Source organism: Amycolatopsis sp. NPDC039088 (genome assembly GCF_055598845.1).
Map to the genome: position 1 here is coordinate 1 of NZ_JBVKAE010000038.1, position 55769 is coordinate 55769.

Here is a 55769-nt window from a genome sequence, read left to right on the forward strand (position 1 = left end):
ATTTTCATGCTCTCAAAGGAACCTCAAACGAGGTTCAAATACATAAGCTCTACTGGCTTAGTTCACTAGCACACTGTTGAGTTCTCAAGCAACACGCTTTGTTTCAAAGCGATATTCACAAGCTTTTGGTCGAGCATGCCGAATCCTACGGTCTTAGTCGTAGGGGGTCGGCGGCCGCTCGTGGGCCGACGCTGAACATTACCTGGTCCGGTTCGCGGTGTCAACCCGCTCGGCCCTGGTTCCTTGCCTCGGGGCTTTCGGCCCCGGCGGCCCGGTGTTCCTGGCGACGAAGAGAAGATTACATGCCCCGGAACCCCCTGAAAACAGGGGGGTCACTTAAGGACATCGCCGCAGGTCAGCCGGTGTGAAGCCGCCTCATCCGACGGTCTTCAGGTAGCGAGGCGGTTTGCGGGCGGGGGCGACGCGTTCGAAGTCGGCCGCGTAGGCGAGCACTCGGGCGTCGGTCCACCGCCCCGCCATGAACGAAACTCCGACCGGGAGTTCGCCGACGAAGCCGGCGGGCACGGTCACCGCCGGGTACCCCGCGACCGCGGCGGGGGTCGACGACGGGATCACGTCGTTGTCGCCGGTCTTGCAGTCGGTCTTCCAGGCGGGCGGGTTCGTGGGCGCGGCGATCGCGTCGAGGCGGTACTTCGCGAGGGTCTCGTCGATCGAGCGTTTCGCCAGGTCGGTCAGCTCGCGGCGCATGGCCAGGTGGGCGGGGTCGGACGGGCCGGGTGCGGCGAGCGCCTGTTCGAAGAGCTCTTGACCGGCGAAGCAGGTCTGCTCGAGCGGGTCCGACCGGTTGTAGGCGATGAGCGCGGCGAGATCGCGCGGCCCCTCCGGGCGCGTGGCCAGATAGCGGTCGATGTCCCGGTGGAACTCGGTGAGCAGCGCCGGGAACTCCAGTTCACCGAGTCGTGCCTGGTACGGCGGGGTCACTTCGACCACCTCGGCACCGGCCTTGACCAGTTCGTTTCGAGTTCGCGTCATCACGGCTTCGACGTCCGGACCGAGTACCGGCAGGCGCCAGAGGCCGATCCGCGAGCCCTTCAGCACGCCGGGCCGCAGGTGCGCGGCGTAGTCGGTCGGCTGGCTCGGCGGGTACGCGCCGGTGGCCGGGTCGCTCGGGTCACGCCCCTGCAGCGCGGACAGGGTCAGCGCGACGTCGACGACGTGCCGGGCCATCGGGCCGGCGGTGTCCTGTTCGGCGGAGATCGGCACCACGCCGGTGCGGCTGACCAGGCCGAGGCTCGGCTTGTGCCCCACGGTCGAGGTCATCCCGGCGGGACAGACGATCGAGCCGTCCGTCTCGCTGCCGATCGCGACCTGGGCCAGCGACGCGGCGACACCCGCGGCGGATCCGGCGGACGACCCACAAGGGTTGCGATCGAGCACGTACGGGTTGTTCGTCTGCCCGCCGACGCCGGACCACCCGGAAGTGGGTTTGGCGGCGCGGAAGTTCGCCCATTCGGACAGGTTCGCCTTGCCGAGGACCACCGCGCCCGCGTCACGCAGACGGCTGACCAGGGTTGCGTCCTTCGCGGGCTTGCTGCGCAGCGCGCGAGAGCCCGCGGTCGTCTGCATCGAGCGGGTGTCGACGTTGTCCTTCACCAGGACGGGGATGCCGTCCAGCGGCCCTCGGGTCTTGCCCGCGCGACGCCGGACGTCGCTCTCCGCGGCTTGCGCGATCGCGGCCGGATTGACCGCGATGACCGCGTTCACCTTCCGGTCGACCTTGCGGATGCGATCGAGGTACGCGGAGGTCAGGCCGACCGCGGTCAGCCGTCCGGCGGACATCCGCGTCTGGAGCGCGGGGATGTCGGCGGCATCGAGATCGAGTGATCCGCCGGTGGCGGACGCCGCGGGCGCGGCACTCGCCGCGATGGTCACGGCGACCAATGTCGTCAGGATTCCGGACATCGGTCGCCGCACCATCAGGTCTCCCTCGTCTAGAGAACCGGAAGCAGGGTCCGCAGCTCGTACGGGGTCACCGCGCTGCGGTAGTTATCCCATTCAACACGTTTGTTACGCAGGAAGAAGTCGTAAACGTGCTCTCCGAGCGCTTCGGGCAGAAGTTCCGATTTCTCCATTTCGGCCAGCGCCTCCCCGAGGTTCTGCGGGAGCTGGGCATATCCGGCCGCGCGGCGTTCGGCGTCGGACAGCTGCCAGATGTTGTCCTCGGCGGGAGGCGGCAGCTCATAGCCCTTCTCGATGCCCTTGAGGCCGGCGGCCAGGATGACCGAGTAAGCCAGATAGGGGTTACAAGCGGAGTCGAGCGTGCGGATCTCCACGCGTCGTGACGACGCCTTGCCCGGCGAGTACATCGGCACCCTGACCAGCGCGGAGCGGTTGGCCCGGCCCCACGAAACGGTCGTCGGGGCCTCACTGCCGCTGATCAGCCGTTTGTAGGAGTTCACCCACTGGTTCGTGACCGCCGAGATCTCCTTCGCGTGGTGCAGCAGCCCCGCCACGAAGGCTTTACCGGTCGCGGACAACTCGTAGGGGTCTTCCGCGTCGTAGAAGGCGTTGCGATCACCCTCGAACAGGCTGACGTGGGTGTGCATCCCCGAGCCCGGCTGGTCGGTGAACGGCTTCGGCATGAAGGTCGCCCGGACCCCCTGGGTGAGCGCGACCTCCTTGACGACGTAACGGAAGGTCATCACGTTGTCGGCCATGGTCAGCGCGTCGGCGTACCTGAGGTCGATCTCCTGCTGACCGGGCGCGCCCTCGTGATGGCTGAACTCGACCGAGATCCCCATCGCCTCGAGCGTCTCGATGGCGTGACGGCGGAAGTGCGTCGCGGTCGCGTGACTGGCCTGGTCGAAGTACCCGCCGTTGTCCGCGGGCTCGGGCTCGCTGCCGTCGTCCGTCAGGCTCGCGAGCAGGAAGAACTCGATTTCAGGGTGGACGTAGCAGGTGAAACCCGCTTCGGCCGCCTTCGAGAGCTGCCTGCGCAGGACGTGCCTGGGGTCCGCCCAGGACGGGGAGCCGTCCGGCATCGCGATGTCGCAGAACATGCGCGCCGAGTACGGGCCGCCGTCCGGGGTCTCCCAGGGCAGCACCTGGAAGGTGGCCGGGTCGGGCTTCGCGACCATGTCGGATTCGTAGACGCGCGCGAATCCTTCGATGGCCGATCCATCGAAGCCGATCCCCTCACTGAAGGCGCCCTCGAGCTCGGCGGGCGCTACGGCGACGGACTTGAGAAACCCCAGCACGTCGGTGAACCAGAGCCTGACGAAACGGATGTCGCGCTCTTCCAAGGTGCGGAGCACGAACTCCTGCTGGCGATCCATGGCCGCACCCTAACGAGAACGTGTTAACGACATGTTTCGCGACGCGCCGTTCGACCGGAAGTGATGGATCACGCCACGAGAACCGGTTCGGGTTTCGCGGCCTTCGTGATCGACAGCGAAGCGACCGAAGCGAGCACGGCGAGACCCGCGGCGATGTACCAAGCGAGCGCGTAGCTGCCGGAGGAGTCGCGGATCGCGCCCGCGCCGAACGCCGCGAGACCGGCGCCGAGCTGGTGACTGGCGAAGACCCAGCCGAAGACGATCGGGCCGGCGGCACCGAACTGGCGGACACAGAGCGCGACCGTGGGCGGGACCGTCGCCACCCAGTCGAGGCCGTAGAAGACGATGAACGCCCACATGCTCGGTTCGACCGATCCGCTCAGCAGTTGCGGAAGCAGCGCGAGCGAGACACCGCGAAGGGCGTAGTAGACGCCGAGGAGGATCCGCGGATCGACCCGGTCCGTGAGCCAGCCGGAGGCGATCGTGCCGGCGACGTCGAAAATCCCGACGAGGGCGAGCAGGCCGGCGGCGGTGGTCTGTGGCATGCCGTGGTCGTGCGCCGCGGGGACGAAATGGGTGCTGACCAGGCCGTTCGTCGTGGCGCCGCAAATCGCGAAACCGGCCGCGAGCAACCAGAACGTCCTCGTGCGTGCTGCCGTGCCGAGGACCGAAAGCGCTCGGCGGGCAGAACCACCCGTACGGACTGGCGGGGCGACTTCGCCGGGCTCCGCGCCGTAGGCGGTCGTACCGACATCGGACGGGTGATCGCGGACCACCAGGAGGACGACGGGGACGACGGCCAGTGCGGCGATGGCGATGACGAGCGAGGCCGTCCGCCAGCCCGCGTCGATGGCGAGGTTCGCCACGATCGGGAGGAAGATCAGCTGGCCGGTGGCGCCCGCCGCGGTGAGGACGCCGGTGACGACGCCGCGGCTGCGGACGAACCAGCGGGCGGCGACCGTCGCGGCGAAGCTCATCGCCATCGAGCCGGTGCCGACGCCGACCAGGACGCCCCAGCAGAGGATCAGTTGCCAGCTCGCGTTCATGAACACCGTGCCGCCGGCGCCGATCGCGACGACGAAGAGCGCCGTCGAGGCGACGCGTCGCATGCCGAAGCGCTCCATGAGAGCCGCCGCGAAAGGCGAGAAGAGGCCGTAGAGCACGAGGTTCACCGAGACGGCTGACGCGATCGTCGCGCGGGACCAGCCGAACTCGTTGTGGAGCGGGTCGATGAGCACGCCGGGGGCGGCACGGAAACCGGCGGCGGCGAGAAGGGCGACGAACGCGGCTGCGGCGACGAACCACGCTCGGTGGAGTCGGGTCTCAGGTTGCACGGGTACAGCGTCATCGGCGGCGACCCCCAGCGGAAGCGGCTGGAAGGACACTCTGCGAAAGATTCGGGCCAAGGCCATAGGCTCTGGCCATGCGCTGCCGTCACCTTGTCCCGGCGCTGCTGCTCACGATCGGGCTCCTCGGCGGCTGCGCGGGATCACCCCCGTTGCCTCCTGCCTCGGAATTCGTGAGCGCGGCGGCCGACTCCCTCGCCTCTTTGCGCAGCGTGCGATTCAAACTCGGGGTGAACGGCGTCGTGTCCGGGCTTCCGGTGCGCGGACTCGATGGCGAGATCAGCCTGGAGGGTGGCCGGGACGGAAGCGCGGTCGGTAACGCGGATCTGCAGGATGACTTCGAGCGGGTGAAAGTCAAGTACCGGCTGAACGGCTCGGAGATCACGCTCAGTGGTCCTGAGGTGGAGCGGGTGATCGCGGCTTCGGCGCCCTACACGCCGCGGGCGATGCTCGGGGCCGAAGGCGGGCTGCGGCGGCTGCTGACCGGGGCGACCGAGTTGCGGGGCGAGCGGTGGGAGCGGGTGCAGGACACCGACTCGCTCCGGATCGGCGCGAAGGTGCCTGCCGCGGTGATCGGCGGGATCGTGCCGGAGATCAAGGCGGACGTGTTCGTGAAGCTGTGGATTTCGAAGGACGAGCCGCGGCGGCTGGTGCGGGTTTGGGTGCAAGTGCCGCCGACGAAGCCGGAGGAGTTCGCGGTGATGCTGGAATTGGCGTTGACCAGGCATAACGCGGTGGTCGTCGGGGACGGGCGATAGCAAAGGTCCCTTGCTCTCCTGGCAGGCGAAAGACCAGGTCAGCGGGTGTGGCGATAGCAAAGGTCCCCTGCTCCCCCGCTAGGTGCAGCGGGTGCCGGGAGCGGGCAGTTCGCCGTCGATCAGGTACGCGAGGCCTGCCCCGTCGACGCACTCGTTGCCGTCGAGGAACACGGTGTGCTGCGCGCCCTCGAACGTGAGCAAAGCTCCCTTGAGGTCCCGGGCGAGGTTCACGCCGGACGCGTACGGGGTCGCCGGGTCGCCGGTGGTCGAGATGACCAACGGCCGCGGCAGGCCTTCGATGTCCGGCTTGTGGACCTCGGAGGTGGCGGGCGACGGCCAGACGGAACAGATGTCGAGTTCGCTCATGTCCGGAGTACCGCCGTCGAGGAACGGCGCGCCCTGGAGCATCCGCTCGTGAGCGCGGTCGATGACGCGACGGTCGGTGATCCGCGTGCTGTCGACGCAGCGGACCGCGAAATAGACGTCGAGGATGCCGGTGTACCGGCCGTCCGGCTCGCGGCCGTAGTAACTGTCGGCGAGCGCGACCAGGGTTTTGCCACTCCCCCGCTTCAGCTCGGCGAACCCGTCGTTGAGGAATTTCCACGCGTCCTGCGAGTACAGCGCGGCGCTGGTGCCGGTGATGGCGTCCTCGAACGAGAGACGGCGATTCCCGGCCGGGACCGGTTTGGTGATCAACGGTTTGACCAGGTTTTGGAACGCCTTCGTCACGCCGCCGGCGTCACGGCCGAGCGCGCAATCAGCGCGGGCGGCGCACCATTTGCCGAACGCGGTGAACGTGTTCTGGAAGCCGGCCATCTGCGTGACCAGCGATTCGGCGGTGTCGAGTTCGGGATCGACCGCGCCGTCGAGGAGCAGCGCCCGTACCTTCTCCGGGTACGCCTCGGCATACGCGGTCCCGATCTGCGTGCCGTACGAAAAGCCCAGGTAGGTGAGTTTTTCGTCGCCGAGGGCCGAGCGCAGGACGTCGAGGTCCCGGACGACGTCCCTGGTCCCGATGTTGGCGAGCATCTCTTCGCCGTGCTTCGTGCGCTCAATGCACTTCGCCACGTACGCCTTAACGTCGGCGAGTTGCTTCGCGATCCCGCTGGGGGTCGTGTCGCTTTCCGAATCTTCAGCCCGGTCTGCGTCGCGTTCGGTGTCGGTGAGGCAGACGAGCTTCGGCTCGCTGGTCCCGACGCCACGCGGGTCGAAACCCACGATGTCGAACCGCGCGGCCAGGGGCGCCGCGGGACGGGACTTCGCGATGCGCGCCGCCGCTGAGACACCCGAACCGCCAGGCCCGCCGGGGTTGATCACGAGCGAACCGATCCGCTGATCGGCCTTCTTGGTCTTGTGCCGGAGGACGCCGATCGCGATCGTCTCGCCGCCCGGCTTCAGGTAGTCGAGTGGCACGGTGAGCTTCGCGCAGTCGAACGCCTTGTCCGAGAACCCCGTACACGGACCCCAAGCCAGCTTCTGCCCTGTGAACTTTTCGAGTGCCTTCGGATCCGGAGTCGGCGACGCCGAAGTCGTCGAGGCAGGCGGAGCTGCCGACGGCGCGGGCTGCGGCTGCTGCGTCGTGCACGAAGCGACCAGCACGACGACGAGCACGGCCGGGACACGGCGAAGGCTCATCTCGCGATCTTCGCAGCGTCCCGGCCCTTCGCAGGCTTTCGCGCCGAACTCGTTACTCGGCCGTACAGCGCGTGCCCTCGTCCGGCACGACACCGTCGACCAGGTATTTGATGCCGATCCGGTCGACGCACGCGACGCCCTGGAGGAACACCGTGTGCTGGTTGCCCTCAAACGTCAGCAAAGCTCCCTTGATCGCTTTCGCCAGGTTCACGCCCGCCTGGTAGGGCGTCGCCGGGTCGTTGGTCGTCGAGATGACCAGCGTCTTCGGCAGGCCCTCGACATTGGGCAGATGCGGCTCCGAGGTGTTCGGCACCGGCCAGAAGGCGCAGGCGTCACGCGCGGAACCGTCCGGCTTGCCGTCGTCGAGGAACGGCGCCGCCTGCGCGTACCGCTTCTGCGCGTCGAGAAGTTTCGCGGGATCGGTGACCCGCGGGTCGTCGACGCACCGGATCGCGACGAAAGCGTCCTGCGTCGTCCCGTAGCGTCCGTCGGCGCCGCGATCGTTGTAGAGGTCGGCCAGTTTTTCCAGCCCGTCGCCGCGCTGGCGCCTCAGTTCGTTGAGCGCGGTGTTGAGCGTTTCCCAGAGATCTTCCTGGTAGAGGGCCTGTATCACGCCGGTGGTCGCGTCCTCGTACGACAGTTTCCGGCCGTCGCTGACGGGGACCGGGAAGTCGATCAGCGGCCGCACCAGGTCCTGGAACGCCTTCGTGGTGCCCGCGGCGTCGCGCCCGAGCGCGCAGTCCTCCCGCGCCGCGCACCAGCTGGAGAACTCTTCGAACGCCTTGCCGAAGCCCTGCCCCTGCGCGACCAGCGACTCCACCGCGTCCTGCTCGGGGTCGACGGCTCCGTCGAGCACCAGCGCGCGGACGTTCGTCGGGAAGGCCTCCGCGTAGGCGGATCCGATCCGCGTTCCGTAGGAGTAGCCGAGGTAGTTCAGTTTCCGGTCGCCGAGCACCGAACGCAGGATGTCCATGTCCTTGACGACGTCACGGGTGCCGACGTTCGCGAGCATCGCGGGGCCGTGTTCGGTCCGCTGGGTGCACCTGGCCGCGAAGTCCTGGGACTCGGCTTCCTGCTTTTTCACCCCGTCGGGTGAGCCATCGGTTTCGCTGTCGTCCGCCCGGTCCGCGTCGCGTTCGGCGTCGGTCAGACAGCGGATCTGCGGCTGGCTCGCTCCGATGCCACGCGGGTCGAAACCGACCATGTCGAAGCGTTTGCCCAGTTCGTTCGTCGCCGTTCGGGAGGCGAGACCGGCCGCGGCCGTCATGCCTGACGCGCCTGGACCACCGGGGTTGACCAGGAGCGCCCCAATCCTTTCGTCGGTTTTCAGCGCTTTCCGGCGCAGCAGCCCGAGCGTGATCGAGTCGCCTTCAGGCTTCGCGTAGTCGAGCGGGACCGTCAGCCGCGCGCATTGCGCGTCCTTCACTCGAAACGCCGCTTTTGCGTCATCGGATGTCGCGTAGGGTGCACAGTCGGCCCAGGTCAGACTCTGTCCGTAGAACTTCTCGAGTCCTGCGGGCACCGGTCCGGACGGAGCGTGCGACTCGGTAACCGGAGGTGGCGGCTGAGTTCTGCCCTCTCCCGACGAGCACGCGGTGAAAGTGACCGCGAGCAGGCCGGACAGCGAGATCGCGGCGAATCGGCGGGCACGGGACCTGGCGCTGACATGAGTGGACACGGTTGGATCGTGCCATCGGCCGTGGAACTCGGCCGCACCACCACTGCGTTGGTGATACGGGTGCGGACGGCAGAAGAAACAGACGGGAGCACAGGGGTGGCAGCACTGATCAGCCGGGTGGGCAAAAAGCTGCGCCGGATCATCCAGCGGCCGGGCAGCGTCGAGCTGACCCGCTACGAAGCGCTGCTGCCGGCCATCGAGAAGCTCGAGCCCGAGTTGGAGAACCTCTCCGACGAGGAGCTGACAGAGCGGGCCGGCAAGGTCCGGGAAGCCTCGTCCTTCGGCGACGAACAGCTGATCGAGGTGTGCGCGCTCGGCCGTGAAGCCGCGCGGCGCGCGCTCGGCGAGCGCGCCTTCGACGTGCAGCTGATCGGCACGATGGGCCTGCTCAGCGGGCATATCGTGCAGATGGAGACCGGTGAGGGCAAGACGTTGGCGGGCGCGCTGGCGGGGGCGGGGTACGCCCTGCGCGGCAAGCACGTCCACGTCGTCACGGTGAACGACTACCTCGCCCGACGTGACGCGGAGTGGATGGGCCCGATCTACGACCTGCTCGGTGTCTCCGTCGGGTGGATCGAACCGGCTCACTCCCGCGACGAGCGCCGCGAGGCGTACGCGAAGGAAGTCACGTACGGCGCTGTCAGCGAGATCGGCTTCGACGTACTGCGCGACCGGCTGGTGACTCGCGAAGAGGACCTGGTCCAGCGCGCTCCCGAGGTGGCGATCGTCGACGAGGCGGACTCCGTGCTGGTCGACGAGGCTCGCGTGCCGCTGGTGATGGCGGGGTCGATCGACCACACCGACGCCGACGAAGAGGTCGCGAACATCGTCCGGCGGCTGCGGCTCGGTCTGCACTACGAGACCGACGCCGACGGCCGCAACGCCTGGCTGACCAAGGCGGGCGCGTCGGTGGTCGAGAAGGCCCTCGGCGACGACATCAACCTCTACGACGAGACCGGCTCGGACCGGCTGCCCGCGGTCAACGTGGCGCTGCATGCGCACGCCCTGCTCACCCGCGATGTGGACTACCTCGTGCGCGACGGCAAGGTGCAGCTGATCAACGCCGCCCGTGGCCGTGTCGCCGAACTGCAGCGCTGGCCGGACGGCCTCCAGGCGGCGGTCGAGGCGAAGGAACAGGTCAAGGCGACCGACCGGGGCGAGATCCTCGACTCGATCACCGTGCAGGCCCTGCTCGCGCGCTATCCCGAGGTCGCGGGCATGACCGGTACCGCGGTCGCGGTCGCCGAGCAGCTGCGCGAGTTCTACAAGCTCGAGGTCGCGGTCATCCCGCCGAACACGCCGAACATCCGCGAAGACCAGGAGGACCGGATCTTCGGATCGCCGTCGCAGAAGCTGCGCGCGATCGAGGAGGAGATCCGGCGCGTGCACGAGAGCGGGCGGCCGATCCTCGTCGGCACCCAGGACGTCGCCGAATCCGAGGAGCTGGCCGAGAAGCTGGCGAAGGCCGACCTCGAATGCGTCGTGCTCAACGCGCGCAACGACGCCGAGGAAGCCGAGATCATCGCCGACGCCGGCAAGAAGGGCGCGGTCACCGTTTCGACCCAGATGGCCGGTCGTGGTACCGACATCCGGCTCGGCGGCAAGGACGGCGAAGGCCGCGACGAGGTCGTCGAACTGGGTGGCCTGCACGTGATCGGCACCGCCCGCTACCCGTCGAGCAGGCTGGACGGCCAGCTGCGCGGCCGGTCCGGGCGGCAGGGCGACCCGGGCAGCGCGGTGTTCTTCGCCAGCCTGAACGACGAACTCGTGCTGTCGAACGCGCCGGACATCCCCGAGGGCATCAGCTCGGACGTGGGCAGCGGCGAGATCACCGACCCGGCGGCGCTGCGGCAGATCAACCACGCGCAGCGCGTCGCCGAGGGCGTCGACCTGGAGATCCACCGGAACACCTGGCGCTACACGCGGCTGATCGAGCGGCAGCGTGGCGAGCTGCTCGAGCACCGGGACAAGGTGCTGCGGACGGCGCACGCGGCGGAGGTGCTGGAGAAAGCGCACCCGGAGAAGTTCAAGGAGCTGTCGGAGGCCGTCGACGACGAAGATCGCGTCGAACAGCTGTGCCGGGAGGTGCTGCTGTTCCACATCGACCAGCTGTGGTCGGACCACCTGGCGTTCCTGACCGACGTGCGGGAGAGCATCCACCTGCGGGCGCTGGCACGGGAGACGCCGATCGACGAGTTCCACCGCGCGGCGATCCCCGAGTTCCACAAGATCATCCCGGAGGCGGCGACGCGGGCGGCGAAAACGCTCGAGGAAGCCGAGATCACCGAGAACGGGATCGACCTCGGCGACGCGGGTGTGCGGCGGGCGAACACGACGTGGACCTACCTGGTGCACGACAACCCGTTCGACTCCGACTTCGAGCAGACCATCAAGAAGGTGCGGAGCATGATCAAGCGGAAGTAGCGCTCGGTCCTGTCGCGATAGCGGGGGACCTTTGCTATCACTCTCTTCCGGAGAGCGACAGCAAAGGTCCCCCGCTCTCTTTTCGCACGAATTCCCAGGTCAGCGGCCTGGCGACAGCAAAGGTCCCTTGCTCCCCTCCTGAGCACGGCCCGGCGAGCCAGACCCGGGTGGGCGATTCGGCACATCCACTCGTCCCCGCGGCCGCCGGTGGGTGAGAATGTCGGCATGCCGCAACTGCGCATCGCACTGGCCCAGGTCAACACCACCGTCGGAGACCTCGAAGGCAACGCCGGGCTCACCGTCGAGTGGACTCGCAAGGCCGCCGAAGCAGGCGCCCACCTCGTGGTCTTCCCGGAGATGTCCCTCACCGGCTATCCCGTGGAAGACCTCGCCCTGCGCCCGGCCTTCGCCTCCGCCTCGAAGCAGATGGTCGAAGAGCTCGCCCGCCGCCTCGACGAGGCCGGCTGCGGCGAGGTACTCACCTACATCGGCTATCTCGATCTCGACGAGACCGGCCCGCGCGACGCGGCGGCCGCGCTGTACCGCGGCGAAGTGGTCGCCCGTCAGTTCAAGCACCACCTGCCCAACTACGGCGTCTTCGACGAGCACCGCTGGTTCAAGCCGGGCCATGACCTCGAGATCGTCCGCTTCCACGGGGTCGACGTCGGCATGGTGATCTGCGAAGACGTCTGGCAGGACGGTGGCCCGATCTCCGCGCTGGGCAAGGCCGGGGTGGACCTCGTGGTCGCGCCCAACGCCTCGCCTTACGAGCGCGCGAAGGACGACATCCGACTGCCGCTGATCGCCCGCCGCGCGGCCGAGGCCGGGGCGCCGCTGGTGTACACGAACCAGATCGGCGGTCAGGACGACCTCGTCTTCGACGGCGACTCGATCGTCGTCGGCGCGGACGGCCGGTTGCTGGCGCGCGCGCCGCAGTTCGTCGAGCACCTGCTCGTCGTCGACACCGAACTGGCCGCGGACGGGCACACCGCCGAGGGCAAGTTCGAGGGGCTGCGGGTCAAGCGCCGCGTGCTCAGCGAGGACCCGGTTCCCGCCTACAGCCCGCGCACCGAGTCGGCGATCAGTGAACCGCTGTCGGACGAAGCCGAGGTGTGGCACGCGCTCGTCGTCGGCCTGCGCGACTACGTGCACAAGAACGGCTTCTCGTCGGTGACGTTCGGGTTCTCCGGCGGCATCGACTCGGCGGTGGTGGCGGCGCTGGCCGCCGACGCTCTCGGCGGCGACAACGTGTACGGCGTTTCGATGCCTTCGGAGTACTCCTCGTCGCACTCGAAGGACGACGCCGCGGATCTCGCCCGCCGCATCGGCGCGCACTACCGCGTTGAGCCGATCGCCGACATGGTCAAGGTCTACGTCGAGCAGCTTCAGCTGACCGGCCTCGCCGAAGAGAACATCCAGGCCCGTGTCCGCGGCATGCTGCTGATGGCACTGTCCAATCAGGACGGTCACCTGGTGCTCGCCACGGGCAACAAGACCGAACTCGCCGTCGGCTACTCGACCATCTACGGTGACGCCGTCGGGGCCTTCGCGCCGATCAAAGACCTGTTCAAGACGCACGTCTGGCATCTGGCCAAATGGCGCAACGCGGAAGCCGAAAAGAACGGCGAGACCCCGCCCATCCCCGAGAACTCGATCACCAAGCCGCCGTCGGCGGAGCTGCGGCCCGGGCAGCTGGACAGCGACTCGCTGCCCGACTACCTGATGCTCGACGACATCCTCGACGACTACATCGAGGGCGACCGCGGCTACGTCGACCTGGTCGACGCCGGATTCGAACCGGAGACCATCGACCGGGTGGTGCGCATGGTCGACAAGGCCGAATACAAGCGCCGCCAGTACCCGCCGGGCACCAAGATCACGTTCAAGGCGTTCGGCCGGGACCGGCGGCTGCCGATGACCAACGGCTGGCGCGAGGGCCAGGTCGTGATCAAGTCAGCTCAGCGCGACCTGCTTCCCCGCTGAATTCGCCAGCACGGCCACCAGGCCGGGCCGGGCGTCACGCCGGACGAGCATGTCCATCCCGAGTGCCCGCACCGCGGTCTCCACCGCGGCGGGCTCGGGGTGGACACCGGTGACCAAGAGCAGCGGGATCGACGGGAGTCCCCGCGTCGTCGGATGCGGGGTGTTCCCCCAGTCGATGAGGAAGGGCGCGAGCCCGTCGAGGCCGCCGACACCGGTGAGGCGCCAGGTCAGCAGTTCACCGTCGTCGGTGACTCGCGACATCTCGAACGCCTCGCCCGGGTCGTAACCGCGCTCGCGGGCCTCGGCGATCGCGTCGTCGATACCCCGCACTCGCGCCGCCCAGGTGACCAGGGCGGGCTCGGTCAGCTCGTCGATGCCGAACGGCCGCGGTCCGATGTGCTCGGGTTGATCCGGATCGGGCCCGACCACCTCGAGGTAGGCACCGGCACCGAGGTCGGCCAGATAGTTGGCCGTGCCGAGTCCGACATGCCTGCCACCGCGTGTGGGCGTGACACCGGTCAGATCGGCTACGCGCGCGACGGCCTCTTCGAGATTCGGCCCGGCGTAGACGAGGTGATCAAGCACGAGGTCGTTCATGCTCCTACTCCTACCGCAGCCGCCGCCTCGGCGGCAGCGCGGCGTCTCGTTGCCGCTGAAACGCAGTAAAGCCGAAACTGTCGGACCGTTCTCGTACCCTGGGGTTCATGACGGCACCGGGCTACGCCGTGTTCGGCACCGCGATCGGCGATTGCGGCATCGCGTGGAACGAACGCGGGGTCATCGCGGTCCAGTTACCCGAGGGCAGTGAAGAGAAGACGAGGGCGCGACTGACCGCGCGCCTGCCGGAAGCGGTGCGATCCGCACCGCCGGCCGAGGTCCAGCGCGCCATTGACGGCGTCGTGTCGTTGATCGACGGCAAGCGCACGGACCTCACCGGCGTCGAACTCGATTACGAAGGAGTACCGGACTTCCATCGCCGCGTCTACGAGTTCATCCGCTCGATCCCTGCGGGTAAGACGCTGACCTACGGCGACATCGCGAACATCCTCGGCATGACCGGTGGGGCGCAGGCCGTGGGACAGGCGATGGGGCGCAACCCGTTCCCGATCATCGTGCCGTGCCATCGCGTGCTCGCCGCGGGCGGCAAGGATGGCGGGTTCTCCGCGCGCGGAGGGGTCGCCACCAAGCGCCGGATGCTGGTCATCGAAGGCGCTTTGGCGGACGAACCGACGTTGTTCTAAGCGTTTTCCGCGTTCTCGGTGGGCGACCACGGCTTGAGCCAGGGCGTCTCCGGCCAGCCTTCCGCGGCGGCCATCAGCGGGATCGCGGTCGCGCCGTCGATGTGCTCGCGGATGATGTCGGCGTGCCCGGCGTGCCGCGCGGTTTCCTCGATGAGGTGAAGCAGAACCCAGCGGACCGACCAGGCATCGAGGTCCTGCGGGTACCACGGCACGCCCTTCGGCACCGGGACAGGCTGACCGAGGTCGGCGATTCCGGCGATGACGTCCGCGGTGCGGCGGGCGACCTCGTCGTAGCGCGCCAGTAGCCCTTCGACGGTTTCGCCTTCAGCCATCACATAATCGGCTTCGTAGTCCTTCATCGCCTCGTCCATGGGCTTCGAAGGCTTCTGGAGGACGATGTCGATCCAGCCGCTTTCCGTGCTGGCGGTGTGCTTGATCAGGCCGCCGACGCTCAGTGAGCTTCTGGTCGGGACGGCTCTGGCTTGTTCTTCGGTCAGGCCGTGCGCGGCGATACGCAGGACGTGCCGCTGCTGCTCGAGGTAGGCGAGGAGGCCTTCGCGCTCGTCGGCGACCGGGGGGACGTTTCCAGCCATGGTGGCTCCTTCCGTTGGGAAGGATCCTTACATCCGGGCCCGGCTCTCCGAGGCGATTCGGCCAGGAAGGAAGCAGGGGACCTTTGCTCTCGTTTGTCTCGACGGCGAGAGAAGTGAGAGCAAAGGTCCCTTGCTCCTCCGGTGGGGTCCCGGCAAATGAGTGGCGATTCGGGTCAGAGCGAACCCTCTCTTAGGTACCTATTCGTGGCTTGCGGACTTGCTCGCGGTGAAGTACATGATGGCCCCCTTCCTTGCGCTAGGCGCAAGGAAGGGGGCCGGCAAAGTCGCAGAGTTGCTGGTCGGCACTGTTCTTGGTGGTCTGGATGTGGCATCGCTGATGCCTGCGGGTCCGAGTGTGGAGGATTTGGGACGGTGAACGTCCCAAATCCTCCACACTCGGGGTGCCCCGGGTTCCTGGCAGGCCCCTGATCCTCTGTTGATCGAACTTCACAACCGGCGTGACGTCGGCCTGCGGCCCGACGTAGAGTGCCCGACCTGCAAATGCCGACTTTGCCGCGACCCTGGCGCTAGGCGCAAGGAAGGGGGCCATCATGTACCGGGGAGCTTTCCGCGGCGGGTGAGGGCCGCCTTTGGCCAGAACGACCTGCCACCGGCTGTTATGCGACTTTGCGGGTCAGGAAGCGTCGTCCAGCTTCGCCCGCTGCTCGGCGGTCAGCGTGATGTCGACGGCTTCGAGGCTTTCGTTCAGCTGCGCCACCGAAGAAGCACCGACGAGCGGGATGACCGGGACGTCGCCGCCGATCAGCCACGCGAGCACGACCTGGTTCAGGGTCGCGTCGATCTCCTTCGCGACCTCGCGCAGCGCGGCGAGGCGGTTCGGGGTGCCGGGGTGGTCGTAGTCGAACTCCAGCGGCTTGTCCTCGCGGACGTACGCGCCGGAGAGCAGCGGCGAGTAGGCGACGAGCCAGAGACCGGGGTTTTCGGTCAGATAGGTGAGCAGTTCACCGGTGACGAACCCGTTGGCACCTTCGGGCGAGCGCCGGGCGGGGCGGTCGGTGCGCGCGCGGAGGTAGGTGTGCTGGTACTGCAGCACGTCGTATCCCGGCAGCCCCTTCGCGGCGGCGTGGGCACGGCTGCGTTCGACCTTCCAGGCGAAGTGGTTGCACACGCCCAGCAGACCCACCGAACCGTCGGCGACGACCTGCGCGAAACCCTCGACGGTCTCTTCGAGCGGAACCGACCGGTCCTCGACGTGCGCGTACAGCAGGTCGAGTTTGTCGACGCCGAGGTTCTCCCGGCTGCGGTCGACGGCTTCCTTGATCGCCTTCGGTGAAAGGCCTTCGATGTTCTCGAACTTGCCGGTGTCGGCGAAGCTCATGCCCGGCGCCTTCGCCCGCGCGCCCATCTTGGTGGCGATGGTGACCTCACCGCCGATACCGCGGTCGGCCCGCCACCGGCCGAGCAGTGCTTCGCTCTCGCCACCCTGCGTTCCGTTGTGCCAGAAGGCGTAGTTGTTCGCGGTGTCGACGAACGAACCGCCCGCCTCGACGAACCGGTCGAGGATCGCGAACGACGTCTCCTCGTCGACGCCGGTGCCGAACGGCATCGCACCCAGCGCGAGCGCGCTCACTTCGCGCCGCGAATCCGGGTTCAGGCCGATCGTGCGAAATTTCATGGTTCCCATCACTTCCTGCGGTCACGGTTGGCGAGCGATCAGGTACTCACACAACGCTATCGGAACGGATCGCGCTCTGGATCAGATTCATCACGGCTTTCCCGGAATCGACCACGTACATATGCGCGCCGGGGAGTTCGGCCACCTCGAATCCGGCGGTGGTGAACGCCGCCCACTCGCGGATGTCCTCGGCGGAGACCAGGTCGTCGCCGGTACCGCGCAGTGCCGTGATCGGAACCGTGAGCGGCTCGGTGGTGCTGGGAACGTAGTTCTCGTGCATCGTGACGTCCGCGCGCAACGCCGGCAGGAGCAGTTCCCGCAGATCCGGGTGATAAAGCGCCTGATCGACGTGTCCGGAAAGAACCTGCACCTGTGCGAGGAAAGCGTCGTCGTCCTCGCGTGGGGACGCGCGGATCTCATGCGGCCGTTCCGTGGCGGGTCCGGGAGAACCGCTGACGAACACATGGCGCACGGACGGCAGCCGGTGCGCGAGTTCGTAGGCCAGCACGGCGCCGACGCTGTGCCCGAACAGCACCACGTCCGACGGGGCGCCCAGGTCGTCCAGGTCACCGAGGAAAGCGTCGACGGCTTCGTGCACCGAGCGATACGGCTCGACGTCGATCAGCCGTTCCCTGCCGGGCAACCGCATCGGCACGACTTCGAGACCGTCGGCGGCGAAGGCCGACCACGGGTGGAAGAAGGCGGCGCCGCTCCCGCCGAAGGGCAGACACACCAGCGAAGTCATCGCGGAAGCTTTCGGTCGTATCGGATCGGCAGCCGTTCGAGGCCGCGGCTCGCCGAGTTGTCGAAGCGCCACGGCAGGTCCTCCGGCGCCACGGCCAGGCTCAATCCGGGCAGCCGCCGCAGCAGCGTGGTGAACGCGACGGCGCCCTCGACCCGGGAAAGCGGCGCACCAGGGCAGAAGTGCACGTTGACCCCGAACGAAAGGTGCCGGTTCGGTTTGCGGGTGATGTCCAGCTTTTCCGGGTCCTCGAACACTTCGGGGTCGTGGTTGGCCGAGTTGATCAGCAGGTGGACGACGCTCTCCTTGCCGATGCGCTGCCCGCACAGTTCCAGGTCCTCAGCCGCGAACCGTTGCGGCGCACGGTAAACCGGTCCCTCGAACCGCAGGAACTCCTCGATCGCCGTCGCCACGAGGTCCGGTTCGCTCTTGAGCAGCTCGAACTGGTCCTGATGCCGGAGCAACGCCTGCATGCCGTTCCCGACGAGGTTCGCGGTCGTCTTGTGGCCCGCGATGATCAGCAGGATCAACGTGGAGACGATCTCCTCGTCGCTGTAGGCCTCGTCGGCGTCGGCCGTCTTGAGGATGACGCTGACCAGGTCCTCGCGCAGATCCGCGCGGCGCTCGGCCATCAGGTCCAGCAGGTACTTCTCGACGTCGTCGCTGCACTGCTTGAGCCGCCGGTTGCCTTCTTCGTCCAGGTACGGCGCGTTGCTGAGCACCATGCCCCAGTCGTGCAGCAGCGGCCAGTCCTCGATCCGGACACCGAGGAACTCGCAGATCACCCGCATCGGCAGCTGCAACGCGAAGTCGTTGTAAAGATCGGCGACGCCTTCGTCGGGCAGAGCGTCGATCAGGTCGTCGGTGATCTCCTGGATCCGCGGCCGCAGTTCGTTCATCCGGCGCGGGACGAAGGCGTTTCCGACCAGCTTGCGCAGGCGTGTGTGCTTCGGCGGGTCCGCGGTGAGCATGTTCTTGATCAGGATGGGGCTGCTCTGTTCGAGCGCCTCGCGGAACCAGCCGGGCGCGTGGTCGACGCTCTTCGACAGCCGCCGGTCGGCGAAGCCCTTGCTCACCGTTTCGTAGTCGGCGATGACGTAGGCCTCGGAGTTCGGCGGGTATTCGATCGACCGCACCGGGCAGCCGGACCGCACTTCGGCGTAGGCCGCGTACGGATCCGCGCCGGGATGGGTGCAGAACTCGGCGGGAAGCGGCTCCGGGGAGACAGACGTCTGCTCAGGGGTGTCCAGGCTCATTTTCCATCCTCCGAAGTCGTTTGCTTGGCGAGCTCTTCAGGGGCGGGCAGCGTGCGGATGCGCTTGCTGAGGGTCGGCAGCGCGAACAGCGTCCCGGCGACGGCCATGAAGACGAAGACCCACGTCGGGCCGGCGAGGTCGAAGATCGCGCCGACGGCGAAGATGCCGATCGGCTGGGCGATCATGCCGACGAACATCACCGCGCCGATGACGCGGCCCTGCAGGTTGTCCGGCACCAGTGCGGCGATGTAGCCGTAGATCAGTGCACCGACGACACCGGCGCGCAGGAAGATGCAGGCGACGATGACACCGAGCGGCAGCGTGCCGGGCACGAAGGTCAGCAGGACCGCCGCGACCGGGCCGATCCAGATGGCGTAGGCCATGATCACCGGCGGCCGCACGTACTTCAGCACGATGCCCGCGAGCAGCGCGCCGGTCAGGCCGCCGCCGCCCGCGATGGCGAGTGTCGTGCCGATCAAGGCTTCCGACGCGCCCCGGTCCTGCGCGGTGGCGATCAGCGCGAGGAACATCCCGGAGTGGTTGAAGGCCATGTTCGAGCCCATCGCCCACAGCACCAGGGCCAGGATGATCGGCTGCTTCAGAATGAACTTGAAGCCGTCGAGCATTTTGCCCTTGGGCGCGGCCTTGGTTTCGACGGTCCGCGGTGCCTGGGTCGGTTTCTTGACCAGCAGCAGGATGACCGCGGACACCAGGAACGAGAGCGCGGCGGCGAAGAACGGCAGTGCCCTCGCGAGGGCGAACAGCGCACCGCCGGCGGGCGGGCCGGCGACGGTGGCGCCGAAGAAGCGGATCTGGTTCTGCGCGGTCGCCTGAGTCAGCTGTGAGGCGGGCACGAGCTGTTTGATCGCCGCCATCCCGGCCGGGTTGGACACGCCGAGGCAGGTCGCGGACAGGATCACGATGGCGAAGGTGAACCAGACGTTGACGCTGTCACTCATCACCAGCATGGCGAACAACGCCAGCAGCACCAGCCGCGCCAGGTCGCAGAAGATCATGATCAGCTTGCGGTTGAAGCGGTCGGTCAGGCTGCCGCCGGGCAGCGACATCACCCCGGCCACCACCAGTTGCACCGCGCCGACCGCACCGGCGTAGGTCGCCGATCCGGTGGTCGCGAGGATCAGCAGCGGGTACGCGATCTCCGCCGCTTCCTTGCCGAAGGCGGCGAAGAACTGGCTGATCCACATGGCCTGGAAATCACGGTTGCGGAAGAGCGGCTTCTCCTGGACCGGGGGTACCGGCGCCGCCGTGACGGTGGGTTGACTCGTCGCTGTGGACTCAGCCGACATGATCCATCCTCTCGGCGCCCGCGAGAGCACCGTTCAATTCGCGGGCGAGTGCGCCCACATGGGGTTGCGTGAGCAGTGACCAGTGATCGCCGGGAGTGGTGAAGACCTGGACACCGCCGCCGTACAGCGGGGCGAGACGGGCGCGGAGCCGGGCGGCTCCTCGCCGGTCCGAACCCGCCCGGAACACCAAGGCCCTGGCGGGAACGAAAGGAGGCCGGTACGGCACCAGCGCGCGTGCCTTGCCCAGCAATTGCGTGCGCAGCGCCGGATTGCGCCGCACCTCGCGGCCGATCGCGCCGAACCCGAGCGCCGCGTCGACGAGGGTCCGGCCGTGGCTCACCAGGAAGCCGGGGTCGACGGCCATGGGTAGGTCGCGGCGCCCCTGCACGAATCCGTCGAGGCCCACCACCGTGTCCACGACCGCGCCGCGCCGCGTCAGCTGCCGCGCCACCTCGTGTGCCAGCACGGCCCCGAACGACCAGCCACCAAGGAGGTACGGTCCGGCCGGTCGCGTCCGCAGCACGGCGTCGACGTAGTGGGCGGCGATCGTGTCGATGCTTTTTTCGCGGGTAGAAACGATTTCGAGCCCGTGGACCGGGCGCGATCCCGCCAGTTCCGCGGCCAGCGCGCGATAAGTGAGGGCGCTGCCCGCGGAATCCGCGATGAGCAACAAGGGCCTGCCGGGGCCGTCTTCGTGGAAGGTCACGACATCGACCGCGTGCCGCGGCCCCGGCTCGGCGGCCCGTTCCGCGACCAGCCGCGACAACCGGCCGAAGGTGGCCTCCTGGTCGAACTCCGCCACCGGCACGGAAGCGCCGGTCCGCTCGCGGATCTTCGACATCAGGTTCACCGCCATCAGCGACTCGCCGCCGAAGGCGTAGAAATCGTCCGCGGCGTCCACCGACGGGACACCGAGCGCCGCGCACCACAGTTGTTCCACTGTGGACTCCACCGGACCATCCACTGTGGACTTGACCAGGGCGGGTGTCCGGCGCGCGACGGTGAATTCCGGCTCCTCGTCGCTGAACGGGTAGGTCGGCAGCGAGCAGATGACCGGCTGTTCACCGGGCTCCGCGAGCAATCCGGCGACGGAGTCCGCGCCGCGTTCCCAGAGCGAGCCGAGCGCACGGAGGACACCGCGATCGCCGTCCTCGGCCCGGCCGAGCAGCGGCACGGTCGCGTGCCCGGCCTTCCATCCTCGGTGACGACGGAGCGTGGCGAGCATGGACGTGCCGGGACCCAGTTCGAGGAAGGTGTCACACTCGGATTCCAGGAGGGTGCCCGCACAGTCCTCCAGCAGCACTGGACTGCGGAGCTGCCCTGCCCAGTAATCGGGGCCACGCACCGCTTCCGGCTCCGCCCACCCGCCGGAAGTGTTGGACACCAGCCGGATTCGCGGTGCCGAGTTCGGCGTGGCGGCCACCGCCGCGGCGAGTTCCTCGGCGGCGGGATCCATCAGCGTGCTGTGGAAGGCACGCGGGATGTCGAGCACCCGGACGTCGAGACCGGCCAGGAGGTCTCCGTCCAGCAGCCGGGTCATCACCGCTTCCGGACCCGAGACGACGACTCGGCCCGGCCCGCGCACGGCCAGCGATAGTTCGTCGAAACCCTTGCCCGCCAAGCGGTTCGTGAGTTCAGCCGCGCCGCCGCCCACGGCCGCCATCCGGCCGGGCCTGGTGGCCAGCATGGCCGAAGCCCGCAGGTGGACCAGATCCACCGCGTCCGGCAGGGTCCAGAGCCCGGCGAGCACGGCGGGCGCGTATTCACCGATGCTGTTGCCGAGCATCGCGACCGGCCGGATCCCGAGCTCCAGCAGTTGCCTGCCCAGCGCGTAACCGAGTGCGAACAGCCCGACCTGGTGGGGTACGAGCCGCGAGAACCACGCCGGTTCGGCGTCCTCGGAGACGATCGGTGAGAGGTCGAGTCCGTGCCGCTCGCGGACGAGGTCCCGGACTTCGTCGAAGGCGTCCCGGAATCCGGGCAGCAGCCGGTGCGCGGCCGCCCCCGCGGGGTAGGTCAGCAGGCCGTGCCCCGGAAAGACGAACGCGACCTTGTCGAGGGTGCCCGGTACGGACGCCCCCGGCGCCGCGAGCAGGTTCGCGGCCTCGGCGGTGTCCTCGGCGACGACGGTCTGCCGATGCCGGTAGACCCGGCGGGACGCGAGTGTCGCGGTGACTTCGGACAGGGGCAGGTCCGGTGCCGTGCGCAGGTGCTCGGCCAGGTTCGCGCGCAGCCTGCCGAGGGCTTCCGGCGCGGCCGCGGACAGTGTGAGCACGCGGCGTCCGCCACGCGCGGGCGGCGTCGTCCTGGTGGGTGCCTCTTCGAGGATGACGTGCGCGTTGGTGCCGCCGACGCCGAACGAACTGACACCGGCGAGCCTGCCGTCCCGTCCGGCCCAGGGTTCGGTGCGGGTGCTCACCACGAACGGCGTGGAGCCCAGTTCCAGCAACGGATTCGGCCGGGTGAAGTGCACCGACGGCACCAGTTCCCGGTGCCGCAGCATCAGCACGGCCTTGATCAGGCCCGCCACCCCCGCCGCGGAACCGGTGTGCCCGATATTGCTCTTGACCGCGCCGAGCCGGCACCAGCCGGTGGCGTCGGTGTCCGCCTGGAAGACGTCGGTGAGTGCCTGTACCTCGATCGGATCACCGATCCGGGTGCCGGTGCCGTGCGCTTCCACGTAGCCGATGTCGCGCGGGTCGACCCCGGCCATCCGCTGCGCGTAGGCGATGAGTTCGCTCTGCCCCTCGACCGACGGAGCGGTGTAGCCCATTTTCTCCGCGCCGTCGTTGTTGATCGCCGAGCCGCGGATCACCGCGAGGACGCGGTCGCCGTCACGCCGCGCGTCGGCCAGTCGCTTGAGCACGACCACACCGACGCCCTCGCTGGGCACGGTGCCGCCCGCCTGTTCGTCGAAGGTGCGGCAATGGCCGTCCGGCGACAGGATTCCGCCGGGTTCGTGGAGATAGCCGCGTTCGCCGTTGGCGATGACCGCGACCCCGCCCGCGAGCGCGACGTCGCATTCGTCGCCGCGCAGGCTCGCCGCCGCCATGTGCACCGCCGTCAGCGACGTCGAACACGCCGTCTGCACGGTGACCGCCGGACCGCGGAGGCCGAGTTTGTAGGCCACCCGGGTCGCCAGGAAGTCGGGGCCGAGCCCGATGTAGCGGGCCAGTTCGCCGAGTTCGCCGTCCGGCTCGGCGGTGACCTGGTCGGCCCCGCCGTACACGCCGATCCAGCCGGGGAAGCGGGTCGGGTCGATGGCGGCGTCGTCGAGGGCGGCCACCACGCATTCCAGGAACACCCGCTGTTGCGGATCGATGCTCGCCGCCTCGGCGCGGCTGTACCCGAAGTAGGTCCAGTCGAAGCCGCGGGCGCCGGTCAGCAACCCCATCGCCGGGACGAATTCGGGACGCCGCGTCAGCTCGGGGTCGCCACCGGCCGCGAGGATCTCCTCGACGTCCAGCCTGCTGATGCCTTCGGCTCCCCCGCGCAGCAACGACCAGAACCGGCCGAGGTCCGGCGCGCCCGGGTACCGGCACGCCATCCCGATGACGGCGATCGGCTCCTGTTTCGCCGCGGTCATGGCGCGCTCGCGAGCAGTTTGCCCAGGCCTTCCGGCGTCGGTTCACGCAGGAAGTCTCGTACTTTGAGGATCGCTCCGGTGCGCTCCTTGGCGAGCGTCACCAGCCGGATGGCCGCCATCGAATTCCCGCCGACGGTGAAGAAATCCGTCTGCGCGGTGATCTCCACCGCCGGTTCGCCGATCGCCTCGGTGAACATCGCGAGCGCCGGGCCGAGGTCGTCCTGCGGTTTCGGGGCGGCGGTCGCCGGGGCCGCCACCGCGGCCAGCGCACGGCGATCGACCTTTCCGTTGCCGGTCACCGGAATCCGCTCGACCAGCGCCCACAGCGTCGGGACCATGTACGTCGGCAACCGTCCGGAAAGGGCGTCGCGCAGGTCCGCGGTCCCGAAGGCGGCGCCGGGCGCCGGGACGACGGCGGCCATCAACCGCTTCTCCGCGCTGTCGCCGTCGGTGACCGCGACGACGGCGTCCTGCACCCGCGGGTCCGCCGTGAGGGCGTCGCTGATCGCCGACAGTTCGACGCGGTAGCCGCGCAGTTTGACCTGATCGTCGCGTCTGCCGAGGTAGCGGACCCGGCCCTGTGTGTCGATGCGCACCAGATCCCCGGTGCGGTACAGGCGTTCCGGGACGTCCGGGGAGAACTCGCCGAACACGCGGGCCGTCTCCGCCTCGTCGCCGAGATAGCCGTCGGCGAGGCCGAGACCGCCGGTGTACAGCTCGCCGACCGCACCCGGCGGCACGAGCCGGTGCCGGGAGTCCAGCACGTACACCCGGGTCCCGGGCAGCGGTGTGCCGATCGGCAGCGGCCCGTCGACGTCGCCGGGATCGGTCACCGAATACGTGGTGGTGAACGTGGTGTTCTCGGTCGGCCCGTAGCCGTTGGTGATGACCAGGCCGGGATGCCGTCGCAGCACCCTGGCGACGTGCTCGTGCGGGACGACGTCGCCACCGGTGAGCAGTTGCCGCAGTCCGGCGAACGCGTCACCCGCGAACTCCTCGACCAGCCGGAACAGGCCGGCGGTGAGCCAGGCGACGGTGACTTCGTTGTCCAGCAGGAAGTCTCCGAGTTCGGTGGGGGTCGGCAGGCCCGCCGGGTACACCTCGAGTGTGGCACCGGTCAGGAACGCGCCCCAAAGCTCCAAAGTGGACGCGTCGAAGGCGAGCGGGGACAAGCGCAGCACCCGCTCCTCCGGGCCGAGGTGGACGTAGTGCGCCTCGTGCACCAGCCGGACGATGGCGCGGTGCGGAACGCAGACACCCTTCGGCTCACCGGTCGAGCCGGAGGTGAAGGCGACATAGGCGAGACGTCTCGTGTCCGGATCCACCGGCGGTTCGGCGACCTCCCGCACGTCCCAGGACGGATCCCACGCCGTCACCACGGAAATCCCGAGTTCGCGGAAACGCTCCGCCGAGGACGCGGGCACGAGCGCGGCGACCGGGGCGGCGGACCGCACGATCTTCTCGGAATGCCCGGCGGGGACGGTGAGATCGACGCCGACGTACGCGGCGCCCGCCCAGACGATGCCGAGCACCGCGACGGCTTCCGCGACCGACCGGTCCAGCCCGACGATCACGCGGTCACCTGGCCGGACACCGGCTTCGCGCAGCAGCCGCGCCTGCCGGGAGGCCGCGGCGGCGAGTTCGCGGTAGCTCAGCTGGACTTCGTTTTCGCGGACGGCGATCGCGTCCGGGTTCCGGAGAACCGCCTCGCGGAAGAGCGCGTCGATCGACGTGGCCGGGAAATCCTCCCTGGTCCGGTTGATCTCGTCGAGCAAGCCTCGTCGTTCCGTTGACAGGCAACGGATCTCCTCGACCGCGACGTCACCGGCCGCCGCCAGCTGGTCCGCGGCGGCGAGGAAGTCCGCGATGAACCCTTCGGCTTCGGCGGCGCCGAAGACCGCGGACGCGTATTCCAGGTGCCCGCCGAGTGACGGCTCGGCCCTGCCGATCAGCAGGGAGAGATCGAACTGCGCCCCACCACCGTGGCCCTCCTCGATCCGCAGCCGCGCGGACGAGGTCTCGATCTGTTGCGGGACAAGCTGATCGTGCATCCCGAACGACACCTGGACCAAGGGGTGGCAGCCCAGCGTGCGTTCGATCCCGAGCCGGGTGACCAGTTCCTCGAACGGCAGATCGCCCGCGTCGATGCTCTGCCCCAGTGACTGGTGCACCGAGCGCAGATACGTCGCCACGGCGGCGTCTTCGGCGATGTCGATCCGGACCGGGACCAGGTTCCCGGCGACGGCGACGAGTTCTTCGAGCTCGGAGCTCCCCCGCCCGGTGAGCGGCACCCCGACCAGCAGGTGCCGCGCGCCGGTCCAGCGGCTCAACGTCAGACCGAAGGCCCCGAGCAGGAAGGCGAACGGCGTGATGCCCAGCGCCTTGGCGCGTTCGACGACCGCCGCGCTGGCAGGCACGCCGAAGTCGACCGGCGCCCGCGCGCCCGCGGCGTCCTGGATCTGGGGACGCTGCCGGTCGGACGGGAGTTCCAGCACCGACGGCACGCCGTCGAGGTGCTTCGTCCAGAACTCGGCCTGCCGGTCCCATTCCCCGGTGGCGCGTGCTTCCTCTTGATGGCGCAGGAGAACCCGGGGAGAGACACCGGGCTCCCCCACGGTCTCGGGCCCGCCGTCGGCCAGTGTCGCGTAGCGGGTGAACACCTCGTTCAACAGCAGGCCGACCGACCAGCCGTCGAGCACCATGTGGTGTGCCACCAGCACGACGGCCTGGCCGCCGGTCGCGCCTTGGACCCGGAGGAACCGGTACGCCGGCGCCTTCGCGAGGTCGAACGGACGCCGTCCGTGCCGGGCCGCGAGGGAGCGGACACGCTCGTCGAACTCGCCCGCTTCGCCTTCCCAGGTGTGCACCTCGACGGCCGGGACATACGACTCGAGCACCTCGGGAACGACGTCGCCGGTGTCACCGCGGTAGACCGTGCGGAGTCCGGGATGTCTCGCCACGGTCTGCGCGACCGCGCGCTCGAATAATTCCGGCACCAACGTCCCGGTCTCCACGAAACAGGTGAAGACCAGGTTGTACGGAGACCCGCCGGTGACCCGCTCGATCAGCCACATCCCGCGCTGGGCACGGGAAACCGATTCGGCAGGCGGTTCCGCCGCGGTGACCGGCTTCCCGGCCGGGACGGCGACGGCGAAGACGTCGGCGACCGGAGTGTCACTCAGCAGCGCGGCCACCGGGATCCGCAGGCCGAGCTTTTCCTGCGCGATCGCGACGAGCCGCAGTGCGCGCAGCGAATCCCCGCCGAGGCCGACGAAACTGGTGGTGGCGAACGCGTCGGCCTCGATGTCCTGGCCGAGGACGGCACGGGCGTACTCGTTGAACGACATGACTTTCTCCGGTCGGGACGAGGGGCTGGCGTACGGAGGGTCAGGCCTGGGGTTCGACCGCGCGCCGTTCGCGGACGGCTCCGAGCAGCCGCTCACGGCTCCCGCGCGTTCCCCCCGCCTGCTTCTTCTCCGCGTTGACCAACAGATCGGCATGACCGCGGACGGTGCCGGCGCGGAACAGGTCGACCGTCTTCACCATCCGGCCGGACACTTCGCGCAGCTTCTCCACCAGCACCACGAGGCGCAGCGAATCGCCTCCGGCGTCGAAGAAGCTGATGTCGTCGCCGAACTCCTTGTTGTCGAGCACCTCGCTCCAGACGCCGCGCACGAGGTCCAGGCGCACGGCCGGGTCGGCAAGGTCGAGGGTTTCGGTGGCGGGCTTGAGCACGGGTTCCTCCGGGGATCGGGCGAGATCCGCGACACCGCGTCGCAGATCGGAAAGCAGGCCGTCGATCGTTTCGTCGGTGAAAAGATCGGCGGGGTAGTCGAGGGTGAGCTCCAAGCGGGATCCGTCCGCGACATGCACGAAAAGCGCGAGATCCCACTTGCTGTACTGGGGTTCCAGCGGCCGGAAGCGGCCGACGACACCGGGCGCGAGGTCGAACGGGGCGGGTACCTCGGCGAGGTTCACCAGCACCGGGGTCAACGGCAGCCTGCCGACGTCGCGCTCGTCGTCCAGTTCGGCGGCGAGCGCGTCCAGCGGGACATCGGCGTCGATGAACGTCTCCATGCCGGAATTCCTCGCTTCGCGCAGGAGTTCGCGCCACGTCGTCGTCTCGTCGAGGCGGATCCGCAGGACGAGGGTGGACATGAACATCCCGACGACACCGGCGGAGACGGGGTCGTCGCGCCCTGGCCAGACCACCGAGAACAGGAAGTCGCGCTGCCCGCCACGGCGGGCGAGTGTCGCGGCGAGGATCGCGACGCCGGTCATGAACGCGGTGCAGCCCGCTTCGGCCGACGCCGCCAGCACCCGCGCGGTGACCTGTTCGTCGAAGGCGGTACGGGCGTCGGCACCGATCATGGAGAGGTCGGCGTCCGGACGCCGGTCGTAGGGCAGCTCGACCGTGGTCGGCGCGCCCCGCAGGCGTTCGACGGCGTCCGCGATCCGGGGTGCCAGTTCGCCCTCCGGGCTCGGCACCTGGACCTGCGCGGGATGGATCGGTTCCGGCAGCACGACTTCTTCGCCGCTCAGCGCACCGCGGTAGCGCAGGCCGATCTCGTCGAGCAGCAGTTTCCGTGACGTGGCGTCGAAGACGATGTGGTGCACGGTCAGGACGAACAACGTGGTGTCCGGTCCGACGCGGATGAGCTCCGCTCGCGCCGGCGGTTCGTCGCCGAGGTCGAAGGGTGTGTAGCAGAGCACCTCGACGAGCCGCTTCAGCTCGTCAGTGGTCCAGTCCTCTTCGACGGCGTCGAGGAAGCCGGCCTCCGCGGGCTCGGCGTCGGTCCGGTACTCGACGCGGCGGTGCGTGGTCTCGAGCCGGAATCGCGATCGCAGCGCGGGATGCCGCGCCAAGGCCCGGCTGACGGCGTTCGCCAGCGCGACGTGGTCGATCGGCCCGGTGAACTCGATGACCGACGGAATCAGGTACGTCGGACGCAGCCGATCGATCCGGTCGACGATCCAAATGCCCTGCTGAGTGGGCGTGGCGACATGCCAGACACTGGCCGATTCTGATGGCATACCTCTGCCGCTTCCCCCGGTAGGTGAACAGCGTTAACGGAAAGAATAAATGCCCAGCGAAAAGACGTAATCGAATTAACGCGGTGGCTGAATTCCCCCCAGAAATCGAACCCCCATTTGCCATCACGACGCTACGAGGGCACCGCCGCGACTGTCAACTCGTCCATTCGTGGACATCTCACAGCTGAACTACTAAAGCAGTGAATCGGACACCCTTGACACTGCTCGAACAGGCGTGCTTGACTCGGCCGACATCTGGGGAAGAAGCAACGATGCCTGCCCGAATGGGCGTGGATACGTTGTGCCGCAATGAAAGTGGAGACGACGAGCCCGCCGCTCCCGTATTCGTTAGTCCATTGGGCGCAGTGGCCACTGGGGTGTTCAGCGTATCTGGCCGCTATGCCATTCGGGTGCAATAAATCTATGGCGGTCCGCCGCGAAATGAAGGGAACGCGCGCATGACGGTCGAGGACACCACCGGGGGTTGTCCGGTGCATTTCAGCGGCGCCGACCTGGTCGACCCTTTCCTGTACGCCGACGGCGACGCGCATTCCATCTGGCGTGAACTCCGCGAACAGGACCAGCTGACCTGGCACCAGGTCGACGCCGAACGCGGCTTCTGGTCGGTGGTGAAGTTCGCCGACACCGACTTCGTCATGCGCACCACGGAACTCTTCACCTCCGAACGCGGCACCATGCTCGAACTGCTGGGCATGGACGATCCGGCTGGCGGCAAGCAGCTCGTGGTCACCGATCCGCCACGGCACACGATCATGCAGGCGCGGCTGAAGAAGGCGCTCGCGGTCCGTGCCGTGGACAAGCAGCGCGACATGGTCCGGGAACTGGTACTGGGTCTCATCGCCCCGCTCGGTGACGGCGGTGTCTTCGATTTCGCGGAAGCCATGATGACCATGCCGATGGCGGTCACCGGGCGGATGATCGGCCTGCCCGAAGAGGACTGGCCGTGGCTGACGAAGCTCACCAGCGCCTGCGTCGCCGCCGACGATCCGGAGTTCCAGATCGCGGACGGCAAGGACGCGACGCTGGCCAGCGCGCACCGGGAACTGTTCGTCTACTTCCAGGATCTGGTCTCGTACCGGCGCGACCACCTCAGCGACGACCTGCTCAGCGTGCTGATCTCGACCGAGTTCGAGGGCAGGCACATGTCACCGAGCGAGATCGTGGCCAACTGCTACAGCCTCCTGCTCGGCGCGAACGTCACCACGCCGCACGCGCCGAACTTCGTGTTCGCGGAATTCATCGAGAGTGGCGTGCTCGAGGACTGGACGCGGCACCCCGAAACCGGGCAGACCGCAGTCGAAGAGGCCTTGCGCTGGTCTTCGCCGGTCAACCACATGCTGCGGTACGCCACCCAGGACGTCGTCCTGCGCGACACGAAGATCGCCGCCGGCGACGCGGTGGTGGTCTGGCTCGGTTCGGCCAACCGCGACGAGGAGCAGTTCCCGAACGCCGACACCTTCGACATCCGGCGCAAGCCGAACAAGCACCTCGCGTTCGGCATCGGGCCGCACTACTGCGTCGGGCACAGCGTGGCGCGGATGAGCATCCGGATCCTGTTCGAGGAACTGCTGAGCCGGTTCCACGATTTCGCCCCGGCCGGCAAGCCGGAGCGGATCACGTCGAACTTCGTGTCCGGGTACAAGCGGGTGCCGATCACCGCCTCCCGGCGATAGCAAAGGTCCCTTGCTACCCCTGCGGCCGGACGAACGGGAACAGCACGGTCTGCCGGATCGAAGCCCCGGTCAGCATCATCAGCAGCCGGTCGATGCCGATGCCGAGCCCGCCGGTCGGCGGCATGCCGTGTTCGAGCGCGAGCAGGAAGTCCTCGTCCAGTTCCATCGCCTCGACGTCCCCGCTCGCCGCGCGCAGCGACTGGGCCTCCAACCGGCGCCGCTGTTCGAGCGGGTCGGTCAGCTCGGTGTAGGCCGTACCGACTTCGGAGCCGAACGCGATCAGGTCCCACCGCTCGGCCAGCCGCGGATCCACGCGGTGCTCCCTGGTGAGCGGCGAAACGTCGGTCGGGTAGTCGGTGTAGAACGTCGGCAGCACGGTCGCGCCCTCGACGAGGTGCTCGTGCGCCTTCAGGACGAGATCGCCGTGCCCGGCCTCCTCGTTCACCGGCACCCCCGCGGCCCGGCACAATCGCTGGAGTTCGGCGACCGAGGTGCCCGCGTCGATCTTCTCCCCGAGCGCCGCCGAAACGGCTTCGTGGACCGGGATCACCGGCCAGTCGCCGGAGATGTCGTATTCGACGATCTTCCCGTCCGGGCCCGGACGGCGAACCACCTGCGCGCCGTACGCGACCTCCGCGGCGTGCTGGACAAGCTCCCGGGTCAACGTCCGCATCGTGTTGTAGTCGGCATACGCCTGATACGCCTCGAGCATGGTGAATTCGGGATTGTGCGTCGCGTCGACGCCTTCGTTGCGGAAGTTCCGGTTCAGCTCGAAAACCCGCTCGACCCCGGCCACGCACAGCCGTTTCAGGTAGAGCTCCGGCGCGATCCGCAGGTACATCCGCATGTCGTAGGCGTTGATATGGGTGACGAACGGGCGGGCGTTGGCGCCGCCGTGCACGGTCTGCAGCATCGGCGTCTCGACTTCGAGGTAGTCGCCCTGGTGCAGCCGTTCCCGCACCGCGCGCACCACGGCCGACCGCATCCGCAGCATCGCCGTCGAATCCGGGTTGACCGCGAGGTCGAGATAGCGCTGCCGCACCCGCGTCTCCGGGTCGGTGAGGCCCTTTCGCTTGTCCGGCAACGGATGCAGGCTCTTCGCCGTAACCGTCCATTCGTCGACGAGCACGGAAAGCTCACCGCGCCGCGACGTCACGACCTGCCCGCTCACGCCGACATGGTCGCCGAGGTCGACGCCCCGCAGCCAGCCGCCGACGTCGAGCACGGAGGCATCGAGCATCAACTGGATCTCACCGCTGAAGTCCTTGACCCGCGCGAAACAGAGCCCGCCGAGGTCGCGCATCGCGAGCACCCGGCCCGCGACGCGGACCCGGTGGCCGGTGTGGCTGTCGGGGTTCAGGTCGCCGAACTTGGCGACCACGTCCCCGAGCAGGTCCTCCCGGGCGAAACCGACCGGATAGGGGTCGATTCCGGCTTCACGCAAGCGATCCAGCTTCGCCATCCGGACCCGGACCTGTTCGGGCCGCCGCACCTGTTTCGGCGCGGGGGTGGCCGCGTTCGCTTCGATCCGGTGGACCTCGGCGACGAATTCGTCGGTGACCGTCTCCAGTTTCAGCGCCCGTCCCGACCGGCCGGTCGGGACGAACCCTTCGAGCGCGCCGGCGACGATACCGACCCTCGGAAGCCGTCGAGCCGAGGAATAGCACAGGAAACGCGGTTCCCAGTCGGGTCCGTACTTGGCGTTTGACCGGTAAAGCGATTCCAGCTGGAAGAACCGCGACGCCATGCTGAGGACGCCGCGCCACGCGCGCAGCACCGGGCCCGCACCGATCCGCTCGCCTTCGGAGAAGACCGCGCGGAACATCGCGAAGTTCAGCGAAATCCGTTGTGCGCCAAGGTGTGAGCTCGCCGCGACGACCTCGGCGATCATGTACTCGTTGAGGCCGTTTTCGGCGTCGCGGTCGCGCCGCATCAGGTCCAGCGACAACCCTCGGCGGCCCCACGGGACGAACGACAGCATGCCGCGCAGATCGCCTTGAGCGTCGTACGCCTCCACCATCACGCTGCGGCCGTCACTCGGATCACCGAGCCTGCCGAGCGCCATCGAGAACCCACGCTCGGTCTCCGCACCGCGCCACTGCTGCGCCTGCAGTAGCAACCGCGCCATCTCGTCGGCCGGGATCTCGCTGTGGCGCCGGACTTTCGTGGTGTACCCGGCCCGTTCGATCCGCTTGACCGCCTGGCGGACCGATCGGCGTTCGGGCCCGGCGAGGCTGAAGTCGCGGACATCGAGTACCGCTTCGTCCCCGATTTCCAGTGCACGCAGGCCCGCGTCGGCGTACACCTTCGCCCCGCGTTCGCTCGCTCCGAGCACTCCGGGAGTCCAGCCGTAGGTGCGGGCTTCGTTGAGCCATGCGCGGACCGCGTCCGGCCAGGCGTCGGGATCCCCGATGGGGTCGGCACTCGCGACGCTGGTACCCGCGAGCACACGGTAGGCCACGGCGGCACGGCCGTTCGGCGAGAAGACGACGCTCTTCTCACGCCGGGTGGCGAAATAGCCCAAAGAGTCGTCTTCGCCGTGTTCGGCGAGAAGGCGGCGTACGCGTAGTTCTTCTTCGTCTGTCCTCAACCGCCGGCTGCGGACGCCGCGGAAAAGCGTGTACAGCGCGGCTGTCGCGACCGCGGTCGCGCTGAGGTCGAGCAGCAGATCGAGCCACGCGGGCCCTTCGCCGATGCCGACCCGGCGTAGCTGGATGTTCTCGCCGGTGGTGTGGTTGACGACCCAGGCGAACCGCTCCCACGTGTCGGCGAGACGGCCCGGGAAGGCCTCGCTCAGGCCCCAGCCGACGAGGATGACCGCGGCCAGGCCACCGAACAGCACAGTGAGGCCGTCGCGCCAAGCGCCGGGCGCGAGGCGGGCCGGGAACGCGGGGCGCAGGATCCAGAGGAACGCGATCATCCCGATCGAGATCAGATCGGCGATGGTCAGCGCCCACACCTGGTGCGGGATGTGCCGGACCTGGCGGGGTCCCAGCTCCAGCAGCCCCGGCCACCACAGCAGCGCGGCCTGCCACGCCAGCGTGATCGCGAGGCCGCCGACCTGGAACAACAGCAGCGTGTAGAGGGCGGCGCGTTTGCGACGACGGAGCGCGGCGCCGAGGACCACGAGCAGCAGGACGATCACGAGGCTCGCGTTCGTCGGGATGCTCAGCGCGGAGAACGCGACGTCACCGGTCTTGAGTACCCGGCCCTTCACACCGCCGGCGAGGAGGAGGATCACCGAGAACACGGCCGCGAGCTGCACGAGGGTGGCGATGATGCCGCCCGCCCTCGCCTTCCACGGCGAGACACGGCTCGCTGGGTTTCCCATACTGGCCTTTCGCGGTACTCACAGGTGCTGCCTTACTTGACGTCACACAACCCCGTGTGGTTGTCAACGATCATCATCCTCTGGTCGTGAATCTTGTCGCCCGCAGGCGTGACCCTGCGGTGTGAAGCTGGTCGCAGGACCTTGGGGGCCCCATCCCCGCGTGTCAGGCTTTGAACTGTTCAGCTCCACGACCCGGGGACCTCTTCGAGGCCTCGAGGGAAGGACGGTCGACAAAGATGTCTGCCACCGAGAAGGATTCCGGCGAACTCGCCGCACCGTACGGGACCGGCGCGACGCCTCAGGCCGCGCCCGGGAAAAAGGTCCGCGTACATCACCTTCGCGACATGAAGGAGCGCGGCGAAACCTGGCCGATGCTCACCGCCTACGACATGTACACCGCCGCACTGTTCGACGAGGTGGGCATTCCCGTGCTGCTCGTCGGGGATTCCGCGGCGAACAACGTTTTCGGCTACGACACGTCACTCCCGGTGACCGTGGACGAGCTGCTCCCCCTGGTCCGGGCGGTGACCCGCTCGGTGAAGCGGGCGCTGGTCGTGGCCGATCTGCCGTTCGGCTCGTACCAGCTTTCGCCGCAGCAGGCGCTGGAGACGTCGGTGCGGTTCATGAAGGAAGGCCGCGCGCACGCGGTGAAACTCGAAGGCGGGCGAAAGTTCGCGCCCCACGTCGAGGCACTGACGTCGGCCGGGGTCCCCGTGATGGGACATATCGGATTCACCCCCCAGAGTGAACACAATCTGGGCGGCTACCGAGTCCAGGGACGCGGCGAAGCGGCCGACGCGCTGCTCGCCGACGCGCTCGCCCTGGAGGAGGCCGGCGCCTTCGCGGTCGTCATGGAGATGGTGCCCGCCGAGGCGGCGAAGCGGATCACGCACGAGCTGAAGATCCCGACCGTCGGCATCGGCGCGGGACCGGACTGCGACGCACAGGTGCTCGTCTGGCAGGACATGGCCGGGCTTCGGCGCGGCAAGACGCCTCGGTTCGTGAAGAAATACGCGGATCTGGCGGGCGTGCTGGCCGAGGCCGCGTCAGCGTTCGCGGAGGACGTCCGGCGAGGCGAGTTCCCGGCACCGGAGCACTCCTTCCACGACTGACCCACCTCTGACCTGCGAAAAGAGAGCAAGGGACCTTTGCTATCGCTCCCGCCGGGGAAGGCGATAGCAAAGGTCCCTTCTGTAGTCGCGCCTGTGCTCTGACCTGGTGTTTTGGGCCTGTTTGCTCGTGGTAGGCCGCGTGTAGGCCGTATCGGCGTACTAGCGGCCTTTGGCTGGTCATGCTGCCTGGTTGCCGGTGTCGGTGCCGGGGATTGCGGTGAAATAGCTATCCAAGGCGCTGCGGGTGCGTTGGTGACTGCCCGGTAACAGGTGGGTGTAGACCCGGAGGGTGAACCCTGCGTCGGTGTGCCCGAGGTGGCTAGCGAGGGCTTTGATGGACTCGCCCGCGTCGAGCAGGATCGACGCGTACAGGTGCCGGAGGGCGTGCATCCCGTCAGCCGGGGTCGGGTTCGTGATGCCCGCTCGCCGTAGTGCCGGAACCCACACCCGGTTGCGGCACCACGTGCGGTGAACCGCCTGACCACGCTTGGTCACGAGCAGGAGATTGACAGTGACCGGTGGGCCGTCCGGGTGTCGCCACGGCAGCGTGACCGCGACCGAGGGGAACCTCTCAGCGTACTCGTCGAGCCCTTGCAGGAGGGTTGCCGAGATCGGCACCTCGCGAACCTTGCCGCCCTTGGGTAGAGCGAACACCAGCTTGCCGCGCACCATTCGGATCTGTCGCGCGATGGAAGCGACGCCCCGCTCTCGGTCCACGTCGTCATCGAGCGAGAACCCGAGCACTTCGCCTTGCCGCAGGCCCAACCCGACCGGGATGTCGACCAAGGGCCGGAAGCGGTCGGGTAGTGCCGCGCGTACGGCGTGGGACCGTTCGACCGGCCACACCCGAACCGGGGTGCGGTCGCGGCGCGGGCGTTTGACGCTTTTGGCGTAGCAGGGGTTATCGAGGATCATCTTGTCTTCCTTGGCGAATTCCATAATGGACACCAGGTAGGCGAAGTAGCGGACGCGGCAACTCGCGCTCACGCCCGCATCCTGAAGTGTGCGCAGCCAGGTTTGCACGTGCGACGGTTTGACCGATCCGATCATGTGCCGCTCGAACTCCGGGATGACATGGTTTCGTAGGTCCCGGTCCATGAGTTCGAGTGAGGTGTAGTCGCAGGTTTGCGCGGCCTTCCACCGCAGCGCGACCGGCGTGAACGGGACCTGACCCGCTTTCGGGTCGACGTACTTTCCTTCCCGTTTGCTGGACTCCACCGCGATCAGAAAGTCATCGGCCATCTTCTTTTGCCGATCAGCAAACGACTTTGACCTCTCATCCCCGTTGGGGTCGAGGTAGCGGACGCGGTAGCGCAACCCCTTACCGTAGAGCACGGTCCTCTCCAGTATCGGTTTGCCGGAGTCGGTGAGTACCGGTTCTCCGGTTGCGGGGTCTTTCGCTGGTCGTAGCCAGCGGTCATGAACATGCCCCATGGCGTGTTTCCCTTCGTGGCAATGTGTTTAGTGGATGGTGTCGATGAACGCGCGGTTCTCGTCGAACCATTCGCGCACCTCGACCGGGTCGTAGCGCAGGTGTCGGCCGATCTTGTGGACGGGTGGTCCTGTGCGCTGCCATTTCCACTGGTACAAGGTTTTGATCGAGACGCCGAGGTAGTCACTGACGTCTCGCACTGTCCACAGTGTTCGGCTCACGTGGTATCCCTCCTTTCGGTTCGGGGTTTTTGGGTGTCTCGTATCCGCGTGGCGATAGCTGCGGCGAGAACGGTTTCTGCGTCGTCGCGGTAGCCCGCGATCACAAAACGCCAGTTGTTGACCACGGCTACTGACTCGACGCCCCCGGAAAACCCAAGGCGTGTCAGGGTTTCGGCTAGGCGGTAGGCGCGTCGCCGGTCGCGGATCGCGCTAAAGGTGGTGCTATAGCGGCGAGATTTGGTGAGGAAGTGGCCGCGAAACCCCAACATGTGGGACCAGCGGCGAAGGTTCAGGCCCGCATACTGGGGCAGTTCCCCCAGCCACCAGGCGGTGCGGATGATCCGCCGATGATGCGGCGACACCCGCAGGTAGTCGATGTGGCTTTCCGAGCGGACAGGCCGATCAGCGGTGTCGCCGCCACTGGTGCCCTTTGTGGCGTACTTCGCGATATACCCAGCGAGCCGGGCTTCGCTGATCGCGCCTCCAGGATCCTCCACAGTGGCGCTGTCGACGGAGGCGATACGGCGGATATCGAGTTGAGTGCCCCAAGTCAGCGGCAGCGGTACGCCGTCCGGGCGAACCGTGGTTACCGTGGTCGACGCCGCAGCGGCGCGGACAGCAGCCTCTAGCACCTCATCGCAGGCCCACGCCGGGGGCGGGGTGGTTGGCCCGTCCGGTCCGTCGATCCTGATCACGGCGTGAAAATGCACGAGTCCGCGCCGCTGAAACTCGGCCACTTTGCCGTAGGAAAGCCTTGCCACATGGGGGAAGTCGCGTACTCGGATGCCCGCAGCGTGGGCGAGTTCGCGGCGGAGCCGGATCGTGAACCGCTGCCATAGCGCGGTGGCGTGTGCCTGCCACAGCACGGCACCGATGTAGTCGTAAGTGCCGGGGGCGATCGGCGACCCAATCCGGGGATCGTCGGTGTGGTGGTGTTGCCCGCAGCTGCAGGGGATTTGCCGTCCCCGCGTCGAGGCACCGCGATTGCTATGCACAGCGCCAAAACCGGGCGCGGTCAGCGTGACAAACGCGCGCGGTCGAGCAGACACAGCAGCCGCGTCGACCAGTCCGGCGCGCACCACATGGAACGCGTCGAGCGCGTACTTGGCTGAGCAGGATGGGCATACGGTGTCGCGGCGGTTACCGCACGCGGTGAACACCTCACCGCCGAAACGGTGCAGAACGACACCTGTCCCGGTGTCGCGAATCTGGGTGATTCCGCGTAGTGCGATCGGTCGAGCGCAGCCACCCACCGCGAGCACTTTTGCCCGCCACTGTGGATAGTCCGGTGCGGTCAACCGGTGAGAGATTCGGTCATCGAGAGTCCACATAGGAACCTCCCTTCGTTGATGCACAAAGAAAAAGAGCGGGGCATGACCTCATATGGCCATGCCCGCAATGAAGCGGCGATGCTGCGTTAGCGTCCGGTGCGCCAGCGTTCCGCGCGCCCGCGGAAGAACGCCGCTTCCTCTTCCAGCGCGCGAGCGGCCTGCTCGGCAAGCTCGGCCAGGTGGGGATGGCGAAACCGTGGGTTGGTTTGGTCGCGTTCGTCCACGGTGCGGATAACGTCGTGATAGTCGGTGATCAGCTGGGGAGCGCGCCCCAGGAATCCCAGGACTGCGTGCGCGTCGACCCTCACCTGATCAACTCCCGTCGATCAGGGCGCTCGATCGACGCCGGAACATGCAGACCGGAGCGGGTCTGTACAAAGTGGACTAGTTGATCGATGCCGGCGTCGGAGACGTACGCGGCCCGTACCCGCAGCGGCACCCGGGTACGCTGCCCCACCACATAACCGATTCCCGCTGTTTCGGGCACATTGGGGATTTCATCGGCGAGCGCGCCGCGCAGGCGAGCACCCTCCCCCAACACAGCATCCACATGCAGGCTCGCCGTCAGGCGCAGCGAGACCCGCACCGTGTACAACTCCCGGATGGGCACAATATCCTTGGTCGGTTCTTGTACCAGGCCGATCATGGGGTTTCCGGTCGCTCGACCTTGCGAGCCGACGAGCTCTAGCGAGCGGCGAAGCCTGCGAGTGAAAGCCGGGTCCCCGTAGGCCAACAGTGCGCCCAGCTCGTCCAGGATCAACAGATCCACCGGAGTCTGCGGCGACACAACGATTTTGCGTTTCCCGGCAGCGCTTAACGCGCGCTGCTTGTCCTGCATGACCTCCACATATTCGGCCACCAGCGCGGCGCAGTCGCTCACCTCAGCCCCGTACCGAAAGCAGATCGGGGCGAGCCTGGAAAACTCGGTCCGTTTCGGGTCGCATGTCCACAACCGCACTAAGCCGTCGCGGATCAGCGGAGCCATACCCCGCAGTAGCGACATGGGGATGGAGTTCTTGCCCGACCCGGACGCGCCCGCAACGAACACATGTTGCCCCAGAACAGGAATCCGCCACGGCGTGGCGTACTCGGTTTCCCCGGCATACACATTGCCCAGGTCCACCATGCCCGGCTCTGGCGGCATCTGCGGCGCGTCGATGATCTCGGTGAACGGCTCTCGCCGTTGGATCACCAACCCCACCGTTCCCGGTTTGATCCGCTCAACCGCGATCCGCTGCACGCGAAGGGTTTCCGCCAGTTCCGGTAGCCGCTCCTCGAAATGGCGCACGCTCTGCCCTGGCAGCAGCCGCGCCCACACGGTGTCGACCATCGGGGAGTACGACCACACCCGCGTGATGCGCGGGGTTTGTTCGTAGCCGGTGCGGCGATGGGTGCGCGAGAGCTCGCACGCCAGCAGAGCACGACGCCACCGCGGCCCGATGTAGCTGCTCCAGCACCGCCAGCTCGACCGCAACCGGGGAGCGATATACCGGTCGAACGTTTCCGGGTGCCCCCGATACCAACCGAGACCCCCGAGCAGCAGGCCAGCGGCCACGATCGCGGTGACGAGCCAGCCTGCCACCTGACCGCAGCCCACGATAAGAACGGGAGAGCCGGTCATGGCCGGATGCCGCGCTATCCACAACGCGGCCCGAACCTCAGCGCCCTTGCGGCGCGGTGATCGAGAATCCAAATGTTCTCCTTCCACCAGACGACAAACGGCCCCCGCACCCCACGAGGGGCATCAGAGGCCGTAGCTCATGAAGGGTGACGATGCGCGCGACCGTCACCCGGTTTTGTGTTGTCTTGTAAGGGATATGCGCGGTAGTCGAGTGCGTGCCGTTTAGAGTTCCGTTCGGCGGCGTGCTTCTTCCTCGACCCAGCCCGCCAACTCGCCGATCTGGCGCTGCAACCTCACTAGCTGCCCGGCTCGCTGAGTCATCGTGGCTCCGAGCGGTTCGTCGTTCTGCTTGAGCACGAACGCGTTTTTCTCCACCAGGAGCCCGTAGCGGCCCAAGGTTGCCGCGATATCAAGGAAATCGTTCGTGAATGTCAGCAAGGTTGCCCGTGTTGGATAGTCCATTCCGTCATCACCCCCGTTCGCTAGCGTGCCTGCGCGTGTCGCAGCCGCAGCAGCTCCGCAAGCGCGGTGAACTGTTGTTCCAGGGCGGACAGGTCGATCCCGTAGCTTTTCGCGGCAGCGCCAAGCGCCTGATCGACCGCCAGCAACACCACGACCGCGCTATCGATCCGGTCGGAGAACCCGCCGATCTCACGCGCGAGACCGTCATACAGGTCTGCTAGTTCCACTTTCGCTGAGTAGTCGAGCATCACCACACCCGCCCTTCTACTGGTAGGCGGTGTGTTTCGGCTTCCACCCAGCCGGCCAGGTTGACCAGCTGATCAGCCAACAGCAGCAGGTCCACGCCGTAGCTGTTGGTCCTGCGTGCGGTCGCCATGCCCAACTCGGGGAGGGCGCGGCTGCGTTCCTGGAGCCCTTCGCCTAACTGGCGCAGAATCGACGCCTCAGTTAGGAGGCCGTTGGCGATCGACAAGACCGCCGTCCTGGTCACCATCGATCACCTCCGCCCTGATCGAGCGCGGCCACCGAGCACGGGCGAGCCGGTGTCGTCGACCCGATCGGCCAGACCGCGCAACGCGTCGTCGAGCGCGGCGAGGTCCACGACGTTGCCTTTCATCGTCGAGGCCAACGAGTCATCGACGTCCATGACCGTGCCCAGCATGCGGTCGAGCCGATCGGACATGCCCGCGAGAAGGCCCGCGACCATCCGCAACATCTCGGTGAACTCCGCGATTTTCCGTGCAGTGTCAGACATGAGACCGATCACCGCCGATCATCGGAGGTAGGGACCGCGCGCAACAATCCGATCAGCGCGGCGATTTTGCGGTTCGCCAGCAGCAAACTGATGTTGATGCTCCTGGTGTGTACCGCCAAACCGGCGTGCGCGTCTGCGACCGCCTTCTCAATCTCGTGCATCCGGGTTTCCACCCGCTCGGCCTCATCCCGGATCTCGTGCAGCTCAAGCACCAGATCCGTGCGTGCGTTGCGACTAATCACTCGCATCCCCCCTGCCGGTAGCGGCGAGACCGTTTCGGGCGATACCGCGTCCCCACTCCCAACCCTCGCTCCCACTCGCGCGCCTGCCGCCACCGCAACGACCGCGCCGGGGGATCTTCGGCGTAGATATCGCCCAGCAGCATCGCCGTGATCGCGCCGTCAAGATCGAGCACCCGGTCAGGCAGCCACGACACCACCCACCGGTCCACCCGATCCGCCGTGTGCGCGCCCACCTCGGCGACCATCAAGTCCTTACCTATCATGCGAACTACCATCAGAACCCTCTCCTTCAGTAGTGAAAACGTTGATTACCAACAAATCTGTGCCACGAGGGCACGCCGTCTAGTCGAGAACCCGTGTCGCTCAGCCACCTCCTTTCCTTGCATCCCAAGAGTGTTTGCCCGTCCGCGTAAGGCGCAGGGGCTATCCGTAGCGAGCCGACCGGGGGTGGTTCTTTGACGCTTAAGTGTCAAAGAACCACCCCGTGCGGCCCGTTTTTTGGCATGGTTTGGCCCACTATGGATTTATCAAGCAGCAAAAAGTGCTACGCCCCAACGAAAAGTGGGCGTCGATAGTGCGGCTAGGTGGTGGTGCTCGCGCGTTCCTTCGGCCTTGCGGGTGCGGGGATGATCACGGGCTTGAGTCCGGCGGCCTTGTACCACTGGCCGGTACGGGTGATCACTCCGTTTTCATCACGCATTTCATAGGTGTTGACCACCGGGTCGAGCAGCTCGACGCGGGTGTCAACCGGGAAACCGTCACCCGGGTCGACCGGCAGCGTGATACGCCATTCCTCGCCCTTGTCCTGGGGCTGTCCCGGCACCGGCAGGCGCTTAGCGAACACAGCCACCGTGAACTGGCGCTCACCGGCCTTATTGACGACCGGGACCCGCTCGCCGGTCGGGGTGTCCTTCATCTTCACCGCGGGCTCTTCGGTCACCAGCAACCGAAACCCCGTGAGGTTGAGCGGAAGATTCTGCATGGCATCGCCTCCTTAAACCGTCTCTCACTGTCCTAGGACACCTACGATAGAGAAGTGTCCTAGGACAGTCAAGGGGTAGGGCCACGCTTGTTTCAAGTGACCTAGGACAGATAGGCTTGCAGGCATGCCGCAACGCGCCACGGGAACCGACAGAGAACCGCCCCCGTATGAGCGGCTCGCGGCCACCCTTCGCCAGCAGATCGACAACGGCGAAGTAGCCGTAGGCGAGCGGTTCTACTCGATACGAGACCTCGCCGAGACGCACAAGACCACCAAAACCACCGTCTCGCGCGCCCTGGCACTGCTACACGACGAAGGAATCCTGACCTCCTGGCAAGGAAGCGGAACCTACGTCGTGCGCAAGCCCGGCGGCAAAGTGCCCGAAGACCCGTTCGCGGTGATACATCAGCGGCTCGACTCGACGATGGACTACCTTCGAGAACTTGACCGACGTCTCACCGAGTTCGAGGAGCTACATCGTCATCGGGATCAGACAACGCCTTCAAGCGATGATTGAGACTGCGCACGTACGCCTCCACGATCACCAGACGGTCCGCGATCTCGCGAACACGATCATCGGTATCATTAGCGTCTGCCGTGTCATCGCCGGTCAATATCGCTCCTTATGCATACCTACATGTGGTTCCCCGTAATGGAAATCAGGAATTGTGCGGCGTCATTGCCGCCCGCCGTTCTCGCGGCCGCCCGGTACGCGCGTCCCAGAAAGCGAGAAGGATACACCTTTCCCCTGCCTATCTGGTCCGAAGGCGAACCGCAGCCATTTCGACCAGAGGTCACCGAAAAGGAGCACCCCGTGCACGTGTGCACCACACGCCTGGCCGCTCCGCTTCGTAACCGCTCGTCCAGCACTGCCGAACCGAGCACTGTTGCCGAGTCCACCGCGACGCCCCCTTCCTCGTGGCCTTGGTCTGAACCTGTCGGCTTCCGCGTTCCAGTGTGGACATGGCGGTAATCCGCTCGCTACAACCGTTCAACGCGACCACGCCAAAGACTGACGAAGCGACACGGTGATGGCCGTTTACCTCACGCATCGCCGAACAGTCACAGCGTGGGTGAACACCGTTACAGGCGAGCATTAGGCCAACCGTGACCAGCGCTGCTCACCCAGCGGATTAATGATTAATCGTGCACCCGTTCGCGCGTGTGATCATCGCACCACGGTGATCACCGCGAACCCGATTAGGCCAATCGGGTAGGGACACGGGGCGGTTACCTGAAAGGAAGCTGTGATCTTACGACGTCCGTGTAAGCGGCCCGGTCACCAACGGTAGTCGCGCATTCCGGTAATCCGGCTCAGCCTTGGCGGATTGTTGTCGCCGCCACAATGTCCCGCGCAAGATCCGCCGCGTCCTTGTGGCGAGGGAGCCGAACGGCTTCGCCGTGCACATCGGCGAGATAATCGGCCACCCTGCGAGACTTGACCGTGGACGCGAGCTCGAGTGCGCGCTGCCCGGCCAGCACCGCTTCGCCCGCCTCCCCAGCCCGAAACAGCACCGCCGAGAGTTGGCTCGTGCTGATCGCGCGGCGCTTGATCCGTAGCGGGTCCGTCGTGGCGGTGTACGCACTGAGGGTTTCGATGGCTTTCGGCGCGTGGGCGCGATCATGGGTCGCGGCGATGGCTAGCACACGCCCTGTCTCGGAGTCGAGGGCGGCGGCGTCGAAGCCGCGCGGCTGGGGGATCACTGCGGAACTGGCCGTGAGCGCTTCGCGCGCGACCTTCAGGGCGTCGAGAGCCTGTCGGACGCTGCCCATCTCCGCGTGCGCGCGGGCAGTGGTGGACTGCACCAAGGCGTCGAGCTGCCCGATCGTCGTTCGAGCGGCCGCCACACTGGCCAGCTGAGTCATCTTGAGCGCTTCACTCGGCGAGTCCAGCCGCAAATACACCCGGGCTGTCTGCTCCAGCGCGAGCGCGGTGCGCATCGGATCGTCGATCTCACCAGCGGCAGCCATCGACTGCCCGAGGTAGGACACGGCGACACCGGGGAGCCCGGCATCGTGGGAGGCCCAGCCGGCCAGGCTCAGCAGATCCGCCAGCCCGGCGTAGAGCTGCCTGCCGATCTCGTCGCTATGGGTGGACCGCAGCAGCGACCGCGCCCACCCCAACTGAGCGACCACCGCGTCGCGCACGGTGTTACCGCCGAGCTGCTTCTCTTGCTCCCACAGCATGGTGGTCAACTGCTGGAGCGCTTGGACTTCGGAGCGGCCGACACGGGCGGGGGTGGGGGTGGCCACCGCGGGCACCGACAACAACGTCAACTCAGCGCTGGTCAAGGCCGCGCCGACAGCGAGTTTCGCGGCGATCCCGAGAACGGCCCTACGGTCGGGCATGGTGTCGGTCACCTCCCGCGCGGCCATCGGGGCAGCGGACAACGCCGCGCTCGTCTCAGTGTCCGGGGTATAGGCCAAACCCATCAACCCCACCGGGACACCCAACCCTCGCGCGATCCGCAACAGGACGTCATAGGCCATCACCTGACGACCCTTGGCGATGTCCGACACCTCAGACTGGCTCTGCCCGGTCAGCGAGGCGATCCGACGCTGAGAGACACCGTGCCGCCTGAGCAGCAGAAACACGCTCCCCACGTCCCGTTTCCGCAGCGCTTCGCGCATCAACGGCTCATCCCAGACCGCCGCCGGGATCATCGTCTCACCCGCGCCGGAGGTGTTCACCGGACGCGCGCTTTGCAACTTATAAGCCGGTCCACGCCACCCAGAGTAGACGCACAGGGACGCGGTGTGTAGCACGCGCGCGGGTGGTGATCGGTGAAGCCGATCGGCGCGACCGATCAGGCCCTAGCCCGTTAGAGCGGTTCGGCAACACCGATCAACCCCGGCGCGGACGCCGCAATGGTCGACCGTCCGCGTCCTCCTCCGGAGGAGCCGGAGGAGGCGCGGGCAAGCCCTTCATCAGCTCGGCGGGGTCGATCTCCAACCCCTCGGCCAGGCGGAGCAGATTCCGCAAGCTCAGGTTTCTCAAACCGCGTTCGACCTGCCCGATGTAGGAGAAATGGACCCCGGTTCGCGCGTCCAGGTTCTCCTGACTGATCTTGAGCACCGCGCGGCGAGCTTTGATCCGCTCGCCCAGGATGCGGGCCGCTTCAAAGATGGGCTCTGGCACGCGACATAGCCGATCGGCTCCCGGCTCAAGAGACCAGAGGCGATCCGCTGGCGGCTTGACTGTTGGCGGCTTATAAGTACTAGTGTGCGTCCTACCGCACCCCACCGCACAGAGGCGGGGTGCACTGGTCACAGGAGGTAGCTCGTGTACATCCCCGGCGGCGGCCAGGGCGGCACCCAGGGCAACACACACGAGAGCACCGACCCCAACAAGAAGAAGTAGCCCCCTCGCACCAGGAAAGCCCCGGCGTTTTACGTCGGGGCTTTCCTATTTTTGTATAGTCAACTTAATCGCCCAATCGTTGCGTTATTGTCAGCGATATGAGCACGCGCGGTAAACGCACCACCAAAGAACGGTTACTATTTCGCCTCCACCGCGCCCGACTCATCCTTATTTCACTCCTGCTAATCGCAGCCGGCATCGGCCTGCTCATTCTCGACGCGGGCAGGATTGCGGACACGTTCTCTGAAGCGCTATTGACTATGGGTGGCCTGAGTTTGTTGGGTGACTTCGCCGCACGCAATCTCGCCGACACCCGCCTCATAGAGTTGTTCAAGAAAGTTCTTGCGCCAGTATTTCACGGGCGTTTTCGCGGACTGTATGACTGGATGAATCGGTCACCGATCCACCGCGAGAACGCCACAGTTGAGGTCACCCTCACGAGAACCAACCCCACCGAGGACGATATGCTGACAGCGGTAGTGAAATACGCGCATTTCACTACCGCTCCCCCAGTGGAGCGCACATTCTTATGTTCTCCCAAGCGCTATTCCCGCGACTACTACCTCAACCGCGGGCTCACCGATTACTGGACCGTCGCACCAGCACAAGGAATCAGCGCCGACGATCCAGACACCTTCGCCGTGCTGGATTACACACTCGACGGACAGTCTTACCACATATCCCGCACGATCAAGCGGGGCGAGCAGCTCTACCGTGCCACGACCAGTAAGGCGCACCCTGGCTCAACCGGCGAGTTGCACCGCGAGGAATACACCTACCGCATCCGCGTTCCGCGCGACGGAGGATCACTCCATTTCACTGTGGACGTCCCAACGCGTGGTTATTCCCTCAAAATCAACCACTTCAATACCGGCATTTCTCGGCTCAGCCTGATTGATTTCTTCGCCAGCGACACCGAACCACGTATCAACCCCAGCGACCCCGAACTGCCCGCATCAGCCGACGTGAGCATCGACGGCTGGATCATGCCAACATCAGGAATCGCAGTCACCTGGACACTCAACGCCCCATCACTTAACAGTGATGCCTAGGCATTCACAGTTGATCGTTTGAAATTTCCGTCGTGGATACCGCCAACAAATGCGTTCCACTCCGCAGGCGTGAACACAAGATGCTTGTCACCTTGGCGCACAACGGAAAACATCGTCGATTCATGCAACACAAATGCGAACTCCAATGAGTTGCAAACGCCGAACCATTGCGCGCCCATGAGATCCAACTCGGCACTAACCGGGATCTTGCCGCTAATGTTTCTTCCGGCAGTCGCAGTGGTTCGGTGATATGTGACGATCAGAAGAAAGTCCTGCCAGGTTTCCTGTGTTACGACTAAGCGGGGTCCATTCGGGTCTTTAGAGTCTTGAATATCCACAGAGTCGTCACGGTATCTAACAAGGACGCAAGCGGGGTCATTGCCAGTGCTACGGGCGCTTTTGAACCAGGTGTTTCTAGGGGCAGGGCTAGACATTGTTACCTATCTTGCTTAGTGCTGCGGTGATCGTGGTACGGGTTTCCTGTGCAGGTAAGGCCATCTGCGCTAAGCCGGTAAATACTCGTGCCAGAGATTCAGTATCGCTCTTGTCGATGTAGAAAGTCGATGGACCGTAAGCCGAATAGACGATACCGACAGGGTTAACAAGATCTCCGAAATTCAACATCGTGTATCCGGCGCTCGGTACAGGATTGCTCGGCGCGGACAGTGGCAGCACCTGAATCGTGGTGGCGGGCTCATGCGACATCATCAGCAGGTGACTTAGTTGTCTCTGCATCACGACTGAGCCACCCGTATTCGCCAAGAGTGCAGCCTCGCCGATGACGAAGTGCAAGCGCTGCTTGCCGGACCCCCACACCTTGTTTTGCCGTTCAAGTCGAAATGCGAGGCGTTCGTGAATTGCTGTGGCTTGCTGCTCTTCTGGCCACCATGCGGCACCGGCTGATTCCATGATCGAGCGCGCGTAATCAGAGCACTGCAAGAGACCGGGTATCACACTTGCTTCATAGGCGAAGATCTCAGTCGCATTCGCTTCAAGGTCGGCAAACCGTTGAAAAACATCTGGAAGACTGTTTTTCCGTTGGTAGTCAGAGCGTTGACGCGCGGCGACTCCTAGTGCTAACGCGGCGTCGCGTTCTTCCGGTGTTGCCTGGTAGATGTCCAGCAGGCTTTTAATGTGCTCTTGGGCGAGAACGGCTACACCCTGTTCGACGCGGCTTAGCTTGCTGTCGGAAACGCCAATGTGGCCACCTGCTTGCGCTTGAGAAATCCGCGCTCGCTCTCTAAGACGCTGGAGCATAAGCCCCAACTGCCACCTTGAAGCAGTGAGACGTGCAGGCATAACCAAATCCCCATATTTCACTCTAGAGAAATAGATACGACGCGTAGCGAGACGAAAAATCATTCATCATCATGGGCGAATGACTTAGGGTGGATTTGCACCTATTCTATGGATGTTGTCGGCTGATTTGCACCTTTCGCTCGCATGGACTGCTTAGTGAAAATAGCAATAAGCGACACGCCGTAAAAACGGGTAGGCAAAGCGGGAATCCTTACTTTTCGAAGGTGGCGCTGCGCACTCGTTTAACTGCTAAGCGTAAGGAGATTCGGGTCCTTGAACGCAGTCCAAAGTGAGAATTCACTGAAATTTGAGAGGTTTGTGCCGGAATATATGCGCGTGTTCACCGATGTGGTCGAATTCCGCTTCGGTGGCCAAATGACTGATGTAGGCGCATTGTTGGTTCTGAGCAAGGAAGCCGCTACCGAAGCCAGAGCACTGCTCGACCGAGCACTAGGTACCTGGCCAACGAGCGAGGGCCAATGAGTGACCGGGTGCGCGTAGAAGTCATCACCGTTCTGGACTCGCCCCACATTCGGTGCACTGTGACAGCCGACCTACACGGCGAGATCGAAATTTCCGATGTCAAAGCCGGACGCTGGACCAGTACGGCCCTCACGCGGGAACAGCTAGTGAAACTTGGGGAGGGAGCCCTTACTGCGGTCGACATCATCGACCGTAGGCGCGCCAACGCGCAGCATCGGCGCGAGCTGTGACCAGTCGAGCCGATCACCACATGATCGGCTCGACCACATCACAAGCTGAACCCTTCGCGCCGTCTCCCCGCGCCCACCTGCCCACGGCCATCGTTGCCACATGCCGGGTGGTTCTCGCAACGTCCCGCCCGGCATGTGGTCCGGCCTGCGGCGGTCGGACCAGGCAGCCCACGAGCCGCGCCAGGCCCCGCGCGAACGCTCCGCCCAACCAGGCCCGCACGCCTCCGGATCGATCACCGGAGAAAAAGCGGGGACAGAAGGGCGAGAGAGCGCCGCGACCCCAGCGCCGCTCGTGGGTTGCCACTCCACACCGGCAGAAGGGCGACGAGTGGACATTGGCCGGATGCTGGTCAGCGCCGGAGTGATCCTCGCACCCGTCGCGGCCTACGCCGTATTTCTCGCCGTCTACGACTACCGCCGCCGTCGCCGCATCAGACGCGACGCTCAGCGGCCCACAGTTGCACAAATCGCCGAACGCATCGCCACCGAGCCTGACCAAGACGACAGCGCTGAAGGTGACGGTGAGGACGCCACGGAATCCGCGGCAGCCGGCTTGACACTTAAGCGTCAAGCCGGCCAGCCCCTCGAACCCCGCTTAGAACCCGAGCCCTTGCACGCCTCGCGGCTCCCGCCTGGTTGGCATTGGCCCGACCGTGAACCCGACGACCCGACACAGCCCCCGTGAAGGTGGGTTAGCGCAGTCCGTCGAGGGTGTCATTCAGGGTGAGAATCGAGTCTCGGAAGGTGGCCGGGCACATCACTACCCGGTCGTCGCCGGTGGCGTAGGTCAGCACCCGCCCCCGCCCGGTCAGGTCTAGCGCGGTGATGGGGCTCGACCGGACGCGCTCCCCGTCGCGCAGGCGTGCGGCATACAGTTGGTGCGCGGCGTCACGCGGCGCACGCAGTACGGAGATTAGCTCGTCGTAGTCGCGGGTGTCGGGGGCTTCGGCTAACGGGTCGTCGGGGTGTGCTGGCCCGGTCTCCGCTTCCGCCCGGGTCATCGAGACCGCCCGCACCCCGGCCGGGTCGATCGGCGGCAGCGAATCAAATAATGCGGTTGCTAGTCGGGTCGCGGGGATGGGTTCGATGATCACCGCTTGGGGGTCCGCGATGACACGTAGCCCGTCGGTGTCGTTCGCGGCGACCAGGACCGCGCCGTGGGAGTCGTCGCGGTACTGGCTGAACGCGTAGAACTCCCTGGCTGGGGTGGCCATCAGAGTTAGCGTTTTGATCCAGAGCGGGTTGAGCCTGCCGCCCCGCGCTAACCCCTTCTCTACCAACAGTTTCAGGGTTTCCTCGTGGAGCGCGCGGGTGCTCTCGTCATCGGTCCACAGGTGCCGATCGGTGCCGATGATCGGGTGCGGGTCAGGTAGGTCAATCATCGACCATGCGACAAGAAACCCTTGGCGGGGAAGAACTACCGCGCGTTCAAGCACACTCACGGGCACGCCTTTACGGTGATGGACTCGACAGAGGGGCACTACCCGACGGGGACCAGGACAGAAATCACTTGCCGATGGTCGGCGGCACCGCTGGATACCCAGTCTCCGGGTCGACCAGCTTGTCTCCCTTTTCGGTGAACAACGCGTCGTCATCTTGGACATACTTACGTTGCCGTTCGCGGTCCTCCTCACCCTTACCCCGCGCCCCAGCCGGAGGCATCATGCCGGGGGTGCCACCGGGACGACCACCAGCGCGCGAGGACCCCGAGCCACCGACCGCGCCGGGTTCACCGGGCATGCCGCGCATCCCCGTTTGCCGTCCCGCGCCCGGAGCGCCACCAGTCCCGCTACCGGGGCCACTGCCGCCCGGAAGCCGTCCGCCCGCACCCGGTCCACTGCCGGGCACCGCGCCGGGATTCCACCCGCCCCCGATATACGGGTTCGCCGCGCGCGTGTCGGGTCCAGTGGGAACACCCACGGACGGAATGCCGGGGTTCGGCACGCTAGGGCCGGTGTTGGTCGCGGGTGGTGTCCACCCGGAGGTGGTGGTTTCCTCGTGCGCTGCTGGGTGCTGTACAGGGGCAGGAGTAGCGGTGTGCTCGCCTGGTCCCGCGCTCGGGGACGGTCCCGGCGTTACCGGTGCAGGTCCCGACGAGGGCGGGGCCACTGGTCCCGATCCGGTGTCGCGGTCGGAGCGGTCAGCGCCGAACCCCTTCACCGAGCCGCGTTTCGCGTCCGGTGTTCCGGGACCGGGGGCGAGGGTGACGTCTCCAGCGTCGAACTCGCCGAGCGTGCCGTAGTCGCCAGTTAACAGCTTCGCTTGCGTGCGGGTGCTGGTGGCATAGGAGTCGTACGCTTCCGCGTTCTGTCTGGAGGCATGGTTGTAGTCACCGACCGCTTTTTCGGTGTCGGTGTTCCACGGCAGAAACGAATCCATGAAACTCTTTTCCGGCGGCTTCTCCGGCAACGGGACTAGCTTTTTCTGTGTGCTGTCAAAGTGGCTTGCCACGTTGGTCACGTTGCCGCTGTTGTCAGCGAGCGTGTCACTGGTGACAGTCAGCGCGGAACTCAGTTTCTTCATCCGAGCCTGCGCCGCGTCCGAAGCGTGCCCGGTCCACGCGGACTCGAACTTTCCCGCGAACGCGAGCACTTCCGACGACAACGCCCGGTGATCCTCAGCCAACTTCGATGCGGTCCGCGCCCCGGTGTGCCACTGCTCGCTCGACCCAGCAAGCATCGCCTTGACCGCCTCATCAATGGAGGTGACCCGCCCTAACCGGCCGCTGTTGCCGCCACCACCGAACACACCGCCGACCCATTCCGCAGCGGCGTTAAGACCGGCCTTCACGCCACCCTCGACCGTGTGCACGGCCTTGGTGACCAGGTTCCGCGCGTCGTCCCACAGGCTCACCGTGTCACGCCCCCGCCCGCTGCTTCAGCGTAGACACCACGAGCCCGGCCATCTGCGCGGTCACCTCACACGAATCAGCCTTACCCCGCTTGCCGTCACCAAGAAAACCGTTGACATCAATAGAAAGATCGTCTGCGAGGCCGACCGAGACAGCACAGTCTCGGTCGGTGTTATCCGAGTGCGCCACAGCTGGGAATCCTTGGATATCAGGCAAAGGCCGCCACACCTGACTCTTCGGTCGGGTATTTTCGTAAACTCCACTGAGTCCTGCGTGGGTTTCGGTGACAAAGCCGACGATGATCTGACCTAAGGTACTTTCGTTGGCCCATGCGCATTTTTGACCGATTCCACCAAGGTTGCTTGACTTACCCGACACTTCAATCCCGATTGCCTGTTTCACTTGTGCGGGGGTGAGCGCGGTCGTGCAGGGATCACCGGACAGCACCGAAGCGGGAAGAGGATTGTTTACCTTCGGAGCACCAGCATACGGCAACGCAGCGCTAGGACTGGAGGAAGGGGCGGGAATGTCGGAAGGGGTCGGGCTTGGGGTGTTGGCCGTGCCGCCTGTGGAGCACGCCGCCAATAGCACGGTGACCCCTGCCGCAAATGCTCCAAATTTCGCTGCCTTCGTCATCATCCAGCCATGCCCCCTTGAGTCTCGGCACCCGCGCCCACGTTATTGGTTGCCGTCTTGGTATTTGATTCGTTTTCGGCGGTTATGCCTAGTGCTTGATGTAGTTTCTCGCGCAGAGTGTCAAGATATCGAATCTCGTCGTCAATCTGTTTAACTGCTTTGTCGAACGCCGCCGCGTTAGTGCTCCACGGGGTGATGGAACCTAGAAGTCCCTCGGTCAGCTTCCCGTTGTATTCCACGCTCACAACATCTTGCGCGGGAGGTTTAAGTTGCCTAAGGTCCCGGGCGTCCGTTTTCATCTGACCCAGTTTGGTAAGGAACCCGTTCACGTCTTCGAGCGCCGCGCGAGCTTGATCGAGGCTGAGGGTGAATCCTTGACCGGCTGTAGTGGTCGTGTCGTTAGCGGCTAACTCGGCGCGGTGCCCCAGCTTTCCTATCGTCTCGTTGAGCCCCGCAGCCCCGGCAGCGGCCGCGTCTATCGCCATCTCGGACGCTCTATCGAAGAACCCACCCTCGCCCATGCCCCTGTTGACCCCTCGTCAATGCGTGCGTGATCGGTGCGACCTATCGCTCCCTGATCGGTTAGGCCGATCAGCGGCGCATATCACCGTAGCGGATCGGTCACCCCCAGTGGAGAGGGTTGAGGCACACTCGTAGGTAACAAGCCGCTGGCGAACAGAAGAAGCCGGTAACCGAATGATGCGAACAGCGAAACCCCACCATGGCCAGGGGAAACGATCGAACGACAGATATCCCCGAACGCGACGATGACCGGATCGTGGCCGATCCTGGACGAGTTCGCCGTGACTACCTAGCCCTACCTCGCCGCTTCGGCTGCTTCACCGAGCCCGACCCCGCGAGCTTGTCTGAGTTCACGACGGGAAAGAGTGTGTCTGCGGGGATTTCGCGGTCTTTCGTGTCGGCCTCGGCATCGTTGGCGTAGACGATCTCCACCAACTCCCGCAGCAGCCACAACAACAACGTGGCACCGTGCACGAGCAGAACGAGCCCAAGCTCGAACAGCCACGGCGCGACCCGTTTACCCGAGGTGACCTGGACCATCGCCGCGACCAACCCCAGCAGCGTCGCCGCGAACGGCTCAGCCACCACCGCCAGCCACGCGCGTTGCAACGGCTTGCCCGACTCGAACCGGAAAAACCGGATACGCCGAGCCTCCGACCCGATCGTGAACACGATGACCACACCCGCGAACCCGGCGACGATCGCCGCCGCAGCGGCAGCCCCCAGATACAGGGTGACCGCGGTCCCCGTGTTCGCATCCGACGCCAGATTCTTGTACGGATCCAGAAACCGCCACCAAATGGTCAACACACCGTGTGCGGCGACGCCGACCGCCAGCGCGAGCGCGACCCACAGCGGATGATTCGAGCACACCCTTCTCGCTGCTGCGTAGAGTGAACGCAGCCGGCCAACCTTGCGTTCCTCGACGGCGCTCCTCGCCTGCTCCACGGCCCCTCCCAAGGTCATCCCGCCTCAGCTGGGCCACGCGGACCAACCGGCTACGAGAACTCCTTCCGGAAGACCTCGATGGCGTTGTTCATACCAGTCAGGACCGACACTTCCGATGGCCTCTCGTCACGCTGGATGTCGAACTTCTGCGTCGAGGTGAACTGCTCCTTGATCAGGTCATACTGGACGCGTTTGAGATCATCGCCGTCAGCGATCTCCAAGCTCACCTCGGCGCTCTTCACGAAGTCCTCCCGCACCCAACGAGCCCCTTCCAGGAGCGTCGTCTTCGTGTCCTCATGCCCCGAGCGACGCCCCAGAGTCCAGCCCAGTTCGATGTCGGTCTCGGTCGAGACCCGCTTCGCTGCCCGCGCCGCCGCGCCGATCCGCCCGCCGCCCGTCTCCGGGACATCCACATCCGGCTCGACCTTCACCCGCAGGATCGTCGCCCCCTGGGCATCGGCCAACCGCTCCGAGACGCGGGAGTTGATGATCGGCACGAGGGTGTAGTTGTGCACGACCCCGTTGGGGTCCAGCATCGATGAAAACCAGGATTCGAGCGCGGTCACACGCGGTGACGCCGCCGACATCGTGAGGACCGCGATCTGATTCGACGCCCCGAACGGGACGACATAGGTCGGCTCTACCAGCACCGCGTCCTGGTCCTGGGGCTCCAGATCACCCACGACGCCCGTCGCATTGCTGAGACTGTCAGGCCACTCCGCGCGCTCACGCACCCCAGCGATATAGAAGTAGCGGGCCGCGGGCTGCTTACCGGTGCGGCTCTCCCCGTGCGTGGTGCGTCCACGGATGTTGATCTGTCGATCCGCCGCAGGCAGCGCCTCCACGTGCTTGGCCATTCTCAACCAGAAGTCGTTCGACACCGGGTCCGTCCGGGTCCCGTTACCGATCTTCTTCTCCGCTCGCAGCTCGTAGAACCGGACCACTTTGCGTATCATCGCCGAAACCCACCCTCGCGCAGCTCTACAGTGAGTAGTCGACGCTACCAGCGCAAACAGCGGTCGAGTGTCACCCGAAGGCGTGGTGCCCTATGTTTGACGCTTAAGTGTCAAGTTGACGCTTAAGCGTCAGGACGGAACCCGTGCAGGGCAGGGCTGTGGGTCGAGATAGCCGACGGGTCTCGGCCTGCTACCACATCTCCCAACCCTTCTTCTCCCGCATCAACTGAAAGACGCGTTCTCTTTTTGATGTGAGTCGAGATGAAATGACGAACGATTGCTGAGATAGCAACGCGCACAACAGCATTAACGCCAGCATGACAACTTCGACAGCGGGGGGAACTTCCTTCATCTGCAAGACAAGGGTCGCTCCAGCGGTAGCGATAGCCGCCAAAGCCAATGCTTGAAGGTGAAGGCGGTTCGCCCTCGCGGTCAGCGAGGCTGTGAACGCGTGAAGCTGTTCCGGGTCGTCAGACAACGCCTCCGCAAGCTTCCGCGCTCGTTCGCTTTTCGCGTTCCGTTTTGCTCGCTACCTCGAATTCGCTCCCGCGAGCCCTTTCTGCATCAACGGAGTCGCGAGGTTCACTGCAATCGCGATCGGCACCGACAGCGCCAACCCAAGCCAAAACGTGCCCATCCCGTCCACGACGCTCCACCCTCCAGGCCCTCGCTGACACGACCGGACCTTCTTACCGCCAAACCGCGCACACGCCACCGAAACACCGTTCCCGGACGCAAACAGATCAGCTCCAGAGGCCACGGCCGGACACTGACGAACACCGCCCGCGCGCGCCCCGTGTTCCCGAAATCCCCAAGGCCCCGTGTTGGTCCCGCTGTTCGTCGTAGAGTGTCGCTCGACGGATGGGAACGGCGACGGAGAGTGGGGACCTGAACGTGAGCGTGCCGGACAAGCCATCGAAAATGTCCGAGGGGCACAAGTGGATCGCGGCGATCGGCACACTGCTCGCAGGGCTTGCCGCTGTCGGCATCACCGTATCCCGCTGCGACGGGTCAGCCACCACCACCGGCACCACAACTAACGCACCTCCGTCAGCGACCCCGCCTGTCTCGACGACTCCGCCGAGCGCTCCTAACGCGTCTACGCCCCAGCCGGCCGCGCCTGCCGTTGTCCGGCAAGGCGGCGTGACCATCAAAGAGGGCGAATCCCTGAGTTTCGCCAGCGGCACTGCGGGCAAAGGCATCGCCAACCCGGACTTCTCCTTTCCCGGTGGACTGCACCAGAGCGTGAGCGCCGCGAGCGGAAAGATGAAGCGAGTCTTCAGGTCCGCCACTGCCGAGGGGTGCAAAGACGAGTTCACCAAGGACATAGACGTGAACGCAAGCGAAGACGCCGTCGAGCCCGGGAACTGGTACTGCCTGCAAAGCCGGACAGGCAATGTCGCCGCCGTCCTCATCGACGACTACAACTACCGCGACACAATGCACGTCCAATTCACCGAATGGAACCTCCCCGCACAGTAGACACGCGACTCGCGGCCCAGCAGTGGCGAGGTCAAGGATCAGTGAGACCGAAGCGTCCAGCATCCACCCGGGACACAGTGCGTCTGACCGGCATTTTTCGGGCGTGCCGTGGTGTTGTGTTCAGAGTTTCTTTTATCTATCAAGGCGGCCCCTTCGGGGCCGCGGGGGGGGGGGGGGGGAAAGGGGGGGGGGGGGGGGGGGGGGGGGGGGGGGGGAAAACCAAAAAAAAACCAACCAAAAAAAAAAAACAAA

Annotated in this window: 47 protein-coding genes; 10 read left to right on the plus strand and 37 right to left on the minus strand. The window is 66.3% G+C overall.

Annotated features, from left to right (window positions below):
• Positions 1-375: 375 nt before the first annotated feature.
• From ACZ7KI_RS35210 to ACZ7KI_RS35220, 3 genes are all read right to left on the minus strand, one after another.
• On the minus strand, positions 376-1938 hold the full coding sequence (locus ACZ7KI_RS35210; protein WP_470277341.1) for an amidase: 1563 nt from the start codon (positions 1936-1938) through the stop codon (positions 376-378).
• Positions 1939-1952: 14 nt separating this feature from the next.
• The gene (gene glnA / locus ACZ7KI_RS35215; RefSeq protein WP_470277342.1) at positions 1953-3296 is read right to left on the minus strand and encodes a type I glutamate--ammonia ligase; all 1344 of its coding nucleotides are present in this window, start codon (positions 3294-3296) and stop codon (positions 1953-1955) included.
• Positions 3297-3364: 68 nt separating this feature from the next.
• Entirely contained in the window at positions 3365-4630 is a 1266-nt protein-coding gene (locus ACZ7KI_RS35220) for an MFS transporter (RefSeq protein WP_470277343.1), read from the minus strand.
• A gap of 89 nt (positions 4631-4719) precedes the next feature.
• Between ACZ7KI_RS35220 and ACZ7KI_RS35225 the strand changes: the two genes are divergently transcribed.
• Complete coding sequence (locus tag ACZ7KI_RS35225) at positions 4720-5400, plus strand: LppX_LprAFG lipoprotein (protein WP_470277344.1); 681 nt, start codon at positions 4720-4722, stop codon at positions 5398-5400.
• Positions 5401-5478: 78 nt separating this feature from the next.
• On the opposite strand, the gene ACZ7KI_RS35230 is transcribed toward ACZ7KI_RS35225, so the two are convergent.
• Complete coding sequence (locus ACZ7KI_RS35230) at positions 5479-7035, minus strand: alpha/beta hydrolase (RefSeq protein WP_470277345.1); 1557 nt, start codon at positions 7033-7035, stop codon at positions 5479-5481.
• A gap of 52 nt (positions 7036-7087) precedes the next feature.
• Complete coding sequence (locus ACZ7KI_RS35235) at positions 7088-8659, minus strand: alpha/beta hydrolase (RefSeq protein WP_470277403.1); 1572 nt, start codon at positions 8657-8659, stop codon at positions 7088-7090.
• Positions 8660-8809: 150 nt separating this feature from the next.
• Here ACZ7KI_RS35235 and secA2 point away from each other — a divergent pair, with 150 nt between their 5' ends.
• Both secA2 and ACZ7KI_RS35245 read left to right on the plus strand, forming a co-directional pair.
• Positions 8810-11137, plus strand: coding sequence for an accessory Sec system translocase SecA2 (gene secA2, locus ACZ7KI_RS35240; RefSeq protein WP_470277346.1), 2328 nt, complete (start codon positions 8810-8812; stop codon positions 11135-11137).
• A gap of 225 nt (positions 11138-11362) precedes the next feature.
• Positions 11363-13120 carry an NAD+ synthase gene (locus ACZ7KI_RS35245; protein WP_470277347.1) on the plus strand — a complete coding sequence of 586 codons (1758 nt, stop codon included), beginning with the start codon at positions 11363-11365 and terminating at the stop codon, positions 13118-13120.
• Here the strand turns inward: ACZ7KI_RS35245 and ACZ7KI_RS35250 are convergent.
• Complete coding sequence (locus ACZ7KI_RS35250; RefSeq protein ID WP_470277348.1) at positions 13091-13717, minus strand: VOC family protein; 627 nt, start codon at positions 13715-13717, stop codon at positions 13091-13093. The two genes, ACZ7KI_RS35245 and ACZ7KI_RS35250, sit on opposite strands and share 30 nt — an antisense overlap.
• A 107-nt stretch (positions 13718-13824) precedes the next feature.
• Here ACZ7KI_RS35250 and ACZ7KI_RS35255 point away from each other — a divergent pair, with 107 nt between their 5' ends.
• The gene (locus ACZ7KI_RS35255; RefSeq protein ID WP_470277349.1) at positions 13825-14361 is read left to right on the plus strand and encodes a methylated-DNA--[protein]-cysteine S-methyltransferase; all 537 of its coding nucleotides are present in this window, start codon (positions 13825-13827) and stop codon (positions 14359-14361) included.
• On the opposite strand, the gene ACZ7KI_RS35260 is transcribed toward ACZ7KI_RS35255, so the two are convergent.
• From ACZ7KI_RS35260 to ACZ7KI_RS35295, 8 genes are all read right to left on the minus strand, one after another.
• Complete coding sequence (locus ACZ7KI_RS35260; protein ID WP_470277350.1) at positions 14358-14954, minus strand: DinB family protein; 597 nt, start codon at positions 14952-14954, stop codon at positions 14358-14360. The genes ACZ7KI_RS35255 and ACZ7KI_RS35260 overlap by 4 nt on opposite strands.
• A 634-nt stretch (positions 14955-15588) precedes the next feature.
• Entirely contained in the window at positions 15589-16590 is a 1002-nt protein-coding gene (locus ACZ7KI_RS35265; protein WP_470277351.1) for an aldo/keto reductase, read from the minus strand.
• 46 nt (positions 16591-16636) lie between these two features.
• Positions 16637-17335, minus strand: a complete 699-nt coding sequence (locus ACZ7KI_RS35270; RefSeq protein ID WP_470277352.1) for a thioesterase II family protein — start codon at positions 17333-17335, stop codon at positions 16637-16639.
• Entirely contained in the window at positions 17332-18588 is a 1257-nt protein-coding gene (locus tag ACZ7KI_RS35275) for a cytochrome P450 family protein (RefSeq protein ID WP_470277353.1), read from the minus strand. The genes ACZ7KI_RS35270 and ACZ7KI_RS35275 overlap by 4 nt, the downstream gene beginning before the upstream one ends.
• Positions 18585-19895 carry an MFS transporter gene (locus ACZ7KI_RS35280; protein WP_470277354.1) on the minus strand — a complete coding sequence of 437 codons (1311 nt, stop codon included), beginning with the start codon at positions 19893-19895 and terminating at the stop codon, positions 18585-18587. The genes ACZ7KI_RS35275 and ACZ7KI_RS35280 overlap by 4 nt, the downstream gene beginning before the upstream one ends.
• Positions 19885-23481, minus strand: a complete 3597-nt coding sequence (locus ACZ7KI_RS35285; RefSeq protein WP_470277355.1) for a type I polyketide synthase — start codon at positions 23479-23481, stop codon at positions 19885-19887. Before ACZ7KI_RS35285 ends, ACZ7KI_RS35280 begins: the two co-directional genes overlap by 11 nt.
• Positions 23478-26828 carry a non-ribosomal peptide synthetase gene (locus ACZ7KI_RS35290; protein ID WP_470277356.1) on the minus strand — a complete coding sequence of 1117 codons (3351 nt, stop codon included), beginning with the start codon at positions 26826-26828 and terminating at the stop codon, positions 23478-23480. Before ACZ7KI_RS35290 ends, ACZ7KI_RS35285 begins: the two co-directional genes overlap by 4 nt.
• 40 nt (positions 26829-26868) lie before the next feature.
• Positions 26869-28515 (minus strand): condensation domain-containing protein, encoded by a 1647-nt coding sequence (locus ACZ7KI_RS35295; RefSeq protein WP_470277357.1) that lies wholly within the window; start codon positions 28513-28515, stop codon positions 26869-26871.
• Positions 28516-28973: 458 nt separating this feature from the next.
• Here ACZ7KI_RS35295 and ACZ7KI_RS35300 point away from each other — a divergent pair, with 458 nt between their 5' ends.
• Positions 28974-30209 carry a cytochrome P450 gene (locus tag ACZ7KI_RS35300; RefSeq protein WP_470277358.1) on the plus strand — a complete coding sequence of 412 codons (1236 nt, stop codon included), beginning with the start codon at positions 28974-28976 and terminating at the stop codon, positions 30207-30209.
• A gap of 13 nt (positions 30210-30222) precedes the next feature.
• Here the strand turns inward: ACZ7KI_RS35300 and lysX are convergent, their stop codons facing one another.
• Positions 30223-33540: a bifunctional lysylphosphatidylglycerol synthetase/lysine--tRNA ligase LysX gene (gene lysX, locus ACZ7KI_RS35305; RefSeq protein WP_470277359.1), complete on the minus strand. Its 3318-nt coding sequence runs from the start codon at positions 33538-33540 to the stop codon at positions 30223-30225.
• 236 nt (positions 33541-33776) lie between these two features.
• On the opposite strand from lysX, the gene panB reads away from it, so the two are divergent.
• Positions 33777-34652, plus strand: coding sequence for a 3-methyl-2-oxobutanoate hydroxymethyltransferase (gene panB, locus ACZ7KI_RS35310; RefSeq protein WP_470277360.1), 876 nt, complete (start codon positions 33777-33779; stop codon positions 34650-34652).
• A gap of 177 nt (positions 34653-34829) precedes the next feature.
• Here panB and ACZ7KI_RS35315 read toward each other — a convergent pair whose 3' ends face one another.
• The 12 genes from ACZ7KI_RS35315 to ACZ7KI_RS35370 all read right to left on the minus strand — a co-directional run bounded on the left by ACZ7KI_RS35315 (position 34830) and on the right by ACZ7KI_RS35370 (position 41655).
• Positions 34830-35987 (minus strand): tyrosine-type recombinase/integrase, encoded by a 1158-nt coding sequence (locus ACZ7KI_RS35315; RefSeq protein WP_470277361.1) that lies wholly within the window; start codon positions 35985-35987, stop codon positions 34830-34832.
• A 126-nt stretch (positions 35988-36113) separates the two neighbouring features.
• Positions 36114-36305, minus strand: a complete 192-nt coding sequence (locus ACZ7KI_RS35320; protein WP_470277362.1) for a helix-turn-helix domain-containing protein — start codon at positions 36303-36305, stop codon at positions 36114-36116.
• On the minus strand, positions 36302-37636 hold the full coding sequence (locus tag ACZ7KI_RS35325; RefSeq protein WP_470277363.1) for a replication initiator: 1335 nt from the start codon (positions 37634-37636) through the stop codon (positions 36302-36304). The genes ACZ7KI_RS35320 and ACZ7KI_RS35325 overlap by 4 nt, the downstream gene beginning before the upstream one ends.
• 86 nt (positions 37637-37722) lie before the next feature.
• Positions 37723-37944, minus strand: coding sequence for a hypothetical protein (locus ACZ7KI_RS35330; RefSeq protein WP_470277364.1), 222 nt, complete (start codon positions 37942-37944; stop codon positions 37723-37725).
• Positions 37941-39257, minus strand: coding sequence for an FtsK/SpoIIIE domain-containing protein (locus tag ACZ7KI_RS35335; protein ID WP_470277365.1), 1317 nt, complete (start codon positions 39255-39257; stop codon positions 37941-37943). The genes ACZ7KI_RS35330 and ACZ7KI_RS35335 overlap by 4 nt, the downstream gene beginning before the upstream one ends.
• A gap of 222 nt (positions 39258-39479) precedes the next feature.
• Positions 39480-39719: a hypothetical protein gene (locus tag ACZ7KI_RS35340; protein ID WP_470277366.1), complete on the minus strand. Its 240-nt coding sequence runs from the start codon at positions 39717-39719 to the stop codon at positions 39480-39482.
• Positions 39720-39739: 20 nt separating this feature from the next.
• A complete protein-coding gene (locus tag ACZ7KI_RS35345; protein ID WP_470277367.1) occupies positions 39740-39973 on the minus strand; it encodes a hypothetical protein in 234 nt (77 codons plus the stop codon).
• Positions 39967-40212, minus strand: a complete 246-nt coding sequence (locus tag ACZ7KI_RS35350; RefSeq protein WP_470277368.1) for a hypothetical protein — start codon at positions 40210-40212, stop codon at positions 39967-39969. Before ACZ7KI_RS35350 ends, ACZ7KI_RS35345 begins: the two co-directional genes overlap by 7 nt.
• A gap of 3 nt (positions 40213-40215) precedes the next feature.
• Positions 40216-40473 carry a hypothetical protein gene (locus ACZ7KI_RS35355; RefSeq protein WP_470277369.1) on the minus strand — a complete coding sequence of 86 codons (258 nt, stop codon included), beginning with the start codon at positions 40471-40473 and terminating at the stop codon, positions 40216-40218.
• An 8-nt stretch (positions 40474-40481) separates the two neighbouring features.
• Positions 40482-40685, minus strand: coding sequence for a hypothetical protein (locus ACZ7KI_RS35360; protein ID WP_470277370.1), 204 nt, complete (start codon positions 40683-40685; stop codon positions 40482-40484).
• A gap of 26 nt (positions 40686-40711) precedes the next feature.
• Complete coding sequence (locus ACZ7KI_RS35365; RefSeq protein WP_470277371.1) at positions 40712-40978, minus strand: hypothetical protein; 267 nt, start codon at positions 40976-40978, stop codon at positions 40712-40714.
• 317 nt (positions 40979-41295) lie between these two features.
• Positions 41296-41655 (minus strand): hypothetical protein, encoded by a 360-nt coding sequence (locus tag ACZ7KI_RS35370; RefSeq protein WP_470277372.1) that lies wholly within the window; start codon positions 41653-41655, stop codon positions 41296-41298.
• A gap of 166 nt (positions 41656-41821) precedes the next feature.
• Here ACZ7KI_RS35370 and ACZ7KI_RS35375 point away from each other — a divergent pair, with 166 nt between their 5' ends.
• Positions 41822-42214 carry a winged helix-turn-helix domain-containing protein gene (locus ACZ7KI_RS35375; protein ID WP_470277373.1) on the plus strand — a complete coding sequence of 131 codons (393 nt, stop codon included), beginning with the start codon at positions 41822-41824 and terminating at the stop codon, positions 42212-42214.
• 797 nt (positions 42215-43011) lie between these two features.
• Here the strand turns inward: ACZ7KI_RS35375 and ACZ7KI_RS35380 are convergent.
• A complete protein-coding gene (locus tag ACZ7KI_RS35380; RefSeq protein ID WP_470277374.1) occupies positions 43012-44388 on the minus strand; it encodes a helix-turn-helix domain-containing protein in 1377 nt (458 codons plus the stop codon).
• Positions 44389-44542: 154 nt separating this feature from the next.
• Positions 44543-44836, minus strand: a complete 294-nt coding sequence (locus ACZ7KI_RS35385) for a helix-turn-helix domain-containing protein (protein WP_470277375.1) — start codon at positions 44834-44836, stop codon at positions 44543-44545.
• A gap of 320 nt (positions 44837-45156) precedes the next feature.
• On the opposite strand from ACZ7KI_RS35385, the gene ACZ7KI_RS35390 reads away from it, so the two are divergent.
• On the plus strand, positions 45157-46110 hold the full coding sequence (locus ACZ7KI_RS35390; RefSeq protein ID WP_470277376.1) for a hypothetical protein: 954 nt from the start codon (positions 45157-45159) through the stop codon (positions 46108-46110).
• Here ACZ7KI_RS35390 and ACZ7KI_RS35395 read toward each other — a convergent pair.
• Together ACZ7KI_RS35395 and ACZ7KI_RS35400 are read right to left on the minus strand one after the other, a co-directional pair.
• Positions 46107-46544, minus strand: coding sequence for a DUF397 domain-containing protein (locus ACZ7KI_RS35395; protein ID WP_470277377.1), 438 nt, complete (start codon positions 46542-46544; stop codon positions 46107-46109). The genes ACZ7KI_RS35390 and ACZ7KI_RS35395 overlap by 4 nt on opposite strands.
• Complete coding sequence (locus ACZ7KI_RS35400; RefSeq protein ID WP_470277378.1) at positions 46537-47367, minus strand: helix-turn-helix domain-containing protein; 831 nt, start codon at positions 47365-47367, stop codon at positions 46537-46539. The genes ACZ7KI_RS35395 and ACZ7KI_RS35400 overlap by 8 nt, the downstream gene beginning before the upstream one ends.
• Positions 47368-47682: 315 nt before the next feature.
• Here ACZ7KI_RS35400 and ACZ7KI_RS35405 point away from each other — a divergent pair, with 315 nt between their 5' ends.
• Positions 47683-47892, plus strand: a complete 210-nt coding sequence (locus ACZ7KI_RS35405) for a hypothetical protein (protein WP_470277379.1) — start codon at positions 47683-47685, stop codon at positions 47890-47892.
• Positions 47893-48814: 922 nt separating this feature from the next.
• On the opposite strand, the gene ACZ7KI_RS35410 is transcribed toward ACZ7KI_RS35405, so the two are convergent.
• The 6 genes from ACZ7KI_RS35410 to ACZ7KI_RS35435 form a co-directional block, all read right to left on the minus strand.
• Positions 48815-49564, minus strand: coding sequence for an ESX secretion-associated protein EspG (locus ACZ7KI_RS35410; RefSeq protein WP_470277380.1), 750 nt, complete (start codon positions 49562-49564; stop codon positions 48815-48817).
• A gap of 64 nt (positions 49565-49628) precedes the next feature.
• Positions 49629-50933 carry a WXG100 family type VII secretion target gene (locus ACZ7KI_RS35415; RefSeq protein WP_470277381.1) on the minus strand — a complete coding sequence of 435 codons (1305 nt, stop codon included), beginning with the start codon at positions 50931-50933 and terminating at the stop codon, positions 49629-49631.
• Positions 50934-50979: 46 nt separating this feature from the next.
• Entirely contained in the window at positions 50980-51612 is a 633-nt protein-coding gene (locus tag ACZ7KI_RS35420) for a DUF3558 domain-containing protein (protein WP_470277382.1), read from the minus strand.
• Complete coding sequence (locus ACZ7KI_RS35425; RefSeq protein WP_470277383.1) at positions 51609-52094, minus strand: hypothetical protein; 486 nt, start codon at positions 52092-52094, stop codon at positions 51609-51611. The genes ACZ7KI_RS35420 and ACZ7KI_RS35425 overlap by 4 nt, the downstream gene beginning before the upstream one ends.
• 322 nt (positions 52095-52416) lie before the next feature.
• Entirely contained in the window at positions 52417-53079 is a 663-nt protein-coding gene (locus ACZ7KI_RS35430) for a hypothetical protein (RefSeq protein WP_470277384.1), read from the minus strand.
• A gap of 50 nt (positions 53080-53129) precedes the next feature.
• The gene (locus ACZ7KI_RS35435; RefSeq protein WP_470277385.1) at positions 53130-53960 is read right to left on the minus strand and encodes a hypothetical protein; all 831 of its coding nucleotides are present in this window, start codon (positions 53958-53960) and stop codon (positions 53130-53132) included.
• A gap of 969 nt (positions 53961-54929) precedes the next feature.
• On the opposite strand from ACZ7KI_RS35435, the gene ACZ7KI_RS35440 reads away from it, so the two are divergent.
• The gene (locus ACZ7KI_RS35440) at positions 54930-55517 is read left to right on the plus strand and encodes a hypothetical protein (protein WP_470277386.1); all 588 of its coding nucleotides are present in this window, start codon (positions 54930-54932) and stop codon (positions 55515-55517) included.
• Positions 55518-55769: the final 252 nt, after the last annotated feature.

Coding starts and splice junctions, on each gene's coding strand:
- ACZ7KI_RS35210 (WP_470277341.1), bottom strand. CDS start 1,938: ATGGTGCGGCGACCGATGTCCGGAATCCTGACGACATTGGTCGCCGTG.
- glnA (WP_470277342.1), bottom strand. CDS start 3,296: ATGGATCGCCAGCAGGAGTTCGTGCTCCGCACCTTGGAAGAGCGCGAC.
- ACZ7KI_RS35225 (WP_470277344.1), top strand. CDS start 4,720: ATGCGCTGCCGTCACCTTGTCCCGGCGCTGCTGCTCACGATCGGGCTC.
- ACZ7KI_RS35230 (WP_470277345.1), bottom strand. CDS start 7,035: ATGAGCCTTCGCCGTGTCCCGGCCGTGCTCGTCGTCGTGCTGGTCGCT.
- ACZ7KI_RS35245 (WP_470277347.1), top strand. CDS start 11,363: ATGCCGCAACTGCGCATCGCACTGGCCCAGGTCAACACCACCGTCGGA.
- ACZ7KI_RS35250 (WP_470277348.1), bottom strand. CDS start 13,717: ATGAACGACCTCGTGCTTGATCACCTCGTCTACGCCGGGCCGAATCTC.
- ACZ7KI_RS35255 (WP_470277349.1), top strand. CDS start 13,825: ATGACGGCACCGGGCTACGCCGTGTTCGGCACCGCGATCGGCGATTGC.
- ACZ7KI_RS35260 (WP_470277350.1), bottom strand. CDS start 14,954: ATGGCTGGAAACGTCCCCCCGGTCGCCGACGAGCGCGAAGGCCTCCTC.
- ACZ7KI_RS35265 (WP_470277351.1), bottom strand. CDS start 16,590: ATGAAATTTCGCACGATCGGCCTGAACCCGGATTCGCGGCGCGAAGTG.
- ACZ7KI_RS35270 (WP_470277352.1), bottom strand. CDS start 17,335: ATGACTTCGCTGGTGTGTCTGCCCTTCGGCGGGAGCGGCGCCGCCTTC.
- ACZ7KI_RS35275 (WP_470277353.1), bottom strand. CDS start 18,588: ATGAGCCTGGACACCCCTGAGCAGACGTCTGTCTCCCCGGAGCCGCTT.
- ACZ7KI_RS35280 (WP_470277354.1), bottom strand. CDS start 19,895: ATGTCGGCTGAGTCCACAGCGACGAGTCAACCCACCGTCACGGCGGCG.
- ACZ7KI_RS35285 (WP_470277355.1), bottom strand. CDS start 23,481: ATGACCGCGGCGAAACAGGAGCCGATCGCCGTCATCGGGATGGCGTGC.
- ACZ7KI_RS35290 (WP_470277356.1), bottom strand. CDS start 26,828: ATGTCGTTCAACGAGTACGCCCGTGCCGTCCTCGGCCAGGACATCGAG.
- ACZ7KI_RS35295 (WP_470277357.1), bottom strand. CDS start 28,515: ATGCCATCAGAATCGGCCAGTGTCTGGCATGTCGCCACGCCCACTCAG.
- ACZ7KI_RS35300 (WP_470277358.1), top strand. CDS start 28,974: ATGACGGTCGAGGACACCACCGGGGGTTGTCCGGTGCATTTCAGCGGC.
- lysX (WP_470277359.1), bottom strand. CDS start 33,540: ATGGGAAACCCAGCGAGCCGTGTCTCGCCGTGGAAGGCGAGGGCGGGC.
- panB (WP_470277360.1), top strand. CDS start 33,777: ATGTCTGCCACCGAGAAGGATTCCGGCGAACTCGCCGCACCGTACGGG.
- ACZ7KI_RS35325 (WP_470277363.1), bottom strand. CDS start 37,636: ATGTGGACTCTCGATGACCGAATCTCTCACCGGTTGACCGCACCGGAC.
- ACZ7KI_RS35335 (WP_470277365.1), bottom strand. CDS start 39,257: ATGACCGGCTCTCCCGTTCTTATCGTGGGCTGCGGTCAGGTGGCAGGC.
- ACZ7KI_RS35340 (WP_470277366.1), bottom strand. CDS start 39,719: ATGGACTATCCAACACGGGCAACCTTGCTGACATTCACGAACGATTTC.
- ACZ7KI_RS35350 (WP_470277368.1), bottom strand. CDS start 40,212: ATGGTGACCAGGACGGCGGTCTTGTCGATCGCCAACGGCCTCCTAACT.
- ACZ7KI_RS35355 (WP_470277369.1), bottom strand. CDS start 40,473: ATGTCTGACACTGCACGGAAAATCGCGGAGTTCACCGAGATGTTGCGG.
- ACZ7KI_RS35365 (WP_470277371.1), bottom strand. CDS start 40,978: ATGATAGGTAAGGACTTGATGGTCGCCGAGGTGGGCGCGCACACGGCG.
- ACZ7KI_RS35375 (WP_470277373.1), top strand. CDS start 41,822: ATGCCGCAACGCGCCACGGGAACCGACAGAGAACCGCCCCCGTATGAG.
- ACZ7KI_RS35390 (WP_470277376.1), top strand. CDS start 45,157: ATGAGCACGCGCGGTAAACGCACCACCAAAGAACGGTTACTATTTCGC.
- ACZ7KI_RS35395 (WP_470277377.1), bottom strand. CDS start 46,544: ATGTCTAGCCCTGCCCCTAGAAACACCTGGTTCAAAAGCGCCCGTAGC.
- ACZ7KI_RS35400 (WP_470277378.1), bottom strand. CDS start 47,367: ATGCTCCAGCGTCTTAGAGAGCGAGCGCGGATTTCTCAAGCGCAAGCA.
- ACZ7KI_RS35420 (WP_470277382.1), bottom strand. CDS start 51,612: ATGATGACGAAGGCAGCGAAATTTGGAGCATTTGCGGCAGGGGTCACC.
- ACZ7KI_RS35425 (WP_470277383.1), bottom strand. CDS start 52,094: ATGGCGATAGACGCGGCCGCTGCCGGGGCTGCGGGGCTCAACGAGACG.